This is a genomic window from Sphingomonas ginsenosidimutans, from assembly GCF_002374835.1.
Classification (GTDB): domain Bacteria; phylum Pseudomonadota; class Alphaproteobacteria; order Sphingomonadales; family Sphingomonadaceae; genus Sphingomonas; species Sphingomonas ginsenosidimutans.
Genome location: NZ_NWVD01000011.1, coordinates 1 through 57,671 on the forward strand (window position 1 = coordinate 1; position 57,671 = coordinate 57,671).

Sequence of the window (57,671 nt, forward strand, 5' to 3'; positions counted from 1 at the left end):
TCGACCGCATTACCCACCACTGCGACATCGTCGAGACCGGCAACGACAGCTGGCGATTCAAGCACCGCAGCTGACGCGCGGGACCACCGGCAGAAGATGCTTCGCGCTGGTTGCGCCTCCGGTCGGGCTACGCCCGCCCTACGCCGCAACCAGCGCGAACGGCACGCCCGCCATACCCGTCACACCGCTCGACAAACGGGGTCCCTTTTGGACGCCGATAGGGGGTCCTTTTTGGACGCCGATTGACACGTGTGGCGACCCGGCGCCAATCCTTTAGGCAGCCGAACATGATCTCGATGCGGCTGCGACGCCGGTAGCGGCGCTTATCGCCTTACCTGGCCTGCGGTCATGAAGAAGCTTAATGGACGGCCGTTCGCGTCGGCGACGGCATGGAGCTTGGTGTTCATGCCGCCTTTGGCGCGGCCGATCAGGCGCCCGAGATCCCCTTTTTTACCCGCAGGCTCGATGCCGTGCGGTGCGCCTTGAGGTAAGTCGCGTCGATCATCACGGTCCTGGGTTCGGCATCCACCGCAGCCAGCCCTTCCATCATCCGCGTGAACACGCCCGCTTCGCCCCAGCGCTTCCGCCGGTTGTACAGCGTCTTGTGCGGACCATAGTCCTTGGGCGCATCCCGCCAACGCAGCCCGTTGCGGTTGACGAACACGATGGCGCTCAGCACTCGGCGGTCATCGACCCGAAGCTTGCCATGGCTCTTGGGAAAGAACGGACGCAGGCGGACCATCTGCTCGTCCGTCAGCCAAAACGGCTCGCTCATGCTAATCCCTTTGCCGAGCCTGAATCAGATCGCAACGCTCATATCGATGGATCCCGACCCCAGGATGTCGCGCTCGATCCGTGCCCGGTCCAGCTCACGCCGCAGCCGCGCAATTTCAGACGCCTGATCCGCCGGCTAGGCCATCGTCGATACTTGCGGCTTTGCCGCCGGGCTTGCCGGCAGAGTGCCGATCTCCTGCCATTTGAGCTGCCAGCGACGCGGCATTGTCGGCATGATTCCCAACTCGGCTGCCACCTCGGTCTGCAGCCGGCCGCTGGTTTCTCACAGGGCCACCGCGTCGTGCTTGAACTCGTCCGTGAAACGACGCTTCGTCGTCCTCGCCGTCATACACCTCCTGGCTCCGCAGAGCCTATCATGGGTGTCCGCTGAACCGAGGGAAGATCATCGCACGACCGTAGAAATCCTGCATAGACTGCGATCGGGCGGGGACCGCTCGAACGGGCGGCATCCTTACCTTTGGCTGAAATAGGAGGCATATGTTCGTTCGATGGCCGCCTGGTCTGCTTCGCTCGTCAGTGCCGTCTTCGCGCGTTCCGCCGCATCCTGCGCCGCGCGTCGGATGAGGGTACGCGCGCCTTCGGCATGTATAGCCAGTGAGCCTAGGGCCTTTTGCAGCCTTATGCCCACCTCGACGAGGGCGGCACCGTCGCGCCCGATCGGGCGGCACCAATCGTCGAGCAGATCGGCCAGATGGACGGGCGGCACGTGCACCCGGTGAGGCAGCGCCGCCACGTCAGCCTGATGATCGACGATCCGCCGCAGCACGCGGGCGCCGGCCTCGATTACCGCGATCGCGGTCCCTGGATCGTTGACCGCCGGCGACAGCGCGCGCGACGCGATTTCGGAAAGCACGATCAGGCCGAACCGCGGATCATGATCGAAGACCCGGTGATGGGATAGCGTGAACGCCTCCCTAATGCTGGCGATACGGTCATCCTCGCATGCACGGGATACAAGCGCCAGCGGGCGTTCCGGCTCGACCAGCTTTCCGGGTAGTGCGAGAATGTGGATATCGGCATCTACCGCCTCGGCGATCTGCCCCAGCACCGCGATATCGACATGGGTAACCCGGGCGACCGTTTCGGGAAAAATCGCGACCATCCCGCGAAGGGCCGAACGGTCAGCTTGCACCTCCAGAGCCACCGGCATGGCGAGCGTGTCGACCGCAGCCATCGCCGCCCGCTCGACCCGGTCGATCGTATCCGAGACGCGGCCGAAGCGCGCGATATGCTCGATCCAGCGCAGCAGGGTGAAGACGATGAACAGGATGACGACGATCGTGCCGAGGAACAGGATCACGCGCCCCGTTTCGCCGTACAACCCGGTCGACAGCGCGATGATGCCGACGATCGCGAACAGGAAGCTGCCGAGGAACGTCGCCAGTGTATTCTGTGCGGTGCTGTCGTCGATCAGCAGTTGCACGGCACGCGGCGTGATCGTGCTGGTCGCACCCGAATAGGCGGACACCATCGCGGTCAGCGAGAAGGTCGTGACCGCCAGCATGCTCGACGCCAGGATGGTCAGGATATTGTCGACCGACTGCGAACCGATCTTCGCGGCGAAGTCGTACGATATCGTATGCCCCAGCAAGGCGCCCGCCAGCGCGAGCGCGCCACCGAAGGCGCACACCAACGCCGCCCTGAACCACATCCTGCGCGTGAGCAGGCGGATCAGCCATTGCCATCGCGTCATGGCATTCCCCTTCCGCTGCGTTCAAGCCGCGGCGCCCCTGGGCGGTTCCCCGCCGCGCTGCTCAATGCTCGGCGTCGGGCGATCCGGTCAGGCGCCAGCGGCGCAGCAGCCACGGCATCGTCAGTCCCTGCGCGAAGATCGAGAAGGCAACCACGCCGAAGGTGACGACGATGATCTGCCCGCGTTCTGCGACGCCGGCGGGAACCGCCAGCGCCAGCGCCAGCCCGACCGCCCCGCGCAAGCCACCCCAGACGAGCACGTGCTGATAGGTGGCGGGCAATCGCCGCCGGGACCGCGCAAAGGGCAACGCCAGCGGATACACCGCCGCCGCGCGACCGATCAGCGTCAGCACGATGGCGATGCCCAGCGGTACCGACACCAGTGCGATCGGCTGGTGCGCTTCATGGCTGCCGATCAGCAGGAACAGGCACGAATTGGCGAGAAAGGCGGCATAGGCCCAGAAATCCTGGACATGCTGCCGGCCGGCGACCGAGATCGATCCGCGCGGGCCGAGGTTGCCGACGATCAGCCCCGCCGCCAGCGCCGCGAACACACCCGAGGCATGGACATGCTCGGCAAGCAGGAACGATCCCCAGGCGACGACGGTGGTCAGCGTCACCTCGACCAGATGGTCCGTCGTCCGGCCGGCGACGGTCAGCACGACGAAGCCGATCGCGGCGCCGATGGCGAGGCCGCCCGCCACGGTCCACAGCAAGGCGAGCGCCGCGCCCGATGCGGTCAGTGCCTCGCCATTGGCAACGCCGACGAGGATCGCGAAACCCACCGCAGCGACCCCGTCGTTGAGCAGGCTTTCGGATTCGACGACCATGCTCAGTCGCGGTTCGGCCCTCATCTCCTTGAACGCCGCGATGACCGACACTGGATCGGTCGCGGCGATCAGCACGCCGAAGAAGGCAGCACCCAGCACGCTCCAGCCGAGCAGCAGGTGCATGCCGCCAGCGACAACGGCGGCGCTGATCGCCACGCCCAGGAAGGCGAGCACGATCGTGATCGGCATCTCCGTCCGAAAGCGCGACCAGCGCAGCTGCATTGCCGCTTCGAAGATCAGCGGCGGCAGGAAGAAGTTGAAGATGAGCTCGCGCGACAGCGGCAGGTCGGCACCGACCGGAAAATAGGCAAGGCCGATACCCGCCAGCACCAGGCCCGCGGTATAGGGCAGGCCGATCCGCCGCGACACCATCGCCACCAGCGAGGCGACGATCAGCATCGTCCCCAGTTGGGTCGGTCCGATCTCTGCCATCAATACTCCCTGGATCGTCGGGCGATCATGGTGCGGCCGTCGCGGCGGCCGTCAGCGCGAAGCGCCTGCCCGCGGCCGGCGCAGGCGTTGCAGCGATGCCCTGCTGGCGCAGCGCGGCCGCGATCGCCAGTGCACGACGGGCGCCGAGATCGGGGTTGGCGGGCGACTGGCCCTCGGGCAAGCCCGGCACCGCCAGCGCCGACAGGTTCCAGCGCTTTGCCGCCCAAACGGAGGTCGCGATGGCGTCGCCGGCGCCGGCATCGAGCGCGTCGGAACCGTCGGCAAACACGATGTCAGGCAACGGCCCCTGCGGCGGGACGATCGCCACATCCCAATCCTCGCTCTGCTGCGCCGCGCGCCGCTCCAGCGCGCGATAGGTCGCAACGGTCGCGCCGGGCAGCGCGGCGGCGGCGGCGATGGCGCGATGGTGGTCGCGGTCGATCGTCACCGCCTCGGGCGCGACGCCGGTGATCAGCGCGATGGCATTGGCCAGGTCGGTGACGTGTTGCGCGGCGGTGTTGGTGGCTTCTCCGGCCTGGCGCAGCTCTTCGCGCTGGGCGGCGAGCGCGTCGGCCCCCGCGCCGAGCAGGATCTGATCGAGGTTCAGCCGCACCGGCCGGGCCAGCTGTCGTGACAGTGCGGCCTGGATCGCGCTCGTCTTCTGCATCGAACGGCGCGGCGTGATGACGACCGCACGCACGACGATCGGCCGCGCGGTGAAATCGATGTCGAGCTGCGTCACGCGCGCTTCGGCACCGAACCGGTCCGACAGCAGCGACCGCGTCTGCGCGGTGGCCAGCGCTTCCCGTCCGATCCGGTTGAGCGAAATGCCGAGCGGAACGGCCATGACGACGAACACCAGGGTCAGCACGCCTGTCTGCGCCCAGCTCTGCCGTCGCGACAGATGATGACCGAAGCCGTAGAAGCGCGCCATCACCGTGGCCGACAGGGCGATGGTGATGAAGTTGGTGGCGAACAGCGCAAAGGCGCCCATGCCGACCGGGGCGTTGCGGGTGGCGATGCCGTATCCCACCACGGCAAGCGGCGGCATCAGCGCGGTCGCGATGGCTACGCCGACGATTGTGTCGCCGCGCCCGCGGATGATCGCGAAGGTCCCCGCCAGCGCCGCGAATAGCGCAACCGCCAGGTCGAACAGATTGGGCCGCGTCCGCGCGACGATCTCCGCAGTCGGCGCCTGCAACGGCGAGACGAGCACCAGCAGCGCGGTGAAGGCGATCGCCGCGACCGCCCCGATCAGCAGCGCCTTCAGCGATCGCCGCAGTTCGCGAAAGTCAAAGAGCGCCAGGCTGAACCCGAAGCCGAGTATCGGGTTCATCAGCGGCGAAATTAGCATCGCGCCGATCACCACCGCCGGCGACGACAGCAGCAGCCCGAGCACCGCAATCCCCGCCGACATCATCGTCATGAACGCGAAGCGCGGGCTCCATCCGCTTTCCTCGATGACGCGCGCCAGCACCGCCTCGTGATCGACACGGCCGACGACCGACAGCCGCCACCATCGATACAGCGCGATACGGCTGAGGCGTCCGGCGGGTTCGGGGCGATCCCCCGTGGCGACATTCATGGCAAACGCTCCGTGGGGACGATCTCGACGATCCGGTCGCCGGTCTCCAGCCGCCGTGCCCCGGCTTCCCAGAAGCCGATCGCGGCGCCGCGGCGATGCAGCCGGACGCCGAGGCCGGTGTTGAGAGCGGACAGCGGCTGGCCCACCTCCGCCGGCGTGACATCGCGTTCGTGCAGCGCGACGCGGCCGACGTGCGCGGCAAGATCGGCGATGTAATCGGCCAGATGCTCACCATGGGTGGAGCCGGCGAGCAGCAGTCCGGCGAAGCTTGCCGGGTTGATGACCGTCGTCGCCCCCGCCTGTCGGGCGAGCGGTTCGTTGTCCTCCGATCGGATCACGACGCTCAGCGGCACGCCGGGCGCCAGGCCGCGCGCCGTCAGCACGATAAGGATCGAGGTGTCGTCGCGCCCCGCCGACACGATCACCGCCTTGGCGCGGGCGACCTGCACCGCATCCAGCGTCGCATTGCGGCTGGCGTCGCCCTGCAGGACGTTGACGCCCAGCCGCTCGGCCAGTTCGACCGCAGCGGCGCGTTCGTCGATGACGACGATGGTCGCGGGGTCGGCACCGCGCCGGATCAGTTCGGCGACCGCCTCGCTGCCCGACGTGCCGAAGCCGGTGACGATCGTATGGCCGCGGAGGCGTTGCTGGATCATGCGCATCCGCCATCCGTCCCATACCCGTCGCAGAAGAAAGTCATAGGCGGTTCCCAGAAAGATCAGCCACACGAACAGCCGGATCGGCGTGACGACGAACGTATCGAACAGCCGGGCCTGCTCCGTCACCGGCACGATATCGCCGTAACCCACCGTCGTGATCGTGATCATCGTGAAATAGAGGACGTCGGCGAAGCTGATGTGGCCGTCGATATTGTCACGCAGCCCGCCACGGTCGAACCAGTGACCCGCAAGTGCGATGCCGATCAGGGCAAGGACCAGGCCGACCCGCCACAGGAGCGAGAGCCAGACCGGCGTACCTCGGCGCCGCCGCAAGGCGCCGGTGACAGAGGTTTTGCCACGCGCCGCGCGGCGGTCGCGCCGGATCATGCCGTACCCGTGCGCAGGGTCGCGCGGTGGTGCCGGTCCGTGGCGGTGGACAGGGCAGCCGCGGGACGGCGCGCGTAATCGGTCATGGCTGCCCTCCGTCCCGGTCATCGGCACTGGCGGCCCGACCAGCGCAACTTGCCTGCGCTCCCCACGGCGGGAAGGAAGCGCACCCGGTGACGGCTATTGCAGCCACCGCCCGACAGGACAAGGGAGGCGCCGCATTCGCCAGCGCCGCCGATATCGGCTATCGCGCGGCCATGCCCACACATGACATCAATCCCCGCGTCTTCTGGGGGGCCTCGGCGATCATCGCCGCATTACTGCTGACCACCATCGCGATGCCGGGCAGCGCCGATCACGCTTTCAAGACGGCGCAGGCGTGGACGATCGACACGTTCGGCTGGTTCTACATCGCGGCGGTCGCGGTGTTCCTGGTCGTCGTGCTGGTGCTCGGCTTCGGGCCGGCGGGCAAGCTCAAGCTGGGGCCGGACGATGCCGAGCCGGACTTTCCCTATCTGTCGTGGCTGGCGATGCTGTTCGCGGCGGGCATGGGGATCGGCCTGATGTATTTCGCGGTCGCCGAACCGATCCAGCATTACATCTCGCCGCCCGAGGCAAAGAGCGGCACGATCGATGCCGCGCGCGAGGCGATGGCGATCACCTTCCACCATTATGGCGTCCATGCCTGGGCCATTTATGCGCTGGTCGGCCTCAGCCTTGCCTATTTCACCTATCGCAAGGATCTGCCGTTGACGCTGCGGTCGGGGCTGTCGCCGTTGCTCGGCAAGCGGATCGACGGGCCGATCGGCGATGCGATCGACATCTTCGCTGTCTGCGGCACGGTGTTCGGCGTCGCCACGTCGCTGGGGTTCGGCGTGTCGCAAATGACGGCGGGCCTTGCCTATAACTACGGTGCGCCCGACGGTACGACGACCAAGATCGTCGTGATCGTGCTGGTGATGGGGGCGGCGACGCTGTCCGTGCTGAGCGGCGCCGATCGCGGCATCCGCCGCCTGTCGGAACTGAACCTGACGGTCGCCGTGCTGCTGATGCTGTTCGTGCTGGCGTTGGGGCCGACGCTGTTCCTGCTGCGCGCGCTGGTGCAGAATTTCGGCCTGTACCTCGACCATTTCGTCATGCGGACCTTCACGCTGTATGCCTACGAGCCGCGCGCTTGGATGGCCGACTGGACTCTGTTCTACTGGGCGTGGTGGATCGCCTGGTCGCCGTTCGTCGGCATGTTCATCGCGCGCATTTCGCGCGGGCGGACGATTCGCGAATTCGTGACCGGCGTGCTGTTCGTGCCGACCGCCTTCACCTTCCTTTGGATGACGGTGTTCGGCAACACAGCGATTTCGCTCGACCTTGGGCCGGCGGCCGGCGGCATCGCGGATGCGGTGCAGGCGAACCTGTCGACCGCGCTGTTCAAGTTCCTGGAATATCTGCCCGCAGCCGGCGTCACCTCAACCCTGGCGATCATGCTGGTCGCCGTGTTCTTCGTCACATCCGCGGATTCCGGCGCGCTGGTTATCGATACGCTTGCATCGGGCGGGGCGGAGGATACGCCGCGCTGGCAGCGGATTTACTGGTGCGTGCTGCTCGGCGTGACGGCGACGCTCCTGCTGCTCACCGGCGGCCTGGGGGCGTTGCAGGCAGCGACGTTGATCGCGGCGCTGCCGTTCTGTTTCATCATGCTGATGCTGGCATTGGGTCTGGTGCGACAGACCAACGCCGATCTGGCCGGGGTGACGCTGTCCAACGAAGCGCCGGCGATCGGCGAGCGACTGAAGCGCCTTATCGTGCCAGCGCGCAGGGTGGACATCGTGCGGCAGATCGAACGGACCGGCGCACCGGCGCTGCGCTCCGTGTACGAAGGCCTGCAACAACAAGGCTGGGGGGAAAGCCGCCTCGAGATCACCGAGGACAGCGCGGCTTTACTTCTCGACGCGGAGGAAGGACGCACCTTTATCTATCGCCTCGAGCCGCGCGCGCGGCCGCTCGCTGCCTATACCGCGCTGGAAGCGTCGGAGGCACGGCGCAGCAAGGCATGGTTCCTCGCCGCGCAGACGCATCATGATATCCGGTCCCGCGACCTGACTGGTTTCACCGTCGAGCAGATCGCTGGTGACGTGCTGACCCAGCTCGAACGATGGCGGCTGGCGTGAGCCGACATCCGTGATGAGAGCCGGTCACAGGCCCCTGCCCCTGTCGGCCGCACCTGCGCGCCTCTCATGACCGTGCGTTGGCCGTGTCATCGGGACGGCCGGCCGAAAGCCGCGATGCGACGTGCGGGAGCGATCGATCCACGACGCAGGAATACGTGCTTTCCCGGTTGGAACCCCGCCACCAGCAGGGACCACCAGCGGACCTGCCGCCCGGCCCGTCAAAACGCCCCGTGCAGGCGCACCGCGAATATATCGGCCGGGCCGCGGTCGCGGTTGTAGCCGGGGTTGGCAATATGCTGACAATCTAGCGAAATCTCGACCCCGCGGGTCGCGACCAGCTTGTAATATGCCTCGCCGATATATTCCGGGCTGGGATGCGGCAGCCTCCCGTCTCCGACCAAAACGCCGAGGCCGCCGGCGTCGAGATAGCGTTGATGCACGCGGCTGATACCGTTGACGACGATCACTGCGCCCGCCGTGTCGCTCAACCGGCCCCACCCTGCCCCGTTCAGCGCGAGGCCGAGCTGGGCAGTGCGATCAATGTCGGTAAAGTCATAGGGTTCGACCTGACCGTCGGCGATCCCGGCCCGCCCGAACACACCCAGGGTGTCGGTCAGCGCCTGCTCGGCGTTGATACTGATCCCGGCCCGCGCGCGGCGACGGCGGACCAGTGCCATATCGACGCCAGCTCCGGTCCGGGCGGCAGCCGCCAGCGCATCGTCGAAGCGGCCGAAGCGCCCGCGGTTCCGGAACAGCGTCACCCGGACCGCGCCGGGCCGTCCCGCAAGCATCTGACGGTGCTCGATTTCCGCGTCCAGCTGATATTGGCGGAACGCCGTCTCCAGCGTTTCGCCGTTCGGCACCTTCGAAAGGTTGAACGCGCCGAGCCGTAGCGTCCATGCGCCGCGATACGCTTCGGCGGCAATCCCGGTGGTATAGCCCCAGGCATCGGCGGCATAATCGAACGTGCCCGCATCGACCGCCGACCAATTGAGGAAATCGCCCCGCGGATCATGCGCATAGCTGTTGGTGTCGAACACATCGCCGACGCCGATCTTGCCCGCGGTCAGCACGAGGCGGTCGCTCGCGCGCGATCCGGCAGCCGCGCCGCCCAGCGCGATGGTCTGGCGGAGATACAGCCGCTGGAGCCGCAGATACGGACGCCGACGGCCGACCTTGTACGCCTCCGCGCTCGGGAAGCCGGCGACGCCCAGCGTGTTCGACAGGCCGAAGCCCTGGTCGATCTCCGGACTTACCCACAATTCGCTCCCGGCCCATGGCCGCACCCCGGCAAAGAGCGTGACGTCGACCGTCTCCCTCGCCTGTCGCGGCGTCAGGCTGTTCGCGCCGGCATAGGGGGACGCGAAGCCCGGCGTGCCTTGCAGGACGAACGTCGCCTGCCCGCGGATCGCGATCCGCTCGCCCTCCGGTATCCCGTCGGCCGGGGTCGCAGGCGCCACCACGGCGGGCGGGCTACCCTGAACGGACTGGGCGCGGGCGGGGGCGTGGAGTGTCAGGCCGGCGAGCGCACAAGCGCCTGCCGTCGCGAGAAGCCGGGTCATGGACTATCCCCTTGAACGGTGACGGTTACAGCCGCTGCGTCAGTGCCAGATGGATGATGCGGACGAGGACGAGGCCGCCCGCCACGACGAGGTAGAGCCGAAGGATGCCAAGCCACAGCCGCTCACCGCGTCCCAGCATCGCCGGCGCAAGCGCGTGGAGCGGCGGCATCCGCCACTCGGCCTTGCGGGTGCGATCGATGGCCTCCCCACCAGTGCCGACGAAAAGGCGCAGCGCGAACCAGCCGATCAGCGCCGCCGACGATCCGCCCCCCAGGATCGACAGCATCGTGACGGCGCTCAGATCGGGGAACAGCACGGAGGCCGTCAGCACCACCGACAGCAGGACCAGCACCGTGATCACCGCGCCGGTGAAAAGGTTGAGCCAGCGCCCGTTGCGCCATGGCCCCAGCACCGCTTCGTCGTTGCAGAGCAGCAGCAAGAACACGGTCGCGCTGGGTAGCAGGACCCCGGCGAGCGACTGTACCGCATTGGTCAGCAGGCCCAGCGGCGTGCCCGGGATCAGCACCAGCGCCGCAGCGATCGCAATCAGGCCAGCGAACACGAGGTAAAAGGCGATCGACTCCCGGGGCGAACGATGCAGCGAGTGCCGGATGCCAAAGGTATCGCCGATCGCATAAGCGGTGCTGAGCGAGACGGCCGCCGCACCGATGATGGACGCGTCGATCAGCGCGATGGCGAAGAGGATACCCATCAGGCGCCCCGAATGCGCCGCGATGCCGCGCGCGACGGCCCCGGCATCGGTAAACTGGCCGATGCCCCCGGTGCCGGCAAACGCGGCGGCGGTGAACGCCATCATCGCCACCGCGCCGACGATGACGACCGCGATGCCGATCCACAGGTCGACCCGGCTATAGGCCATGAAGTGCGGACCGATGCGCTTGTCGATCAGGTAGCTTTGCTGGAAAAACAGCTGCCAGGGCGCCACGGTGGTGCCGACGATCGCGATGATGAGCAGCATCACGTCCGCCAGATGGCCGCGCGCCGGCAGTCCGGGGACGACGAAATCGTGGACGAGCCTGCTTGCCGGCGGGTGGACGGTGACGGCGATCGGGATCAGCAGCAGCGAGCCGAACACCAGCACCATCATGAAACGCTCGAACCGCCGGAAGCTGCCGGTGCTGGCCGCCGCGACGATCAGCGGCGCGGCGACGAGCACCCCCGCGACGCGGGGAACGCCGAGATAGTCGAGGCCGAGCGTGATGCCGATGAACTCGGTAACGATCGTCAGCGCATTGAGCAGGAACAGGTCGATGACGCTGAAGGCACCCCAGAACGTGCCGAAGCGCTGGAAGATCAGCCGGGCATGGCCGACGCCCGTCACCGCGCCGAGCCGCAGCACCATCTCCTGATTCACATACAGGACCGGTACCAGCAGCAACAACGTCCAGAGCAGCGACGTGCCGTAATTCTGCCCGGCCTGCGTATAGGTGCCGAACGCACCCGCATCATTGTCGCCGACCATGACGATCAGGCCGGGTCCCACGATCGCGGCCAGCGTCACGAGCCGCCGCCGCCACCCGCGCCGTGCGCCGGTGTCGGCTTCGGCAATGGTGCCGAAGGCGCCGATGATATCGCCCTTGTGGGCGTCGTCCAGATGGGCGGTCGCGCGCATATCGCGCGCACCGCCCGGGCCGGTGATGGCCGGGTTGTGCATGTTCATGGCACGAACTCCGCGTGCGTCGGTCGGATCGGGTGCGGGGCAGATCAGGCGGCTGGCGAAGCCGCCCCGGTTCGCCGCTTCCTGTCGTCGCCGGCAAGCACGGGGCGCCATGCGGCAAGGCGGACGCGCCGGCTCAACGGCTCGGCGCGACGATGGTCGGCGTGTCGCTCGACACGCGGTATATCCAGGGTCATGTCACGACATCCTCGGTTCCGGTTTGTTCCGGTCCGGGAAATCGTCGCCACCGTATCAGACGGTGGCCGCGCCCTCCGCGACCGGTTCATATCCGGCGATGCCGATCAGCGGAGCAACGCTCCTACTGTCGCCCTCGCCGGACATGGGGGTAGATCGGGTGTTCATCGTCGTCCTTGTCAGTGGGCACGCAGCCGCGCGCACCGTCATCGAGTCGCGAACCTCCGCGCCCGATGGACGCCACATACCTATCCCGGGTATAGGATCAAGCCGTAATACGGAGCAGGCATGAGCCACGTCGAAAAAGAGAAGAAGAAGCTGCTGAATCGCCTCAGGCGCATGCGCGGACAGATCGAGGCGATCGAGCGGGCAGTCGAAGAGGACAGCGAGTGTGCGCGCGTGCTGCAACAGGCGACGGCGTGCCGCGGGGCGCTCGATGGGTTCATCGCCGAGGTGATCGAAGACCACATCCGCGAGCATCTGGTCGATCCCGCATCGCCAGCGGACAGCCCCCAGCGCGCCGCTGCCGAAGAACTGGTCGAGATCGTGCATGCGTATCTGACCTGAGGCGCGCGCCACGGACCGGAACCCCGCCGGAAAGCGGTCGTTCGGCGCCGACAGTCCGATCGTCACCCGCCCCCCTTGCCGCCGCCGCCTTCGCGATGGCATGCGCCTCTACCGCGCCCGCCCAGGTGGCGACGGCGACGGCGCAGGAGGACGACGCCGAGGCCAGCCCCGACGTCGTCATCACCGGAGCGCGGATCGACAGGGCCGGGTTCGACGCGCCCACCCCGACGACGATCATCGGCGGCGACACGCTGCTGGTCGGCAATTGCCCGAGCATGACATTGCGCACCGCTGCTGATCGCGAGAAGCAGCGCGTGTCGCACAGGCTGACGAAGTCTTCGAGCTGCTTCAGGTCCATCGGCCGCGCGTGATAGCGTGGATGCCTCCAGTCTGGTCCGGCGGCGCCCAGCTTGTCAAAGTGTGCGGCGGCGGACCGTCCGGACGTTCGCTTTGCGGCGGTGTCGACGTCTTCGACCGATATTGACCCATCGGTGTCCGACGCGATGCCCAAGGGAGAATGCGGCAATGCCTGAGCGTGTGGACGTCATCATCATCGGCGGCGGGATCGCCGGCATCTCTGCGGCGGCACGGATCGCGCGGCACGCCAGCGCGGTCGTGCTGGAGGGGGAATCGGCGCTGGGCTATCATTCGTCGGGACGCAGCGCGACCTTCTATCATTTCGGCATCGGCAACGACGCGGTCCGGGGGATGACCGCGGCCAGCAGTGACTTCTTCGCCGCCCCGCCTGCCGATTATGCCGATGGGCCGCTGTGGACGGAAAAGCCCGCGCTGTTCATCGCCGACCGCGCGTCTTTGCCCGATCTTGAAGCCCTGCACGCCGAAATGGATCGCTTCGTCGACACGATCGAGCGGGTCGATGCGGCGGCCGCCACCGCGATCGTGCCGGTGCTGAAGACCAGCGGCGACGGCGTCGTGGCCGCTCTCCTCGACAGCGGCGGACGCAAGCTCGACGCCGATGCGATGCTACAGGCCAATGCGCGCGCGTTTCGCCGTGCCGGCGGCACGATCCGGTTCGATTCGCCGGTGGCCGGCCTCGCCTTCGATGGCGGTCGCTGGACGGTGGACACGCCCGGCGCCACCTATTCGGCGCGCATCGTCGTGAATGCGGCGGGCGCCTGGGCGGATGCGGTGGCGGGCATGGCCGGCGTCCGCCCGCTAGGTCTCACGCCGCTGCGACGCACGATCATCGGCTTCGACCCGCCGGACGGGCTGGCTATCGCCGACTGGCCGTTCCTGAAGACGGTCAGCGACGACGGCTTCTACATGCTGCCCGACGCGGGTCGTCTGCTCGCGTCGCCGATGGACGTGACGCCGTGCGATCCGTGCGACGTCCAGCCCGACGATTACGATATCGCGCTGGCCGCATGGCGGGTCGAGCAAGCCACGACGCTTACCGTCGGGCGGGTGGCGACCCGCTGGGCCGGGCTGCGCAGCTTCGTGCGCGACAAGGTACCCACCGCAGGCTTCGCCCCCGCTACGCCCGGATTCTTCTGGCTGGCCGGACAGGGTGGCTATGGCTTGCAGACATCGCCGGCGATGGCGCGGGCGGTGGAATCGCTGATGTTCGACCTGCCCTGGCCCGCAGAACTGGAGCAGCGCCGCGTGCGCCCCGAACAGATACGCCCCGAACGGCTGTTCTGAAAGTATCTGCTTCGCCCCCTCCGCGGCGGGGAACAGGTAAAGCCGCCGCCGGCCCGGTCAGCTTCGCATGATGGATGAGTGGATCGGCAGCAAGGCCGCGCCCAGCGCCGAGCCCGCGCCGCCCAGCTGCGAAATCTCGATCGCGCAGCGACCGGTCTCGCTTTCGGCGGTGTGATCGCCCCAGATGATCGCACGCCGGTTGAGCCGTTCCGCCAGCCCGTTCATGATCGCCGCCGGCAGCGGCGACATCAGGCGGATCGCGCCGGGTTCCAGCCAGGCCAGCGCGGAATTGATGGTCATCAGCAACTGGTCGGCGGCGCGATCAAGCCAGCGTTCGATCACCGCTTCGTAGCCGGGGATCGCCGTGGCGAAGTCGGCGAGCGACCGGACATCGCATCCCGCCGCCTGCAGCGTCGCGATCAGGTCAAGCGTTGTGGGACGCGGGCGATCGCCGGGATAGAACATGCCGATCTCCCCCGCACTCCCCGATTCGCCGCGCATCAGCCGTCCTTCGTGGATGATCCCCGCGCCCACGCCATGCCCCAGCAGGATGACGACGGCGGTGGTGCAGCGCCGGATCAGCCCGCCAAGATAATATTCGGCCAGCGCGGCGGCCGTGGCGTCATTCTCGATCCATACCGGCTGGTGGAGCGCATCCTGGAAAATGTCGCGCAACGGCGCGTCCTTCCACCCCGGCAGGTTGCGCACGATGTGCCAGCGGTTTCCGTCACGCGACAGCGCCGGCCCCGGCGCCGCGAAGCCAACCCCGTAGAGGTGCCCACCAAGCAGCCGATGTTCCAGCGCCAGTTGATGGATCCGGCGGTCGATGTGCCGCGCGAAGCCCGGCGGATCGGTCAATTCGATCGTCTCGGAGGTCAGCGCGATGACGCCGCCAGCATAATCGACCACCGCGATCTCCAGGATGCCGGCATACAGCGCCAGCCCGATCGCATATCCGCCCGCCGGTGAGATGCGCAGCGGTATGGTGGGCCGCCCCCGCCCCGCCAGAGCCTCCGACGGCAGTTCCTCGATCAGCCCCTGCGCCAGCAACGCCTGGGTCAGCCGCGATACCGCCGCGTTGCTCAGCCGCAACGTGTGGGCGAGCGCGGAGCGTGACTGCGCCCCGCCGGTCCGCAGCTGCCACAACAGCCGCTTCTCCTCGTCCAGCAGTATCTGTTCGGCGCGTCTCATGGCAAGGCGCCGATACCAGCCGTCCCCGCCTTTCGCGATTAATTTTCGCCGGAATAAATAATTCCGTCACGCGCGCCCACCATCCGCGCCGGCGACACACAGGGTCTCCAGGGGGAATATTCCGATGAAGAAGTACCAACTCGCCGCCGGCTGCGCCGTCGCGGCGCTGGCCATGCTGGCCCTCCCGGCCGCTGCGCAAACCGCCGGCACGCCGGCGAGCGGCGGCACTGCGACAGCGACCGCGACGACAGAGGAGGCCGCCAGCGCTGATGCGCTGGCAGAGGGCGACATCATCGTCACCGGTTCGGCACGCGCGCAACGCCGCTTCGACGTGTCCTATGCGGTCAACTCGCTGACCCAGACCGACGTGCAGAAGATCGCCCCCAAAAGCTACGCCGACCTGCTGGGCACCGTTCCCGGCATCCAGGTGGAGGCGACCGGCGGCGAGGTGCAGAACATCACCCGCGTGCGCGGCATACCCACCGATCGCGGCTACCTGATTTTCCAGCAGGACGGCCTGCCGCTGTATCATGAGATCGACGGCGTCTTCTTCAATTCCGGCGAAGGGATGAACCGCTACGACCTGATGACCGAGCGGGTCGAGATCGTCCGCGGCGGTCCGGCCCCGATCTACGCCAGCAGCGCGGCGGCGATCGCCAATAACATCACCGTGACCGGCGGCCCGCAGGCGCGCGGCAAGGCGCAGGTGACGCTGGGCGACACCGGCCTCTACCGGCTCGACGCGATGCAGTCGGGTCCGGTCGGCGACAACACCTATTTCGCGATCGGCGGGTTCCTGCGCCAGCATGATGGCTATCGCTACGCCGGGTTCCCCAGCGACAAGGGCGGGCAGATCCGTGCCAACCTGAAGCGCGACCTGAGCAACGGCTCGGTCAAGGTGTCGGTCGAGTATGTCAACGACCACAACCTGTTCTACTTGCCGATCCCGACCAACGATCCGCGCAATCCGGCGGTGTCGCTCGACCCGTACATCGACTATTTCACCGGCACGCTGAACTCGCCGTCGCTGCGCAACGTCAACATCAAGTATCGCGATGGCGCCGGCGCGTTGCAGACCATGCAGCGCGACCTGTCGAACGGGCGCCACATGCGCTTCTACAACGCCGCGATCGACTATGACGCCGATTTCGACGGGTGGGAGGTCGCCGCCAAGCTGGGCGGGACGAAAGGCAAGTCGAGCTTCGACGCCTTCTACTCGACCACCAATCCCGCCGACGCCAACACCTTCGCCGCCAATTACCTGACCGCCGCGCGCACCGCCTTCGGCGCCAATGTCGCGCGGCTGGGCTATGCCTTCGCGGGCACCAACGGCGCGTCGGTCTACGATCCCTCGACCGCCTCGGGGCTGGTCATGTCCGGCCAGTATCGCGCATCGGAATCGGACTTCTATTCGGTGCAGGGCGATCTGAGCGTCACGCGCAAGTTCGAGACCGGGATCGGCAACCATGACGTGCGCGTGGGCATGTACGGCGCCTTCTACGGCAACACGTTGCGTCAGGCGTATCAGGACATGCTGATCGAGGTGCGCAGCCAGCCGCGCACGCTTGACCTGGTCGCCTATTCGGCGACCGGCCAGGTTCTGGGATCGGTGACGCAGAACGGCGTGCTGCGCTATACGACCACCCTCAACCAAGGTGAGGGCGATGCGCAGATGATCGCCTTCTACGCCAACGACACCTGGGACGTGACCGACGGCCTGCGCGTCGACGCGGGCATCCGCACCGAACGGTACAGCTACAAGGGCATCGCGCTGCCGACCACGCAGGTCAATCTGGGCGACGCGACGACGCTGGCGGACGATACCACCCGCGCCTTCACCGGCCAGGTGCTGGACCAGCGTCTGAAGCCGAACGCGACCAACTGGACGGTCGGCGTCAACTACGACCTGAGCAACAATTTCGGGGCGTACGGACGCATCTCGAACCTGGAGGTGCCGCCGCAGCTGGGCGTCGTGACCGGCATCAACGCGACGATCGTCAAGACCAAGGCGCGCCAGTATGAGATCGGCCTGAAGGCCAGCTTCGGACCGCACTACCTCTACGCCACCGGCTTCTACACCAAGTTCAACCCGTTCAACGCCTCGTTCGCGGCGTTCAACCCATTGACCGGCCGCAACGACCAGGTGCTGCCGTTCATCGGCGAGGCGTCGGTCAAGGGTGTCGAGGTGGACGGTCGCGTCGCGCCGGCGCGCTGGTTCTCGATCACCGGGTCGGTGACGTGGCAGGATCCGGAATATGCCAACCTCCAGAACACCTCGGGTGCCGATCCGGCCGCGGTGAACGGCAAGCAGATCATCCGCGAGGCGAAGTTCTTCGGCAACCTGCGCCCCAGCTTCGATTTCAACCTGGGCGAACAGCGGGTGTCGGTGTTCGGCCGCTACGAATGGGTCGGCCGGCGCTACGTCGACCTGTTCAATCGCACCGCGATGCCGGGGTACCAGACCACCGGCGCCGGCGTGTCGGTCGATCGCGGGCCGTGGCATCTGCAGGTGGTGGGCGACAATCTGTTCAACGCCCATGGCCTGACGGAGGGCAATACCCGCACCGATCAGTTCGCGGGTCAGGGGACGTCGGAGGCGATCTACGGCCGCCCGCTGTTCGGCCGCAACTTCCGTCTCATCGTCAGCCGCAGCTGGTGATGCGGGCATTGCTCTGCGCGGCCATGGCCGCTTTGGCCGTGCTGGCCGGCCCCGCTTCGGCGGGGCCGGTGGGTGACGGCCAGCTGGCGGCGCTGTCCACGCGGCTGTTCCCGCTGCTGGATGCGGCCGGACGCGACCCGGTGGCGCTGGAGCGGCTGGCGACGGCGCCGGGGATGCAGGCCATCCTGCGCACCCGGCGCGCGCGCCGGGCGGCGTGCGGCGCCGACCTTACCTGCCGCGCGCAGGCGCTGATCTGGACCGACCAGGAAGCAGCAGCGGTGCGGCGCGCCGCCGCCGCGGCCACGCCGCTGGTCGCCGCCGACGACGGCCTCGCCGCACAGGCCGATCGAGAGATCGCCGGTATCAACGTGATCGTGCGCACCTACGCGCTGGGCGCCCCGCCCGCCACCGCGATCGACGGCCCCGGCACGCTGTCACCGCAGGATCGTCAGGCCCGCCTTCAGGCTGCCGACTGGCTGGCCGACACGCCCCGCGCCGGGTCGACGCAGGCGTTCGATCCCAGCATCGACTATGCGCTCGCGCTGCTCGACGTCAGCGATCGTACCGATGCGATCGGGCATGAGCCGTTGTCGGGCGGCGCCAATGCGGCGGCGATGACGCGCGCGAAGACGCTCGACTGGCGGCGCTATCGTTACGGCGCGATGATCGTGACCGGCGTCGGACCGGAGATCGAGGGCGAACCGCTCAGCCCGTTCGGCAAATACCACCTGCGCCTCGCCGCGCAGCGGTTTGCGCAAGGGGACGTCGCGTTCATCATCGTCAGCGGCGGGCGCGCCCACCCGCGCGGGACACCGTTCACCGAGGCGGACGAGATGCGCAAGGCGCTGATCGAACGCTATCGCATCCCCCCCGACGCGATCGTCGGCGAACCCTATGCCCGGCACACGACCACCAACCTGCGCAACGCCAGTCGCCTGCTCACGCAGATGGGCGCGCCGGCGGACGGCGAGACGATCATCATCTGCAACCCGCTGCAAAGCAGCTATATCGAGAGCGCGCGCTTCACCGAACGCAACGCAGCGGAACTGGGCTATCAGCCCGGCCGTATCGTCCGGCGCGTGTCGCCCACCGAACTGGTGTTCCGCCCGGCACGTGCCGCCGATCGCGTAGACCCGCGCGACCCTCTCGATCCCTGAAAGGACCCGCCATGCGCCGCATCGCGCTTGCCGTTGCCCTGGCCGTTACGGTCATCCCCGCCACCGCCCACGCCTGGGGAGTCCGGGGACATGCCGTGATCGACCGCGCGGCGATCGACAGCATCCCGGACGACGGCCCGGTCTTCCTGCGGCGCCATGTCGACTATATCGCGGACTCGGCCTCGCTGCCGGATACGTGGCGCGACGATGCGGAGGGTTTCTCGAAGATCGCGGAGGATCCCAACCACGGCTGGTTCCACGAACAATTCGCCTTCGTGAAACCGATCCCGCGATCGCGCCACGAATTCGTCCTCGCACTCTACAAGCGGTATCTGGCGATCAAGGACAAGGATCCCGCCACCGCCGCGCGCACCAACGTCCGCTGGACCGGTACGCTGCCTTATGCCGCGATCGAGGCCTATCAGCGGATGATCGTGTGCATGCGCGCCGTCCGCGCGGCACAGGCGAGCGGCGGCGACGCCTCCGTGCCGGAGCAGCAATGCGCGTTCGAGGCGATCCTTCTCGGCCATTACATCGGCGACGGATCACAGCCGCTGCATGTTTCGATCCATTCGGATGGCTGGCGCGGCCCCAATCCCCATGGCTACACCCGCGACCGCAGCATCCACGGCCGGTTCGAAAGCCGCTTCGTGGATGCGATCGGACTGACCACCGCGGACATCGCGCCGCGGATCGGTGCGCCGGCGCATCGGCAGGGCGACATGTTCGATGCGGTGCTGGCCTTCCTCGACACGTCCGGCGACCGGCTGGAGCGGGTCTACCAACTGGAAAAGCGCGACGGCTTCGCCAACGCGAACGACAAGGACGTGCGCGCACTGGTCTATGAGCGGGCGGCGGCGGGCGCGGCGATGCTGCGCGACATGCTGTGCCGCGCCTGGGCGGAAAGCGCGGTGCCGCCGGCCAAGGTATCCCCCTCCCCGCTCGACCCGTCCAACCCGCGCTTCAACCCGGAAACCGGATCGGCCCCCGCCTGACGCCGCGCCAGCGCGCTCAGCAGGCGCGCGTGACGGGCGTGACCCAGCGTGAAGTGGCGCAGCAGCCAGATCGCCAGCATCGCGCCGGCCATCGGCACCCCCAGGCCAAGGGCGACCATTGCCGCCCGCACGACCGGCGGCTGGACCGTGTCAGGTACGTAGCCGATGCGGTACAGCACCCAGCCGATCATCGCGGTGGAGGCGGCACCGCTCGCCTTCACCAGTACCAGATAGAAGGCGAACAGCCCGGTTTCGAACCGGCGGTCGTGGCGCCATTCGACCACATCGACCGCGTCGGCCAGCAACCCCCAAGGCAGCATGAACACGCTGGCAAAGCCGACGCCGGCGAGCGCCGCGCTCGCCAATTGGCCCGGCGGCCACGCCAGGCTGAGCGCGAAGCAGAGCAGCCCGCCGGCGCTGACCGCATGGCCCACGACGAGCAGCCGGGCCTTGTCGAAGCGATGCGACAGCGCGGTGAAGGCGATCACGCCGACGAACTGCCCCGCGGTCATCGCGCCCAGCAGCGCGGGGACCGACGCCGGTCGGCCCACGACATAGCCGCCCAGATAGATCAGCATCCGCCCGAAACACGGCATCGCAAAACCCGTCAGCAGCGCCAGCGCCCCCATCCCCAGCACCATCGGATCGCGCAGCGGAACCGCGATCCGGTCACCGCGCAATGCATCGGCGCCGCCGCCGCCGTCGCGCCTGCCCGACGCCCAGACGCACAGCAGCATGGTCACGGCAAAGGCGGCGCCGACCGCGATCCCGGTGACGGCCAGCGCATCGAACTGCCCGGCACGTCCGGCCTGCTGCACGGTCGGTGTCAGGACGGCGGCGATCAGCAGCGCGCTGGCGGTACTGAAGAACAGCCGGTATCCCGACACGCGGCCCCGTGCCCGGCTGTCGCGGCTGACCCGCGCCATCAGCGCATTGTGCGGCACATCGACGACGGCATAGGCGCCGCGGAATATCAGGATCGCCGCCGCCAGCATCCACGGCCAATGGAGGCCCAGCGCAGGCATCGCGTAGATCAGCGCGAACGCCGCCCCGCATGGAACCGCCGCCAGCGCCACCATCCAGCGATAGCCGCGCCCCGCCGCACGTCCGCGAAGGACCATGCGCGCCGCCGCCAGATCGAAGACCAGGTCGCCCATCACCGCGAACAGCATCAGCCCCGCCGCCCGCGCCCCGCTCAGGCCCAGCACGTCGGTCAGCAGGAACAGGATCGTCAGGTCAGCGCCGCTGAACACCAACGCCTTGCCGAAATTGCCGGACGAATAGGCCAGCATCCGCCCCTCTGCGGCGAGATGGGTCATCGAAGGCATGTTTCGCACGAACCTCCGCCGGCCGGTTTCGGCAGCCGGGTACGTCCGATCATGGCCTTTGCGCAACGGTTGTTCTATCGACGCGCGCCATGACGCGATGCAGCGGGCGCGATGCGATGATGATGCGGGTGGCACGATGGGGCGCGATGCTGGCGGCGGCGGCGCTGCTGGCACCGGGAACGGGCCTGGCGCAGCCATCCCCGGTCGATACCGCCACCGCGCAACTGGCACAGGCCGAAAGCGACCTGCGTTCGGTCGACCGCGCGCTGGACGGCCGGATCACCCCGGACCAGCGCGCCGACCTGCGCGATACCGCAACCACGGCGCGCGGCGCGGCGCTGGCTGCGGCCGGCCAATTGTCGCAACAGCTCGCGCTCATCGACGCACGGCTGGCGCAGCTCGGCACCTCCCCCGCTGCGGGCGAGGCGGCGGATATCCGCGCTGAGCGCGCGCGGCTGAAGGAACAGCGCAACCTGCTCGATTCGGCGGTCAAGCGCGGACGGCTGCTGGGTGTGGAAGCCGACCAGCTGGCCGACGAAATCACGCAAAGCCAGGCCGAGCAATTCGGGCAGATGATTTCGACGCGCGTTGCCTCCCCCGTCACCCCCGCCTTCTGGTCGGCGGTGCTCAGCGCCGCACCGCGCGACACGCGGCGCATCGCGATGCTGGTGGCGCATGGCGCCGACAGCGTCGCACAGGGGCGCCGCGGCGCGCCGCCATGGGCGGCGCTGCTCGGGCTGGCGGCGGCGGTCGCGATCATGCTGCCGGGCCGGCTGGCCGCGCAGCGACTGGCGCTGCGGCTGCTGATCGACGGCGCACCGGGGCACCGCGTCCGGCGATCCGCGAATGCGATCTGGCGCATCCTGGTCGGCACGCTGGCGCCGTTGCTGGCGACCGGGGCATTGGTGGCCGGGCTGCGCTGGTCCGGGCTTCAGCCCCAGGGCTGGGACACGCTGTTCGATGCGCTGGTCGGGGCGGCATCATTCGCCGGCTTCGCCGCGTCCACCACCGGCGCGCTGCTGATGCGGCACCAGCCGACGTGGCGGGTCGCGCCGATCGCCGACGATGTCGCGCATCACCTGCGCCCGTTCAGCTGGCCGCTGGCCGCGCTCGTCGCCTTCTCGATCCTGACGCAGGCGGTGATCACCGCCACCGGGATCAGCGGCGCCGCGGTCAGCGCGACGCAGGTGGCGGAGGTGTTGCTGCACCTGGCGATGATCGTCGGCGCCCTGGTCGCGGTGGCGCGCCTGCGTGCGGCTCGTGCGGACGGCGATGCGGAAACCCCCGCCCGCGCCGGGCTGGGCGCGGCTTCCGTCGTCGCATGGGGCATGGTGGCGACGGCGCTGATCGCACTGTTGATCGGCTATCTCGGCTTCGCACTGTTCGTCGTCCAGCTGGCGGCATGGGCGGTCATCCTGGGAAGCGCGGTCTATCTGCTGATGGCCGCGGTGGACGATATCGCGGTAACGGTCTTCACCCGCGACAGCCCGGCAGGGCGCATCCTGTCGCGGGCGCTGGGCGTGCGCGGCACGTTGATCGACCAGTTCGGCGTGCTGCTGTCGGGCATCGTGCGCGTGATGCTGGCGATCGCGGCGCTGGGCCTGCTGTTCTTCCCGTTCGGCGCGGGCGACGGGGTCGGATCGATGTTCGGCCGCCTCGCGACGTTCGCATCGGGGGTGACGGTCGGCGGGATCTTCATCTCGCCCGGCGCGATCCTGCGCGGGTTGGCGGTGCTGTTCATCGGCCTGACGCTGCTGCGCGCGTTCATGCGCTGGCTGGAGGGCAAGTTCCTGCCGGCGACCGACCTGGACGGATCGGGGCGCAATTCAATCAGCCTGGTCGCGCGCTACGTCGGCGTCGCCCTCGCGGTGATCTGGGCGCTCGCGTCGCTGGGGATCGGGGTGGAGCGGATCGCGCTGCTGTTGTCGGCGCTGTCTGTGGGCATCGGCTTCGGCCTGCAGGCGATCACCTCGAACTTCGTGTCGGGGCTGATCCTGCTGGCGGAGCGGCCGATCAAGATCGGCGATCTGGTACGCATCGGCGCCGACGAGGGCGACGTGAAACGGATCAGCGTTCGCTCGACCGAGATCGAGCTGCCGGATCATTCGACGCTGATCGTCCCCAATTCCGAGCTGATCACCAAAACCGTCCACAACAAGACGCTGGCCAGCCCGCTGGGGCGAATCCAGATCCAGTTCTCGATCCCGATCGAGGCCGACGCCGATGCCGCACGGGACATCATTGCCGGCGCCTTCGCTGCGGAGGAGGCGGTACTGGACGATCCCGCCCCGGCGGTGTTCATCGATTCGATCGTCGACGGGCGCGTCTTCTTCAACTGCTTCGCACATGTCGCCAGCCCGCGTGCCGCCTATCGCACGCGCAGCCAGCTGTTCACGGTGATCCTGCGGCGTTTCCGCGAGGACGGGATCGAACTGGGCACCGTGCCGCAACGGATGGAACTGATCCGCACACCGGGCGAGCCGCTGCCACCGACGCCGCAAGCCCCCGGCTAGCGCGCCCCGCCCGTCCGCGTCCCGGGATGATCCAGCGCAACCCGCGGGTGAATTTTCTTACCGGGTGCGACGAACCGCGCGATGGCGAGTTGTGCGCCTGCGAAGCATAAAAAGGGGTTCGGATCGTTGGACACACTGCCGGACCGGCTGCAGCCGGGCTCGCCCTATCCGCTTGGCGCGACCTTCGATGGTGAGGGGGTCAATTTCGCGGTCTTTTCCGCCAATGCGGATGGGATCGACTTGTGCATCTTCGATCCCGGCGGGCGTCGCGAACTGGGCCGATTGCCGCTACCGGAATGCACCGACGAGGTGTGGCACGGCTATCTGCCCGATGTCGGCCCCGGCCTCACCTACGGCTTTCGCGCGCATGGCCGGTACGAGCCGGAGGCCGGGCATCGTTTCAATCCGAACAAGCTGTTGCTCGATCCCTATGCGCGCAAGCTGCAGGGGCAGATCAAGTGGACCGACGCGCTTCACGGCTATCGCATCGGGTCGCGAAAGGAGGATCTGTCGTTCGACAAGCGCGACAGCGCGCCGGCGATGCCCAAGGCGGTGGTGGTCGACGATCATTGGGACTGGTCGCGCGATACCCGTCCGAACACGCCCTGGTCGGAAACCGTCATCTACGAAGCGCACGTCAAGGGGCTGACGAAACTGATGGACGAGGTGCCGGCGCGCGAACGCGGCACCTATGCGGCGCTCGGCCATCCCGCGGTGATCCGCCACCTGAAGCGGATCGGCGTCACCGCGATCGAACTGCTGCCGATCCACGCCTTCACGCAGGACCGCTTCCTCCAGGAAAAGGGGCTGCGCAACTATTGGGGCTATAACACCCTCGGCTTCTTCGCCCCCGAACAGGGGTATATGTCGTCGGCGCATCAGGACGAACTGCGCCGCGCGGTCCACCGCCTGCACAAGGCCGGGATCGAGGTCATCCTCGACGTCGTCTACAACCACACGTGCGAGGGGTCGGAACGCGGCCCGACGCTGTCGTGGCGCGGGCTGGACAATGCCAGTTACTATCGGCTGGTCGCGGACAACCCGCGCTACACGATCAACGACACCGGCACTGGCAACACGCTGAACATGACGAAGGCGCGCGTGATCCAGATGGTGGCGGATTCGCTGCGGTACTGGGCGAACAGTTTCGGCATCGATGGCTTCCGCTTCGACCTTGGCCTGACGCTGGGGCGCGAGGACAGCGGGTTCGATCCGGGCGCGGCGTTCTTCGACGTGCTGCGGCAGGACCCCGTGCTGGGCCGGCTGAAGCTGATCGCGGAGCCGTGGGACGTCGGACCGGGCGGCTACCAGCTGGGCAATTTCCCGCCGGGCTTTGCCGAATGGAACGACAAGTATCGCGACACCGTGCGCGAATATTGGCGCGGCGAGCCGGGCAAGCGCGGCGATCTGGCGGCGCGGCTGGCCGGGTCGGGCGACCTGTTCGATCGCCGCGCGCGGCGCCCCTGGGCCAGCGTCAACCTGCTGGCGGCTCACGACGGCTTCACTCTGGCCGATACGGTGATGTACGAGGAGCGCCACAACGAGGCAAACGGCGAGGACAATCGCGACGGCCATTCTCACAACGCCTCCCGCAACTGGGGCGCGGAGGGGCCGACCGACGACCCCGCGATCAACGATGCGCGCGGGCGGGTCATGCGCTCGATGCTGACGACGCTGATGACGTCGCTGGGCACGCCGATGATGGTTGCGGGCGACGAATTCGCGCGCACGCAACAGGGCAACAACAACGCCTATTGCCAGGACAATGAGATCAGCTGGCTTGACTGGAACGCCGCCGCCACGCCGGAGGGTCAGGCGCAGGTCGACTATGTCGCACGGCTGGCGGAGTTGCGCCGGCGCTATCCGGTGCTTCATGCCGCGACGTTCCTGTACGGGCAGGATTCGCCCGGGCACGGCATCAACGATGTCGAATGGTGGGACGAGCGTGGGCAGCAATTGTCGGCGGAGGACTGGGACAATCCCGACGGGCGTGCACTGATGATGCGCCGCGCGATCCGCACCGACGATGGCCAGGTGGAGGCGGTGTCGCTGCTGCTCAACGCCAGCGGCGATCCGGTCACCTTCATGCTGCCGCCACCGCACGCCAGCCGCACCGTATTGATCGACAGCGCGCATCCCGATCAGGGTGAGATCGCGATCGACGACAGCTACGAGGTCGCGCCGCAGGGCGCGGTGCTGGTGACGTGGCGGAGCGCGTTCGAATGACGGCTTGGGGACCGCGACCGGGCCCGGACGGGACCACCCGCTTCGTCCTGTGGGCGCCGGATGCCGATGTCGTCATGCTGGAGGTGGAGGGCACCGCCCCGGTCGCGATGACTGCCACCGGCGATGGCTGGATGGCCGCCGAGGCCCATGCCCCGCCCGGTACGCGCTACCGGTTCCGCATCGGCGATACGGAGGTGCCCGATCCTGCATCGCGCCGGCAATCCGGCGGCGTCCATGGGTGGAGCGTCGTCACCGACACCGCGTTCGACTGGCGGAACGGCGACTGGCGCGGGCGACCGTGGCACGAAACCGTGCTGATAGAGCTGCACCCCGGAACGATGGGCGGGTTCGCCGGGATCGCGACACAATTGGCGTCGCTGGCGCAGCTTGGCATCACCGCGATCGAACTGATGCCGGTCGGCGCGTTCGGCGGCACACGCGGCTGGGGCTATGACGGCGTGCTGCCCTATGCGGTCCAGGAGGATTACGGCTCGCCTGACGATTTGCGCGCACTGGTCGACACCGCGCACGGGCATGGCATCTCGGTCTTTCTTGACGTCGTTTACAACCATTTCGGACCGGACGGGAATTACCTGAACCTCTACGCCGCGCGCTTCTTCGACGCCGCCGTCGATACGCCGTGGGGCGGCGCGGTGGCGGTGGCGGAGGAAGCGGTCGCGCGCTTCTTTATCGACAATGCGCTGATGTGGCTGCGCGAGTATGGCATCGACGGGCTGCGGTTCGATGCGGTTCACGCGATCCGCAACCCCGCTTTCCTGGACCGGATGGCGCGCGAAATCCGCCACGCGCTGCCGGAGCGACACGTCCATCTGGTGCTCGAAAACGAAGAGAATGATGCCGCGCGGCTGGCGCGCGGCGGCTACGATGCGCAGTGGAACGACGATTTTCACAACGTCCTCCACGTCCTGCTCACCGGCGAGCGTGATTCCTATTATGCCGATTTCGCGGATCGTCCGGCGGAACGGCTGGCGCGCTGCCTCTCGCAAGGGTTCATCTATCAGGGCGAGCCGTCACCCAACCACGACGGCGCGCCGCGCGGCACGCCCAGCGCGCACCTGCCCCCGACCGCGTTCGTCGCCTTCCTCCAGAATCACGACCAGGTCGGCAACCGCGCGCTTGGCGAACGGCTGATCGCGCTGACCGATCCGGCACGGCTGCGGGCGGCGACCGCGCTGCTGCTGCTGTCGCCGCAAATCCCGATGCTGTTCATGGGTGAGGAACAGGGCAGCGAGACGCCGTTCCTGTTCTTCACCGATTTCCATGACGAACTTGCCGATGCGGTGCGCGAAGGGCGGCGGCGGGAGTTCGCGAAGTTCGCAGCCTTCGCGGACCCCGACGCGCGCGCCGCCATCCCCGATCCGAATGCGGTCGCCACGTTCGATGCCTCGCGCACTGTACCGGGGCTTGCGGCGGACGACTGGAGGACCTTTTATCGACACCTGCTTGCGCTGCGGCATACCCTGATCGTTCCGCACCTGGCCGGCGCGACCGCGCTGAATGCGGTCGCCACCGGTGATGCGGCGGTGACCGCGCGCTGGCGGTTGGCGGACGGCAGCACGCTGGGCTTTGCGATCGACCTGGGCGACGCGCCCGCCCCGCTGCCCACGCCGCCGGGGGTTATCGTCACCGACAGCACGCGCTTCGTCGCGTGGATCGCGCGATGACCGGCGCGGTGGGGCTGCAACGCGACTGGGTGGATGCCGACGGCCGGGCGCAGCGTGTCGAGGAGGAAGTGCTGCGCGCGATCGGCGACCGGCTGGACCCCACCCCCGCCGCCGAACCGTTCCTGTCGGGCGATGCCGGAACGCGCGTGGTCCTGCCGCCCGGATGCGCCGGCACCGCGCAGGTGACGTTCGACGACGGCAGCGGCGCGGCCTTCCCGCTGGACGAGGCGCGGCGACTGCCGCCGCTCGACAAGGTGGGCTATCATCACGTCGAGGTGGCGGGCCGGCGCTTCCAGCTGGCGCTCGCCCCGCGCCGCTGCCCGGAACCGCCGCCGCGCGGCTGGGGCCTGGCGGTGCAGATCCCGGCGCTGCGCGGCCGGGCCGAGCGGCCGTTCGGCGATGCCGGCACGCTGGCAGAAAGCGTGGCGGCGATGGCGCGTGCGCATGCATCGGCGGTCGCGATCAGCCCGACGCATGCGCTGTTCCCGTCCGCCCCCGCGCGATTCAGCCCCTATGCGCCGTCGAGCCGGCTGTTCCACAACGTCATACTCGCCGATCCTGGGCTGATCGACCTGCCGCTTCCCCCCGCCCCGGCCGCAGCGATGATCGACTGGCAAGGGGCGATCCCGGCACGGATGGCGGCGCTGCGCGGTGCCTATAATGCCGCGGGAGAGGCCGCACGAGCGGCAGCACAGGCATACCGCCGGCAGAAGGGCGCGGCGCTGGAGCACCACGCGCGGTTCGATGCGCTCCACGGCCGGCTCGGCGGCAACGGCTGGCGCGACTGGTCAGCGGACGTGCACGACGCGCATGGCGAGACGGTGCTGCGCTTCGCCGCGGAGGCCGAGGGCGACATCGCCTTCTTCGCGTTCCTGCAATGGCTGACCGACCTGACGCTGGCGCAGGCGCAGCGCGTGGCCGGCGGCACCATGCCGGTGGGGCTGGTCGCGGACCTGGCGGTCGGCATGGCGCCCGACGGCAGCCATGCGTGGAGCGCGCCTGGCGAGGTGCTGACCGGCCTCAGCGTCGGCGCGCCGCCCGATCCGCTGGGACCGGCCGGGCAGAATTGGGGGATCACCACGCTCGACCCTTTCGCGCTGGAACGTACCGGATTCGCCCCGTTCATCGCGACGCTGCGCGCGGCGTTCGCCCATGCGGGCGGGCTGCGCGTCGATCACGCGCTGGGATTGGAGCGGCTTTGGGTGATCCCGGAGGGCGCAAGCGCCGATCAGGGCGCGTACCTGACGATGCCCGGCGATCACCTGCGCCGCATCCTGTCGATCGAGGCGCAGCGCGCCGGCGCGATCGTTATCGCCGAGGATCTGGGGACCGTGCCGCCCGGCTTTCGCGACACGCTGGCGGCGCGGTGCATGCTGGGGATGCGCGTGCTGCCGTTCGAGCGCGACCACGACGGCGGCTTCACCCCGCCCGCGCAATGGGACGAGGCGGCGGTGGCGATGACGGGCACGCACGATACCCCCACGATCGCCGGCTGGTGGAAGGGCCGCGATCTCGACTGGCGCGAGAAGCTGGGCGCGACGGTCGATCGCGCGCATCGCGACGAGGAACGTACCGCGCTGTGGCGTGCGATCGACGGCACCGGCGCCCCCCCGGCCGAGGCGCCCGTCGATGCGATCCTCGCGCATGTCGCCGCGGCACCGGGGGCACTGGCGATCTTCCCGATGGAGGATCTGCTGGCGATGGAGGAGCAACCCAACCTGCCCGGCACGATCGACGAACATCCCAACTGGCGGCGACGCCTGCCCGCGGCGACCGACGTGTTGCTGGCGCGACGACCGGTCGCGCGACGTACCGCTCTCCTCACCGCACGGCGCCCAGGAAAGGCCTCCGCATGATCCCGCGCGCGACCTATCGACTGCAATTCCACGAGGGCTTCACCTTCGCCGATGCGGAGGCGATCGTTCCGTATCTCGACCGGCTCGGCATCAGCCACATTTACGCCTCCCCGATCACCGTCGCCGCGCCCGGCTCGACCCACTTCTACGACGTGGCCGACCCGACGCGCATCTCCCCCGCACTGGGCGGGGAAGAGCGCTTCCGTTCGCTGGTGGCCGCGCTGCGTGCGCGCGATATGGGCGTAATCCTGGATATCGTTCCCAATCACATGGGCGTGGCGGGCGGCGCCAATCCGTGGTGGAACGACGTGCTGCGCGCGGGCCGCGACAGCGCCTATGCCGCAACCTTCGACATCGACTGGGACGGGCCGATCGTGCTGCCCGTGCTGGGTGCGCCCCTGTCGGAGGCGCTGGCGAACGGCGACCTGGCGGTGGAGCGCGATGGCGATCGATGGTCGGTCGTGGCCTATGGCGAGCATCGCTTTCCGATCCGCGACGAGGATCAGGCGACGGCGCCCGACCTGCCCCTGCCCGACCTGCTCGCCCGGCAGCATTACCGCCTTGCATGGTGGCGGGTCGCCAATGACGAGCTGAACTGGCGGCGCTTCTTTACGATCAACGACCTGGCCGGCGTGCGGATCGAGGACCCGGCGGTGTTCGACGCAACGCACGCGCTCTACATCCGGCTGATCGGGGAACGCCTGATCGACGGCGTGCGCGTCGACCATGTCGACGGGCTGGCTGATCCGATCGGCTATTGCCGGACGCTGCGCGAACGGCTGGGCGACGCGGCGTGGATATTGGTCGAGAAGATCCTGGCCCCCGCCGATCCGCAACCGGGCGCGGACTGGGGGCTGGACGGGACCAGCGGCTACGACTTCATGGAGCAGGTATCGCTGCTGATCCATGACCGCGCGGGTGTGGACGCACTGGAGCGAACATGGTCGCGGCTGACCGGCGAAAGCGCGGACTTCGCGCCTGAGGAATTCGTCGCGCGGCAGGACCTGCTGGCGTGGCAGTTCGCGGGGCAGCTGGATCGCTGCGTCGCCGCCTTTTCCGCGATCGCCCCCGACGGCATCACCACGGCGATGCTGCGCCGCGCGATCGAGCGGTTGCTGTGGGTGTTTCCCGTCTATCGCACCTATGGCACAGGCCAGGCCGCTCCGGCATCGGATGAGACCATCCGCCGCGTCGCGCGGGAGCAGGTGGCGCCGCTGATCCCGCCGGGCGAGACCGCGGTGGTCGACATGGTTCTGGACTGGCTGGCCGGCACCGGCCCGCATGCCGTCGAAGCAGGTGACGCAGTGCGACGGTTCCAGCAACTCTCGGCGCCGATCGCGGCCAAGGCGGTCGAGGATACCGCCTTCTACCGCTATGGCCGGTTGCTGTCGCGCAACGACGTTGGCGCGGATGCGGAACTGCTGGGCGTGCATCCCGACACCTTCCACGATCTGACGCGGCAGCGCGCGACGGCCGTGCCGCACGCGATGCTGACCACCGCCACCCATGACCACAAGCGCGGCGAGGATGCGCGCGCGCGGCTGGCGGTGCTCAGCGCGATGCCCGATGCATGGGCTGAGCAGGCGGACCGCTGGATGCGGCGCAGCGCCGATGCCCCCGTCCACCCCGCCGACCGCTATATGCTGTTTCAATCGCTGCTGGGCGCCTGGCCGGAACAGGGGCCGGACGACGAGTTCGCGGAACGGATCAAGGCATGGCAGCGAAAGGCGCTGCGCGAGGCGAAGCTGCGATCGTCATGGGAGGGGCCTGACGAGGGCTATGAGGCGGACGCCGCCGCCTTGGTCGATACGCTGCTGGACGATCCCGCATTCGTCACCGAGATGGGCGCGATGGTGGCGCGGATCGCCCCGGCCGCGCTCGACAACGCGCTGGTTCAGCTGCTGTTGCGGATGACGCTTCCGGGGGTCCCCGATTGCTATCAGGGCACCGAACTGATCGATCTCAGCCTCGTCGATCCCGATAATCGCCGCCCGGTCGATTTCACGCACCGGGCCGGGTTGCTCGACGGCGACGAGCTGCCGCCGAAGATGCGCCTTATCACCGATCTGCTGGCGCTGCGGCGCGCCCATCCCGCGCTGTTCGAACAGGGAGATTATGCCCCCGCCGTGGCGACCGGCCTCGGTTTCGACCACCTGCTGGCTTTCGAACGGCGACACGGCAACGAGACGTTGCGCTGCGCGGTGAGACTGCACGGCTATATCGCCAAGCCGGACGACCGGTTCACCTTCACCAATGGGGCCGAGGTGTCGGCGGCAACGATCCTTGAAGATCGCGCGATCTGGTATGATTGCATTAACTGCAACTAGGCTTGAGCGCATTGCACTTGCGTACAGCAGTGCTGCACCGCAAAAAGAACGGGCCTTTCAGGCATCCTCTCCTAAAAACTTTCCACGCCGGGGTTCGCCCCGGCTTTTTTTTGGCTTGTCTCGTTTTCCGCGCGTCTCAGGCGATGCGCCGCGCCGCAGGGGTCAGCGTCTTGCCCACGGCGTCATGCCACCCGGCAACCAGCGCGTCACGATGGTCCGCGGCCATCGCCGGCTCGAAACAATCGGCCCGCGCCCAGGTCGCGGCCAGCGCGTCCAGATCCTTCCACACCCCGGTCGCCAGCCCGGCGTGAAAGGCAGCGCCCAGCGCGGTCGTCTCCAGATGGGCGGGACGTTCGACCGGTACGTCGAGCAGATCGGCGAGGAACTGGCACAGCCAGTCGTTGGCGGCCATGCCGCCATCGACGCGGATCGTTTCCGGCGCGCGGCCGCAATCGGCGATCATCGCATCGGTCAGATCCATCGTCTGATATCCGACCGCCTCCAGCGCGGCGCGCGCCAGATGTGCCTGAGTCGCGCCCAGCGTCAGGCCGAAGATCGCGCCGCGCGCATCCGGGTCCCAGTGCGGCGCCCCCAGCCCGACGAACGCCGGCACCATGTAAACGCCATGACTGTCGGGGACGGTCGTCGCCAGATCGTTGGTTTCGCTGGCATGGGTGATGACGCCGATGCCGTCGCGCAGCCATTTGATCGCGGCGCCCGCGACGAAGATCGACCCTTCCAGCGCATAGGTCATCCGCCCGCCGAGCCGATAGGCGGGCGTGGTGAGCAAGCGATGCTCGGACCGCACCGCTTCCTCTCCCGTGTTCAGCAGCATGAAGCAGCCGGTTCCGTAGGTCGACTTGGCCATCCCGCGCGCGAAGCACGCCTGACCGAACAGCGCGGCCTGCTGGTCACCCGCCATGCCCGCGATCGGGATCGCGGCGTCGAACAGGCCGTCGGCGGTGTGGCCGAACAGATGGGAATTGTCGTGCACCTCCGGCAGCAGCGCCATCGGCACGCGAAAGAGAGCACACAACTCCTCGTCCCAGCGCTGCCTGCGGATATCGTAGAGCAACGTGCGGCCAGCGTTGGTGACGTCGGTAGCATGCGCCGCGCCGCCGGTCAGCCGCCACAGCAGGAAACAATCGATCGTCCCGAACGCCAGTTCGCCGCGCTCCGCCCGCTCGCGCGCGCCGTCGACGTGATCCAGGATCCAGCTGAGCTTGGTCGCGGAGAAATAGGGGTCGATCAGCAGCCCGGTCTTGGCGCGCACCATCGGTTCGTGCCCGGCCGCCTTCAGTTCGGCGCACCAGCCGGCGGTGCGGCGATCCTGCCAGACGATCGCGCGGTGGATCGGCACGCCGGTCGCGCGGTCCCAGACCACTACCGTCTCGCGCTGGTTGGTGATGCCGATTCCGGCGATGCCGGCCGCGCCGACGCCGCTGTCGGCGATCGCCGCGCGCGTCACGGACAGCGTGTCGCGCCAGATGTCTTCCGGATCGTGCTCCACCCAGCCGCCCTGCGGATAATGTTGCGCGAATTCGGTCTGTGCGGTGGCGACCGGGCGCGCGTTCGCATCGAACACGATCGCGCGGGTCGATGTCGTCCCCTGATCTATCGCCAGCACGTGCGTGCCCGTCGTTTCAGCCACCGCGCCTCTCCTTCATCCCTCGTCATCCCGCTTGTCCGCGCGCATCAGGCGAACGTCAACACTTTCGTTTGAAAGTTCGTTTGTTCGGTTCCATATTGACGGTGATCAGTGGGCGGCAGGAACGAACGGAATGGAACAGCACGCGCAGGACGTTGACCTGTTGATCGTCGGCGGCGGGATCAACGGCACGGGGATCGCCCGCGATGCGGCTGGCCGGGGCCTGTCGGTGGCGCTGGTCGAGCAGGATGATCTGGCCAGCCACACCTCGTCCGCGTCGACCAAGCTGATCCATGGCGGCTTGCGCTACCTGGAATATGGCGAGGTGCGGCTGGTGCGCGAGGCGCTGATCGAGCGCGAGCGGTTGTGGGCGATGGCGCCGCATATCATCTGGCCGCTGCGCTTCGTCCTGCCGCAGACGAATTCGCCGCGCCCGGCGTGGATGGTGCGGGCCGGGCTGTTCCTCTACGACCACCTCGGCGGGCGCGAGAAGCTGCCCGCGACCGAGACGATCCGGCTGGGCGGCGATGCTCGCGGTGCCGGGCTGAAGGACGACGGCCGCGCCTTCGTCTATTCCGATTGCTGGGTGGAGGACAGCCGGCTGGTCGTCCTCAACGCCCGCGATGCCGCGGATCGCGGCGCGGCGATCATGACGCACACCCGGCTGGTCGATGCCGAGCGCACCGGCGGCGGCTGGCGTGCGACGATCGAGGACGCCGGCGGCCGCCGCACGATGACCGCCCGCGCGCTCGTCAATGCTGCGGGGCCTTGGGTGGCGGATGTGCTGGGCCGCGTCCCGCACGCGCGCGACGATCGCGGCGTGCGGCTGGTCAAGGGCAGCCATATCGTCGTGCCGCGGCTGTACGACGGCGACCATGCCTTCATGCTGCAGAACCCGGACCGGCGCATCGTCTTCGCCATTCCCTATGAAGGCAAGTTCACGCTGATCGGCACCACCGACGAGGCGTGGCACGGCGCGCCGGTCCGCGCGGAGATTTCGCCGGAGGAGGTCGATTACCTGCTGGGGACGGTGGCACGCTATTTCGACCACGCGCCGGGGCGGGAGGATATCGCCTGGACCTATTCCGGAATCCGGCCGCTGTATGACGACAAGGCCGCGAACGCCTCGGCGGTGACGCGCGACTATGTCCTCGATCTCGACACCGGACCGGCAGGCGCCAACGAAAATGCCCCGATGCTCAGCGTCTTCGGGGGGAAGATCACCACCTATCGCAAGCTGGCCGAACATGCGCTGGGCGAACTGGCGCGCTTCTTCCCGCAGGCGTCGGGTGCGTGGACCGCAGGTGCGGTGTTGCCCGGCGGGGACGTGCCGGACGCCGATTTCGACCGCTGGTTCGACGCCCTCGCCAAGCAGCTGCCGGATATGCCGCGCATGCTGCTCCACCGGCTCGCACGCGCTTACGGCACCCGCATCGACCGCCTGTTGGGCGACGCGCGCATGCCCGCCGACCTTGGCGAGGATCTGGGCGGCGGGCTTCATGAGCGCGAGATCGCCTATCTGGTCGATCAGGAATGGGCGACCAGCGTCGAGGACATCCTGTACCGCCGCAGTAAGCTGGGGCTGCATGTGCCGCCCGGCACCGCCGATCGGCTGGCCGCGTGGCTGGCGGCGCGCGCATGAGCGACGAGCGCCACCGCGAGATCCTGTCGCTGGCGCGGCACGCCGGCCGCGTCACCGTAGAGGATCTGGCCGCGCGGCTGGCGGTGACGCCGCAGACGATCCGCCGCGATCTGAACGACATGGCACGCCGGTCGCTGCTGTCGCGGGTGCATGGCGGCGCGATCGTCACGTCGGGCGTCGACAACATCGACTATGCCGCCCGCCGCGACGTCGCCGCCACGGCGAAGGCGGCGATCGGCGCGGCGGCGGCGCGACTGATCCCCGATGGCGCGTCGCTGTTCATCAACATTGGCACCACCACGGAGGCGGTGGCGGCGAACCTCCCCGGGCACCGCGACCTGATGGTGATTTCGAACAATCTCAACGTCGTCGACATGCTGGACGGGCGCGATTCGATCGATGTCGTGGTCGTTGGCGGAAAGGTACGGCGCGGCGATCGCGCGGTGGTCGGTCCGCTGGCGATGTCGTTCATCGATGCGTTCAAGGTCGACGTGGCGTTGATCGGCGCCTCGGCGATCGATCCCGATGGCAGCCTGCTCGATTTCGCCGCGGACGAGGTGCAGGTGACCCAGACGATCGTGCGCAATGCGCGACAAGTGATCCTGGTCGCCGACAGCGGCAAGATCGGCCGCCCTGCCCCGCTGCGCATCGGCCGGCTGGACATGATCGACTGGCTGGTCACCGACCGCCTGACCGACGACCGGCTGCGCCGCGCTTGCGCGGACCATGACGTGCGCGTGGTGGAGGCGTTTGCCTAGCGGTCAAGCGGATGCGTTCCCCCGGTCCTCGCTGGCACGGCTATTGTGGCGCCGGCACCGTGCGAAGGCCCGCGCTCCCCAGTTCGGGCAGCGTCTGCAACTGTGGGACCACGGTCTTCAGGTCGCCGATCAGGATCAGCGTCATGCGATCTGCGCGCAGCCCCTTTGCCCAATCCTGCACCTGTCCTGCGGTGACCGCCTGGGTGGTGGGGATGTAGCCGCTGATCCAGCTGTCGGGCAGGCCCAGATTCTCCGCGCTCGCGAGCGTGCCGACCACCGATTGCGGCGTCGCGTTACGGAATACGAAAATGCCGGAGACATAGGTCTTCTGCCCCTCGGTCTCCTCGGCGTCGGGCGCCGTCGTCTGCAAGCGGCGCAGTTCGTCGAACACCTCGCGCATCGCCGCGCCGGTCTGCGCGGTGGTGATGTCGGCGTTCCACACGTACCGCGCGTCGCCCGGGTTGTAGCCGACCCGCGAATAGGGTGAGTAGGTATAGCCCTTGTCCTCGCGCAGGTTGCGGGTCAGCCGCGAGCTGAACGAACCCGAATAGAGCGAATCCCCGACCCGCTGCGCCGGCTCCCCGGCACTGCCCGCCAGCGATTGCGGATAGGCAATACGGATTGTGGTTTGCGGCGCGCCGGGGCGATCGACCAGCAGCACCTGCATTTTCGGTTTCGGCGCGGCCGGACGGCTCAAACGCTCCGGCCCGGTGGCCCAGCCGCCAAACGCGCGCGCGACCGCCGTCTTTACGGCAGCGGCATTGAAGCGACCGGCGACATACAGATGCGCCCGCCGTGCGCCGTAGTTTGCGGCATAGAAGCTTTTGACCGTATCCAGCCCATAACCGTCCAGCTGCGCCGCGGTCGGCATCGGCGTACCGTACGGATGCGCGTCGCCATAATAAGCGCGCGCCAGGACGATATTGGCCTGCACCGGCGCCTGCGCCAGCGACACCGCCAGCGCACGCGCGTCATTGGCCTTGACCCGCGCCCATTCCGCCGCCGGGAAGGCCGGGCGCGTCGCGATGGTGCCGATCAGTGCGACCGCATCGGCGGCCTTTTCGGACAGGACGTCGGTGCTGACCGAGGTCATCTGCGCGCCGGCGCCGACGCTGATCCGCCCGCCCATGTCCGCTGCGCGGTCGGCGATCTGATCCGACGTCAGACCGCCGGCGCCCTCCTTCAGCATCTCCGCCGTCATCTGCGCCGCCCATGGCGCCCCCGTCTCGTTCAGCGTGCCGGCGAATACGCGCAGGTCGACCGTTACCTTGGGCGTGGTGCCATAGGGGAGCAGCGTCACCTTCATGCCGTTGGGCAGCGCATAGGTTTCGCTGCGCGGCAGCTGGAACGGCTTGAGCGGGTCGATCGGTGGCGGCGGGGGCGTATCCTGTGCGTACAGCGGCACCGATGTGGCGACGAGGACGGCGGCGGGCAGCAGCACCGCGGCAAGGGTCGGGCGCATCACTTCGCGGCTCCTTCATGCTTCAGCCCGGCCTCGATCAGATAGGTCGATCGCGCCTCCGGCCGCAGATAGTCGCGCGCCACCTTCTGGATCAGCGCGGGGGTGACCGCATCGAAGCCGGCCTGCAGCGTGTTCACTTTAGCGGGATCATCGTCGAACAGGGCATAGACCGCCAGCAGATCGACCAGCCCCATGCGGGTGGGATCGTTGAAACTGTCGTACAGGCTGGAACGCAGCTTCGTCCGCGCGCGCGCCAGTTCGGCCTCGCTGACCGGACGGTTGCGCACATCCTCGATCACCGCGTCGATCGCACTATCGATCTCGGCACGGCCGCGCGCGGCGTCATGCGTGAAATAGACGTCCCACAGCATCGGCCCGCGATAGTTGAACATGTTGCCCAAGCCGTCATTGATCCCGCCGGCCAGGTCGCCGGTGATCTGCCGTTCCTTTACCAGCTTGCGGTACAGGCGGCTGTCCTCGCCCTGCACCAGGATCTGGTCCAGCAGGCCCATCGCATACCATTCGGGCGTGCCGCGGTCGGGCACGTGATAGCCGATCGCATAACCCGGCTTGGGCGCCAGCGGATCGACCCGTGTCTTGACGCGCGGCGCGGTCTGGCGCGGCTCCGACAGGTCGGGCAATGTCACGGCCGGGCCGCGGGGAATCGGCCCGAAGTAGCGCGCGACCATCGCCCTGGCAGCGGCCTCGTCGAAATCGCCCGCGATCACGAGCACCGCATTATTAGGGCTGTAGAAGGTCCGACGGAACGTCTCGGCATCGGCGACGGTTGCCGCCTCGATCTCCTTCAGATCGCCATAGAAATTGTGCGCATTATACCAGTTGGTATTGGCCAGCATCGGCAGGTCGATCCAGGGCCAGCCGCCATAGGGCTGATTGAGGACGTTGCCCTTCACCTCGTTGCCGACGACGCCCTGCTGATTCTTCAACACCGCGTCATTGATGACCGGGCGCGCCATGCGATCGGCGTCGAGCCACAGCATCCGTCCCAGCGCACCCGCCGGAACGGTTTCATAGTAATTGGTGAAATCGAACCGGGTCGATCCGTTGTTGATCCCGCCCGAATTGGTGACCGTCTTGTCGAACACGCCCTTGGGCGCATTCGCCGAGCCTTGGAACATCAGATGTTCGAACAGATGCGCGAAGCCGGTCTTGTCGCGCGGTTCGACGCGAAAGCCGATGCCGTAATAGACGGACACCGTGACCAGCGGCACCGTAGCGTCGCGGGTCATCACCACCTTCAGCCCGTTGGGCAGCGCGTAATAGGTGATCGGCACCTGAAACGCGGGCGCCGCCGCCGTTGCCGCCCCCGGAACAGACGTCGCCGCGCGCGTCCGTGCGACGGCATCACCCGACAGGCCCGGCGCGAGCGCGAGCGCGCCCACCGCCGCGGCCACATGCCACCTCAACCTCATCGATCGCCCCTGTTCTTGTCCGATCGACAAACCGTAACCGACGCCCCCTCGTGAGGATAGTGCCCTTTGCCGCACCAGGTCTATGGGCGAGTCTATGGACGACGGCGCGGGGAATTTGATCGGCGATTGCCACACCGCCGCGATCGGCGACAACGCAGAAGGGGCAGGAAGCTTCCACCGCCCACCCCTCCGAAAGTTTCATTTTAGCAACAGCTGTTGCCGATCCGCATCTCATCGTGACGCTATTGTCGCTCCCAGTCGGGCAAGTCCGCGCCGTGCGATTTCATGCGACGACAGCACCGCGCCATCCGCAAGGTCCATCGGCACCGCCTCGCGCGCCATCACCTCGCCGTACAGCGCGCGAGCCTGATCGATGCGACCGGTGCGCGCGTAGACGGCAGCCAGGTTGAGCATCAGCTCGGGACGACTGGGAAAAATGATGCGTTCCCGCGTCAGCGTCGCCTCGGCCTGCGACAGGCTGCCCGCCGAAATCGCTTTATAACCGACCCGGTCCTTCGCCATCGCCGGGGTAGCGACCATTGCCACTGCCACCGCCGCGATCGTCACGATCCTGCCCATCACCGTCTCCTGTCACTGACCTCCGCCCAATGCTTCGGTTACTGTTTTATGACAGACAAAGTGTCATCGTTATGTCATATTGGCAAGTGCTTTGAATGCCCCTTCGCGAGAGTGAGGCTGGGTGCCGTTTGAATGAGCGACAGACCTCAACGGGTTGGACGCGGAGTCATCGAATTTTCCGTCCAGGTCGCTGCGGCAGTGCGCAGACGCCGGAGCCGCTCCTGGACACGACCGGCGCTGAAACACCGCGCGCTTTGCCCCGCGAGCCCACGTGCATTACCGGACCTCGCGCCGTGCAGCAGGATAGCTCCCGGCCGCATCCCCACCTTGATCGCGACCGTAGCGCAACAACTGGCTGCCCCGGGGGCCGCCCCGTCCCGCTTGGATGGAAGGCCGCCCTAAGCCTGCCCGCCAAGGCCTGGAGCCGGCACGAACGAAAACGGGCGGCCCATAGGGGCCGCCCGTACATCGTCCGATGGTTCGACAGTGAGCCGAATCGCCGCGATCAGAAATCGCGGTAATATTGCTCGTTGCCGACGAAGCCGAGCTTCGTGATGTTCGACCGCTTGATCTCCGCCAGCGTCTGATCGACGACGTCGTAGCGTGTCGCCGGATCGGGCTGGAACTGCAGTTCCGGCTCGGGGTTCATCGCCGCCGACTGATCCAGATACTGGCGCAGCAGCGTCGAGTTCACCGGCGCGCCGTTCCAGGTGACGTTACCGGTCACGTCGATCGCGATCTTGTTCTTGATCGGATCGACCGGCGGCTTGACCGCCTTCGGATCGTTGACCGGCAGGTCGACCTTCACCGCGTGGGTCGGCACCGGGAGGGTGATGATGAACATGATGAGGAGCACGAGCATGACGTCGATCAACGGCGTCGTGTTCATTTCCATCATCGGTTCGCCGTCATCGCGGCCACCACTCATTGCCATGTCAGCTACTCCTTAACCGGCGACGGCCGGCTGCGAGATGAACCCGACCTTCGCAAAGCCGGCCATCTGCATGTTGTAGATCGTCCCGGCGACGCAGCGCCACGGCGTGGCGACGTCGGCGCGGATATGCGCTTCGGGCAGTTCGAGATCGGGGTTGCCTGCGCCGCCCTGACGATCGATTTCGGTCTTCAGCTTGGCGACCGCACGATCCAGCAGTTCCTGATGGGTGACCGGGGTGATGCCCCAATATACCTGGCAGGTGCCGTTGTTACCGGTGACCGACAGCGAGACGTTCTCGGGCTTGGTCGTGGTGGGATCGAAGGTGACATTGGGCAGCTTGATGCCCTTCACCGTCTGGATGGCGACCGGCACCGCGATCAGGAAGATGATGAGGAGCACCAGCATGACGTCCACGAGAGGCGTCGTGTTGATGTCCGACATCGGTTTTTCTTCAGCGGAATTTCCGCCAACGCTCATCGCCATGGATCAGGCTTTCCTATTCCTTCGTTCCGCCGCCTCGCTTCCGATCCTTGCGGACCACAAGGAAGCAGCGGCAGGTGATGAACGGGGCCACCGCAAGGGCGGCCCCGCGTACCCCTTTTATCTTACGGGCGGGTCGGCACGCCACCGGTCTGGCCGGCGGTCGTGGTCGCCGCCGGCTTCACCGGAGCCTTGGGCGCCGCGCCCGCAGCCGCCGGCTTCACCGCGCCGTTCGAGGCCAGGAAGCCCAGCACGTCGTTCGAGAAGGCCGACAGGTCTTCCGCGATCGACTTGTTGCGGCGCTGCAGCCAGTTGTAGGCGAGCACCGCCGGCACCGCGACGACCAGGCCGAGCGCGGTCATGATGAGCGCCTCACCGACCGGACCGGCGACCTTGTCGATCGAGGGATCGCCCGACGCGCCGATCTTGATCAGCGCGCGGTAGATGCCGACGACGGTACCGAACAGACCGATGAACGGCGCGGTCGCGCCCACGGTCGCCAGAAAGGCGAGACCGCCGCCCAGCTTAGAGTTGATCGCCGCTTCCGAGCGGGCCAGCGAACCGTGCAGCCAGTCGTGCGCCTCAACCGGATCGGTCAGCTTCGAGTGCTGCTCCTGCGCGGCCAGGCCGTCGTCGACCAGCTGCTTGTAGGCCGAGTTCTTCTCCAGCTTCGCCGAGCCTTCGCGCAGCGAGGTGCTGTTCCAGAAGCTGGCGCGGACGCGCTTCGCCTGGTTCAGGATCTTCTGCTGTTCGAACAGCTTGGAGAACAGGATGTAGAACGACACCACCGACATGATCACCAGGATGGTGAACACCGACTGCGAGATAATGCCGCCTTCCTTCAGCGCCTGCTGCAGGCCGAACTGGTTTTCGGCTGCCGCGGTCCCACCCGCGGCGAGGATGTTGATGATCATTTTAGCTCTAGTCCTCTGACTGAATAGGTTTGTTTCGTTCGGTCGATCTACGCAAAGATCAGTTCTGCGGCAGGCGCCACGTCACGCGCCGGCTCCGGGTCGTCGCCATCGGGTTACCCGCGGCGTCGAGCGCCGGGGAGTAACGCCCGCGACGTTCCAGGATGCGGCACGTCGCCTGGTCGAGAGCGGACGAGCCGCTGGACGACGTCACGCGACAGTTTTCCGCGCGCCCCTGCGCATTCACGGTCCATGCGATGCCGACGGTCCCCTGCTCCTCGGCACGCAGCGCCGACGGGGGGTAATCGTCCGCCGAGAACCAGCTCAGCTCGTCACCCTTGGACGCAGCGGCCTTGCTCACCGTGGGGGGAGCGGGCGGCGGCGGCGCGGGCGGCGCAGGCGGTGCGACGACCGGCGACGGCACATAGACCGGCGGCGGCGTCGGAACCGTCTGGATCGCGACGGGCGGCGGGTTCGGGTTCTGGACGATCGGCGGCGGCGACACGACCGGCGGCGGCGTCATCGGCACGTCGGGCGGAGGGGGCGGCGGCTCATCCGGCGGCGGGGGCGGTGGCTCCTCGACGTCGAACGTGTTCAGCTTCTCGACCTGCTTCTTGACGAAATTCGTCGCGAGGCCGGTTATGAAGGCATAGCCGAGAGCGACGTGAATCAGCGCGACGATAACCAGCGCGCCAATCTTGCCCCCGCTCATCTTCTGGTCAGAATAGGCCATTCAGCAACGAAACTCCCTCATCCTGCGGCCCTTGGGGTGATCGGACACCGTTGTCCGACCGGGTGTTAACCGTTCCGCAGCCCTTCATGCGATAGGCCACAGACCGCCAAGTCCTATCGCGCCGCTTTTGGCGACGCAAACGCTTTGTCATGCGCAACAAACGTACAATCGAACCGCGACAGAATTATTTCTGTATCGTTCATCAAGGTTGACGTAGGCGGATCGCATGACCTCACCCGCGCTTCGCCGAGTCCCGCACATTTTTCTCGCGCTGCCGCTGATGGCCTTAGCCGCCGGCCCCGCGAGTTCGCAAACCCCGGCCGCACAGGCGGTTGAATCCGCACCGGTTTACGAAGAGGTCGCCGGTCTGGTGATCGACAGCCCGGTCATCGTCGACGCCACCATCCGGTCCGCCGCGCGGATCAAGGGCGCGGAGGCCGCCGGCGTCGCCGCGGGTCACACGCGCTTTTATGTCGAGGCGGATGTTGCGGCACTGATCCGCGGCACCGGCGCGATCCCGGCCCGAATCGGCTGGCTGGTCGATGTCGCGCCTGATTGGCGCGGGCGTACCCCCAGTCTGAAGAAGCGCCGCGTCATCGCCTTCGCCCGCCCCGTCGCGGGGCGGCCCGACCAGCTTCAGCTCGTCACGCCCGGCGCGCAACGCGACTGGTCGCCCGCGCTCGACGCGCTAACGCGGCGGATCGCGCAGGATGCGGCCGCGCCGGACGCGCCGCCGGTCGTCACCGACGTGCGCAACGCCTTCCACGTACCCGGTGCGCTGCCGGGCGAGGGCGAAACGCAGATCTTCCTGAAAACGCGGGACGATCGCCCCGCCGCACTGTCGATCCTGCGCCGTCCGGGCGAACAACCGCGCTGGTCGGTCGCCACCAGCGAGATCATCGACGATTCGGCGGCCGCCCCGGCCCGCGACACGCTGTTGTGGTATCGCCTGGCCTGTTTCTTGCCGCGTGCGCTGCCGGAACGCAGCACCGCGGCATTGTCCGCGGACGATGCCGAGCAGGCGCGTGCCGACTATCGCGTCGTCATCGAGCAGCTGGGCACGTGCCGGAATGGGACAGACGCTAGCGGCGGTGCCGTATCAGGGTGATTCCGATCGATTCGCCGGCCTCGGCGATCGCCAGCTTGACGATCTTCACCTTCACGCGGCGGACGCGGCGGTCCTGGAGGAACAGCGTCTCGGCGATATGATCGGCAACCGCCTCGATCAGCGTGAAATGTCCCGCCGGCGCCAGCGCATCGGTCGCGGCATGGCGCAGGTCGAGGTAGTTCTTCGACGCGCTGAGCGGGGTGTCCGGGGCGTAGCGATCGGGGGCGTCGAGCAGAACGGTCAGCGAGATCCGCAAGGGCTGCGGCAGATGCGTTTCCTCGGAGTAGATGCCGGTCAGCACCTGCACTTCCAGGTCGTGCACCTCCAGTTCCAGCGTATCGTCCATCGCGCTCATGCCTCCGCACTCGGGCGAGCGGTGACGATGCCGTACCAGCGCGCGATATGCTCCGCCCCCTCGGGCAGCGTCAGCCTGGCACGCCGTGCGAAGTCGATCGTGACCAGCGCGGTGATGTCGGCAAAGCTGTAACGATCGCCCGCAACCCATTCATTCTGCGACAGTTGCCGGTCGAGCGCCGCGGCGAAACCGGCCCACATCACCCGCGCGCGATCGACCAGCGCGGGGATCTGCGCCACCTCCGGCCAGTGACCGGGCAAGCCGCGCCCCGCGAAGGCAGGGACGCCGTTGCGCAGCGCATAGGCGGCCGCCGCATAGCCCTCCGCCTCGATCCGCCGGGTCCAGCCTTCGATGCGCGCGACCTCCACCGGACGCACCCCGAACAGCGGCGGCTCGGGGTGCAGCGCCTCGAAGAAGCGACAGATGGCCGATGATTCGACGATCACCTCCCCGTCGTCCAGCTCCAGCGCCGGCACCACACCGCGCGGCACCAGCGCGCGATAGGCCTCCCCCAGATGCTCGCCCGTCGCCAGGTCGATCGGGACGCGCTCCACCTGGATCGCCTTTTCGGCGAGATAGACCCGCACGCGGCGGGGGCTGGGCGCCCAGGCGGCATCGTAAAGCTTCATCAGACGGTCATTCCGGTTGCGTTCGGTCCCAGTCTCGCTAAAGCGCCCGCGCCCGGGCGTCCATGCCCGGTATTGGGCAGGATGCGGCGGTGGTCCAGATGGTGCCGATCACGACGGTGGATGCGGATGCGGTGGAGCGGTTGCTTGACCGTGCGTTCGGCACCGACCGGCACGGTCGCACCGCCTATCGCCTGCGTGCCGGGACCTCCGCTATCCCGGAGCTGAGCATTGCCGCGGTCGACGGGGACGAATTGGTCGGATCGATCCAGTGCTGGCCGGTGCGCTTCGCCGGGGACGACGGGTGTGACGTGCCGCTGGTGCTGGTCGGTCCGGTGGCGGTCGACCCGGAGCGCCAGCAGGGCGGCATCGGGCGCGCACTGGTCGCCGCGTCGCTGGCCGCGGCGGACGCGCGCGGCGACGCCCTGATGCTGATCGGTGATCCCGAATATTACGGTCGCTTCTTCGGCTTTTCGGCGGAGGCGACCGCGGGGTGGCGACTGCCCGGCCCGGTCGAGGCACGCCGCCTGCTGGCGCGCGGACCGGGGGTGCCCGCCGGTACGGGGGCGATCGGCCCGCGCGTTACGGCGGTCGCCTGACGGTTATCGGCCCCTCGCCCTTTACCCGCGCGGTACGGCTCCCTAACTGGCGGACATGCCGATGGCGCCGCCCCCCGAATTCGATACACTGACGCTCGCCGACATCGCGCGGCTGGCCGATGCCGACCGCCTGCCGCCGGTCGACCGCTGGCACCCCGATCATTGCGGCGACAGCGAGATGCGGATCGCGCGCGACGGCACCTGGTTTCATCAGGGTTCGCCGATCGGCCGGCTTGCGATGGTGCGCGCGTTCAGCCGCATCCTGCGCCGCGAACCCGACGGCGGCTATGTCCTGGTCACCCCGGTCGAGAAGCTCGACATCGCGGTGGAGGACGCCCCGTTCGTCGCGGTCGAAATGAAGGCCGAGGGCGACGGGCGCGACGCGATGCTGGCGTTCCGCCTGAACACCGGCGAGGTCGTCACCGCCGGCCCCGACCATCCGTTGCGCTTCGAGGAGCGCGACGACGGCCCCCACCCCTATGTGCGCGTGCGCGGCGGTCTGGACGCGCTGGTTTCGCGCGCGATCTACTACGATCTGGCGGAGCGCGCGCTGGCGGGCGACGAGACGCCGCCCGGCCTGTGGAGCGCTGGCGCCTTCTTCCCGCTCCAGCCCGAATGACGGCGCTGGCCGAGCGGCTCGCCGCCGCGCTGGTTTCCCCGGCGGAGACCGCGCTGATCGAAAGCGATCAGGACGATCTGCCGGAACACGATGCGATGGCCGCCGCGGCGGTGCTGGTGCCGATCACCGACCGGCCGCGCCCCGGCCTGATCCTGACCCAGCGTACCGAGACGCTGCGCAAGCACGCCGGACAGGTCGCCTTCCCCGGCGGCCGGATCGATCCGGGCGAGGATGCGGTGACTGCGGCGTTGCGCGAGGCGGACGAGGAGATCGCACTGCCGCCCGATGCGGTGCGGGTGATCGGCGCAGCCGACCGCTATCGCACCGGCACGGGGTTCAGCATCACGCCGATCCTCGCGATCGTCCCGCCCGATCTGGCGCTGGTCCCCAGCGAGGCGGAAGTGGCGAGCGTGTTCGAAGTGCCGCTCGATTTCTTGCTGGACAGTGCGAACCACCGCGCCGTGTCGACGATGTGGCAGGGACGCGAGCGCCATTATTACGAGATGATGTGGCAGGATCGCCGGATCTGGGGCGCGACCGCCGGCATGATCGTGAACCTGTCGCGCCGGCTGCGATGGGGGATATGAGCGGCATCCAGGGACAGCGGCTGCCCGAAGCGCCGTGGCGCCATCGTCCCGGGCTCGACCGGCTGGCGGCGGCGCTGGACGCCGCGGGCGGCCATGCGCGCTACGTCGGCGGCGCGGTGCGCGATACGTTGCTGGGACTGGACGTCGCCGACATCGACATCGCCACCGATCTGCGCCCGGACGACGTGGTGCGGCGGCTCGAGGCGGCGGGGATCAAGGCGATCCCCACCGGCATCGCCCATGGCACCGTCACCGCGGTGAGCGAGGGGACGGTGGTGGAGGTCACCACGCTGCGCCACGACGTCGCCACCGACGGGCGACACGCGGTGGTCGCCTTTGCCGACGATTGGCGCGAGGATGCGGCGCGGCGCGATTTCACGATCAACGCGCTTTATGCCGATCCGGCGGACGGCACCTTGTTCGACTGGTTCGGCGGGCTGGACGACCTGGCGGCGCGGCGCGTGCGGTTCATCGGGGATCCCTATCGCCGGATCGCGGAGGATCACCTGCGCATCCTGCGATTCTTCCGCTTTCACGCGCGCTTCGGCACGACGATCGACCAAGATGCGCTGGAGGCGTGCACGGCGCGCGCCAACGACCTGATGGCCCTCAGCCGGGAACGCATCGCATCCGAGCTGCTGAAGCTGCTGGTCGCGCCGGGTGCGGTGGCGGCGGTGGCGGTGATGGAGGAGCGCGGCATCCTGCGCCCCGTATTGCCGGAGATCACCGCGGAGGGCGTCGCGCGGCTCGATACGCTGGCGCGCCGCGAGGCGGCGGATGGCATCGCGGCCGATCCCGTCCGCCGGCTCGCCGCGCTGGTGCCTGCCAGCGCAGCCGAAAGCGTCGGCGCGCGGCTGAAGCTGTCGAATGCGGATCGCAAGCGGTTGATCCAGGCGGGCGGCGATGTCGGGGATGAAGGCGCGCGTGCCCTCGCCTACCGCACCGGAACGCAGACCGCGATCGACCGGCTGCTGCTGTCCGGCGGAGAGGTATCGGCGCTGCACGGCTGGCAGCCTCCGGTGCTACCGATCGGCGGCGGCGCATTGGTGGAGCGCGGGCTGGCACGGGGACCAGACGTCGCACGCACGCTCAAAACGATCGAGGGGCGCTGGATCGCCGAGAATTTCCCCGATGCCGCGCGCGTCGCGCAGATCGCGGACGAGGAAGTCGATCAGCTGTTGCGATCGAGCAGATATTGATAGGCCGCGTCCGCCGCCAGCGGACGCGAATAGGCATAGCCTTGGCCGAAGTTGCAGCCGAGCGCGGCAAGCGTCTGCCCGACTTCGATCGTCTCGATCCCCTCGGCCACCGTCGCCATGCCCAGCGCCTGCGCCAGGCTGAGGATCGCGCGGACAATCGCCACCTTGTCGCGGTCCTGCAACAGGCCGGTGACGAAGCTGCGGTCGATCTTCAGCAGGTCGATCGGCAGCCGCTGAAGCGAGGCGAGGTTCGAAAAGCCGGTGCCGAAATCGTCCATCGCGATCATCGCGCCAAGATCCTTCAGCGCCATCAGCACGTGCGACATGCGATCGGGATCGGCGATGATCGCGCTTTCAGTCAGTTCCAGCTTCAGCCGCTCGCCCGCCAGCCCGGCGGCGGCCAGCGCATGTTCCACCGCCTGCGGGATGCTGTCGCGCTGCAGCTGGATCGGGGACAGGTTGACCGCAAGGCTGATCCCGCAATTGCCGCCGTGGCGCGCATCCCATGATGCCAGCGTGCGCGTGGCGGTGCCCAGCGCCCAGCGGCCCAGCGGCACGATCAGCCCCGATTCTTCCGCCACCTGGATGAAGCGCGCCGGATCGTGGGATACGCCGTCTTCGTCGGTCCAGCGCGACAGCGCCTCGAACCCGCTGACCCGACCGGTCGCCAGATCGCAGATCGGCTGAAAGACCAGCGACAGCTGATCGTTCTCGATCGCGCGCCGCAGCGCGGTTTCCATCGCGAATTCCTCACGCGCGGAATCCAGCGCGTGGGTGTGATATGCCTCGGCGACCTTCGACGCCTTTGATTTCTTCATCGCCACCTGCGCGTGGCGGATGACGTCCTCCGCATCGGAAACGGTCGGATCGCCGAACGCGATGCCGATCGCGCACGACACGCGGATTTCGTAGTCGCTCAGGCGGAACGGCGTCGAAAGGACGTCGCGGATGCGGCGCGCGACATGATCGACTTCCTGCGCGCTCTGGTCGATCGCCAGCAACACGCCGAATTCGTCCCCGCCGGTACGCGCCAGCACGTCGCGCGCGCGAAGCGCGCCCTTGATGCGACGCGCGACGGTGATGAGCAGTTCGTCCCCGGCCAGCGAGCCCAGACAGGCGTTGAAGCGGCTGAATCGCTCCAGGTCGATCATCAGCACCGCCCAGCGCCGCGCGCCCGCGCCCATCATTGCTTCCAGCGCATCGGTAAACCCGCCGCGGTTGGGCAGGCCGGTCAGGCTGTCGGTCGCCATTTCGCGGCGCAGCGTGTCTTCGGTGCGCACCTCGGCGGTCTGATCGACCAGCGACACCATGCACACCGGGTCGCGGCGATGAGTCATCCGCGACAGCGTGATGCGATAGTGGCGCCGCTCGACGGCGGCGCCCGCCTGCCAATCCACTTCCGTGCGCAGTTCATCCGATTGCAGGAAATCGGTGACCAGCGCGACCAGTCCTTCCTCGCTCGCCAGCCCCGCGCGGGCGAAAGCGCGGTTATGGATTTCCCAGACCGTACAATCACCCTGTAGGCGGGCCATCACCAACGGGATCGGAATGAGTTCGAGCGCGCCCTCGCTTGCGGAGAGGCCCGGCCCCACCACATGCGGGGTAAAGGCTCCCCCCCTTTTCGCTGTCGCCCCGACTGCCATCAGGATGGCTAATAAGGTTAAGTCGTTAAAGGTGACTTACGGCGCGACGCCGGTGTGCCGCCGCGTTCAGAAGCGATTGTCGCGCGGAAATCCGGTGGGTGCCATGCGACCTGCGGCCCCGCGCGCGGTGCGCCACGGGGTCAGATCCGCCTCGGTGCGCACGCGCCCGCTCGCACCGCCCATGGCCCAGCTCAGCCCGTCCGCGAACACCAGCGTGCGCGCGTCGGCCAGCCCGCCATCGCGATAGCGTTGCAGCTGCACCCCTTGCCCGCGGGTCATTTCCGGCAATTCGCCGATCGGAAACACCGCCAGCTTGCGATTGTCGCCGATCACCGCGACGTAATCGTCGGCGGCGCCGACCGGGCGGACCAGCATCAGCCGCGCGCCGATGCGCGGCGTCATCACCGTCTTGCCCTTGCGCGTTTCGGCGACGACTTCCGCCGCCGGGACGACGAAGCCCCGCCCGTCGCTCGCCGCCACCAGCAGCCGCTGCGCGGCGGCGGCCCGCAGGAACGCGACGATCGGCACGGTGCCGTCCAGATCGATCGAAGCGCGCACCGGCTCGCCGAACCCGCGCCCGCCCGGCAGCTTGTCCGCCGCCAGGGTGTAGAAGCGCCCGTTGCCGGCGGCGAGCAGCAGCTTGTCGGTGGTGTGCGCATGAAACGCGAAGGCCGGGCCGTCGCCTTCCTTGAACTTCATCGTCTCCGGCGCGGACAGGTCAACGTGGCCCTTCATCGCGCGCACCCAGCCGCGTTCGGACAGGATGACGGTAATCGGCTCGCGCTCGATCATCGCCTCCAGCGGGATGTCGCGCGCCGCGGCCTGTTCCTCGATCGCCGTGCGTCGCCGCCCCAGCGGAGTTTCTGCACCATAGCGGTCGCGGATCTTCGCGAGATCGCGCTTCAACCGCGTGCGCTGGCGCGCCTCCGACCCCAGCAGGGTCGTCAGCTCGCCCTGCTCCTTCTCCAGCGCGTCGCGCTCGCGCCGCAACTCCATCTCCTCCAGCTTGCGCAGGCTGCGCAGCCGCATGTTAAGGATCGCCTCCGCCTGCCGGTCGGTCAGCGCAAATTCGGCGATCATCACCGGCTTCGGCTCGTCCTCGGTACGGATGATCTCGATCACCCGGTCGAGGTTGAGGAAGGCGATGATATAGCCGCCCAGCAACTCGAGCCGGTCGGCGATCTTGCCGAGCCGATGCTCGGTCCGCCGGCGCAATACGACGAACTGATGGTCGACCCATGCGGCCAGCGCCTCGCGCAGGCTCATCACCCGTGGGGTGCGATCCTTGTCGAGGACGTTGAGGTTCAGCGGTACGCGCGTTTCGAGGTCCGAGAGCCGGAACAACCCGTCCATCAACACCTGCGCATCGACGGTGCGGCTGCGCGGCTCCAGCACGATCCGCACCTGCTCGTCCGATTCGTCGCGCACGTCCGCCAGGATCGGCAGCTTCTTGTCCTCGATCAGCGCGGCAAGCTGCTCGATCAGTTTCCCCTTGGCGACGCCATAGGGAATTTCGGTGACGACCAGATGCCAGCCGCCGCCCTTCTCCACCACCTTGTCGATCCGCGCGCGAACGCGGAACGCGCCGCGGCCGGTGGCATAGGCCTCCGCGATGATCGCGGGCGCATCGACGACCAGCCCGCCGGTGGGAAAGTCCGGCCCCTTCACGAACGCCAGCGGATCGGCGGTCCGGTCGTCGACTAGCGCGATCGCGGCATCCAGCAGCTCGGCGGCATTGTGCGGCGGGATGCTGGTCGCCATGCCGACCGCGATCCCGCTGGCGCCGTTGGCCAGCAGATTGGGGAAGGCGCCGGGGAACAGCTCCGGCTCCTGCTCCTCGCCGTTATAGGTCGGGCGGAACTCGGTCGCGTCCTCGTCCAGGCCGTCCATCAGGTCGATCGCGACCTGCGTCAGCCGCGCCTCGGTATAGCGATAGGCGGCGGCATTATCGCCGTCGATATTGCCGAAATTGCCCTGACCGTCGACCAGCGGGTAACGGAGCGCGAAATCCTGCGCCAGCCGGACCATCGCGTCATAGACGGACTGGTCGCCGTGCGGGTGATATTTGCCGATCACGTCGCCGACGACGCGCGCGCATTTCTTGTAGCCCGACGCCGGATCGAGCCGCAGCAGCCGCATCGCCCACAACAGCCGGCGGTGCACCGGCTTGAGCCCGTCGCGCACATCCGGCAGCGACCGCGCGGTGATCGTCGACAGCGCGTAAACGAGGTACCGCTCCGACAGCGCGCTGTCGAACGGCGCATCGAACGTGCCCACGGCGGGGTTGTCGGGAAAGTCGGTCAGATCGGTCTTGGCCATCGGTGGACCGCGACTAGCAGGCGCACGCGCATCCGTTAAGAGGGGTGTCGATGCCGACAGCTACGCTGCCCCGCCTGTTGATGCTTGCCACCGCCGCGCTGGCGGGATCATGCTCGCCAACCGCCATGACCGCCGACCGCACCGCCGCTTTCGCCCCGCTGACCTGGGATGACCTGACCCGGCGCCCGCGCCCCGCAGCCGACGCCACGGTCGCCTATGGCGCAGATGCCCTGCAGAAGGTGGACGTGTGGGTGCCACGCGGGGCCGGACCGCATCCGGTGGTGGTGATGGTGCACGGCGGCTGCTGGCAGACGTCGATCGCCGACCGGCGGCTGATGGACTGGGTTGCGGGTGACCTGCGCGATGCCGGCGTCGCGGTGTGGAACATCGACTATCGCGGGGTGGACCGCGACGGCGGCGGCTATCCTGGCACCTTCCGCGACGTCGCGCAGGCCGCCGATGCGCTGCGCGACCATGCCGCGCGATATCACCTCGATATTCGCCGCGTCGTCGCGATCGGCCATTCGGCGGGCGGGCATCTTGCGCTGTGGCTGGCGGGACGCGCGCGGCTTCCCGCCGACAGCCTGCTGCGCACCGCCGACCCGCTGCCGATCGCGCATGTCGTCAGCCTGGGCGGGCTGCCCGATCTGGAAGCGACCGCCGCCAGCCCCGACAATGGCTGCGGCACCGCGGTGGTCGCACGGCTGGTCGGCACCGCCCGCACTGATCCCTATGCCGACACGTCGGTGCCGCGGCTGTTCCCGTTGGGCGTGCCGCAAGATCTGGTCAACGGACGCGAGGACCGCATCATCCCCTATCGCATGGCGACCGATTACGTCGCCCGCGCCACCGCCGCCAGCGACCGGGCGACGCTCCATCGCGTCGATCGCACCGGCCATGTCGAACTGGTGACTCCCGACACCGCCGCGTGGCGCGAAGCGAAGCGGCTGGTCCTGGCGGCGCTGCGATAGAACGGCCACCGCGTTCCGTTGATCGCGCTTGACGCACGGGCCGCCATAGTTTCATCTTCTACAATATAGATGGGGATAGTAGATGAAGAGATGGATCGTCGCAGCGTTGCTGCTGGCAACCGCGTGCAGCAAGGGGCCCGATCACGTCGATGAGGACCGCCGCGAAGAGGCAGGCCTCGGCGTCGACGTCACCGCCGCGCCGGGCGTCGCCTTCCGCTACGACTACAGCTTCCGCCTCCCGGCCGGGCATATCGCCGGCGCGCAGGAAGCGCATGCCCAGGCCTGCGAGCGGCTGGGGGTCACGCGCTGCCGCATTACCGGCATGACCTATAACGTCGGCGACGACCGCGATGTCGACGGGTCGTTGTCGTTCGCGCTTGAACCGTCGATCGCCCGCGCTTTCGGGCGGGAGGGGATCGCGGTCATCGAAAAATCGGATGGCATGCTGTCCAGCGCGGAGATCAGCGGGACCGATACCACCCCGGCTTCGGCCGCCGCAGCCGCCGCGCAACAAGCCGCGAAGGCGGATGGTTCGGCAGCGCAGGGCGACCTGGCAGCCGCCGGATCGGCCAGCGAGCGCGCCGAACTGCTGCGCCAGCGCGCAGAAGCCAAGGCCCGCGAACGCGCTGCCGCGGCCAGTATCGCCGAACAACGCACGCTGCTGGCAAGCACCCCGATGATGTTCCGCTACGTTTCCGGAACCGCGCTACGCAGCTTCGGCGAGGCCCCGCTGGCGCGCGCGGCGGACAATGCACTGGCGTCCACGCGATGGGTGCTCACCGCCATCCTCTGGGTCATCGCCACCCTCGGACCGCCACTCGTCGTCCTGACACTCCTGTGGCTGGCGTGGCGTCGAGTCGGGCAGTCATGGTGGCGGCGGCTGACGGACGCGTCCTCCCCACCGCCCCCATCCGCCTGATTTGCGCCCCCTGCCCCCTTCCCGTATAGCCCGTGGTCGATTCCCGCCCCGGCATCGCGATCCCGTCGCGGCCGGGGCGATCCGTTTCGAAGAAGGCATCAAGCGAATGGCGCGCAGGCGGCAGATCTACGAAGGCAAGGCCAAGATCCTCTACGAAGGGCCGGAACCGGGCACGCTGATCCAGTATTTCAAGGATGACGCCACCGCCTTCAACGCGCAGAAGAAGGGCACGATCAACGGCAAGGGCGTGCTCAACAACCGCATTTCCGAGCATGTCTTTACGCTGCTGAGCCATATCGGCGTGCCGACGCACTTCATCCGCCGGCTGAACATGCGCGAACAGCTGATCCGGCAGGTGGAGATCGTCCCGATCGAGGTCGTGGTGCGCAACGTCGCCGCCGGATCGCTCGCCAAGCGGCTGGGGATCGAGGAAGGCACCCAGTTGCCGCGCACGATCATCGAATATTATTACAAGGACGACGCGCTCGGCGATCCGATGATCTCCGACGAACATATCGCCGCCTTCGGCTGGGCCAGCCAGGACGAGATGCACGACATCGCGGACCTCGCCATCCGTGTGAACGATTTCCTGTGCGGGCTGTTCGCCGGGGTCGGCATCCGGCTGGTCGATTTCAAGCTCGAGTTCGGGCGCATCTGGGACAATGACTACGGCCGCATCATCCTGGCGGACGAGATCAGCCCGGATGGCTGCCGCCTGTGGGACATGCAGACCAACGAGAAGCTCGACAAGGACCGCTTCCGCCAGGATCTGGGCGGCGAGGTGGAGGCCTATCAGGAGGTCGCGCGGCGTCTTGGCCTGCTGCCCGAAGGCGGCGAGACCGCGGTGCTCGACATGGAAAGCCACCGCAAGCGCCGCGGCAAGTAACCGCCCCGCCGCGTGCGTTGGGCATTGCCCCGCGCGCGGCATCGCGGCATAGCGCGCGGCCATGAAACTGCGCATCCATGTGACGCTCAAGCCCGGCGTGCTCGACCCCCAGGGCAAGGCCATCGAACACGCTTTGGCTGGCCTCGGCTTTGCCGGGGTCAACGGCGCCCGCGTCGGCAAGCTGATCGAGCTGGACGTCGCCGAGGGCACCGCCGATGCGGATATCGATGCGATGTGCCGCCAGCTGCTCGCCAATACGGTGATCGAGAATTACCGGGTGGAGAAGGCGTGAAGACCGCCGTCATCGTCTTTCCCGGCTCCAATTGCGACCGCGACATGGCGGTCGCGCTGGAACAGGTGACGGGCCGCGCCCCGGCGATGGTGTGGCACCGCGACACCGCGCTGCCCGACGGCATCGGCATGGTCGCGGTTCCCGGTGGCTTTTCCTACGGTGACTATCTTCGCGCCGGCGCGATGGCCGCACGCTCGCCGATCATGGCCGCGGTAGCCGCGGCTGCGGGCAAGGGGATGCCCGTGCTGGGCGTGTGCAACGGCTTCCAGGTGCTGACCGAGGCGGGGCTGCTGCCGGGGGCGCTGATGCGCAACGGCGGGCTGAACTTCGTCTGCCGCGACGTCGCGCTGACGGTGGAGAACGCGCAGAGCGCCTTCACCGGCCGCTATGCCGCGGGCGAGCGCGTGTCCTTCCCGGTGGCGCATCACGACGGCAATTTCGTCGCCGATGCCGAAACGCTCGACCGGATCGAGGGCGAGGGCCGCGTCGCCTTCCGCTATGCCGAGCCGGTCAACGGCAGCGCGCGCGCGATCGCCGGCGTGCTGAACGATGCCGGCAACGTCCTGGGCATGATGCCGCACCCCGAACGCCGGATCGAGCCGGCCCATGGCGGCACCGACGGGCGGCGCCTGTTCGAAGGGCTGCTGGAGACGATCGGGGCATGAGCGCGTCCGCGCCGGTCACGGGCGGCTGCCTGTGCGGCGCGGTTCGCTACACGCTGACGGCCGTGCCGGTGCTGACCCGGCAGTGCTGGTGCCGGCTGTGCCAATATCTCTCGGCCGGCGGGCCGACCAACAACATGCTGGTCCCGCGTGACGCGCTGACGATCGACGGCGCGCTGGGTGACTACGTATCGGTCGCCGATTCGGGCAGCGTGATGCACCGCCATTTCTGTCCGACCTGCGGCACGCCGGTGGGCGGCTATGCCGAACCGCGCCCGCATCTCTATGTCCTGCGGATCGGAACGCTCGACGATCCCGACCTGTATCCTCCGCGGCAGACGATCTGGACGGACGCGGCCCCGGCCTGGGCGACGATCCCCGACGATCGCCCGAGCTTTCCCAGGCAACCGCCCGCCCCGCCTACACCTTCGCCCGGAACGGCGTAAAGTTCGTCGCGCGGTCGAACACGTCGACGCCCTCGGCCTTCTTCAGCGCACCGATCACCCAATAGGTCAGCGGCGTCAGCAGCACTTCCCAGCCGACCTTCAGCGCCCATTGCGTGTACAACACCTGGATGACCAGCGCATGCGTCCATCCCTCCGCCCCCCAGAAGGCGAGCGGGTAGAAGATCAGGCTGTCGACCGCCTGCCCCGCGATGGTCGAGCCGATCGTGCGCATCCACAGATGCCGTCCTTCGGTCAGCACCTTCATCCGCGCCAGGACGTAGGAATTGACGAACTCCCCCGCCCAGAAGGCGCACATGCTGGCAAAGACGATCCGGGGCACCTGGCCGAAGATCGTCTCGTAGGCCGCCTGATTGGTCCAGTCCGGCGCGGGCGGCAGCGCGACGACCACCCGCGCCATCAGCGCCATGAACACCGTCGCCGCGAACCCGACCCATATGACGCGCCGCGCATGGGCGTAGCCGTACACCTCGGTCAGGACGTCGCCGATGATATAGCTGACCGGAAAGAACAGGATGCCCGCCCCGAACGGCCACGGCCCGATCCCCGGCAGCACCACCTGCGCCACCTTCCCCGCGCCGAGCACGTTCGACAGCAACAGGATCGCGACGAACGCCGCCATGACCAGATCGAAATAACGGAACCGCCCGTTCGCGACCGCCGTCGCCTCGATCGTTTCCAGTCCGTGTGTGTCCCCCATGCCCGCCATCATGCCGCCCATTCCCCCGCACCGCAATCCGCGCTAGGCGCATCGCCGGGCGCCCGTAGCTCAGTTGGACAGAGCAAGGAGCTTCTACCTCCTTGGTCGGGGGTTCGAATCCCTCCGGGCGCGCCATTTCAGTACAGAACTGCGAACCGCAAAAGCCGCCGTTTCCCCGCTCGAAGCGGCGACGAGGGTTTGAAGCAGGTCTGATTTCCTTCCCATGATGCGAACCTCGTCGTCGGCGACCTCGACGCGCTGGGCGAGGGCGCGCAGGTGATCCCGCCGATAGCCGCCGCCTTCAATCCGCAAGCTCCTGCGTGCCGTCTCCGAAAGGGCGTCGATCATGTCCGGCGTCACGGCCCGATCGCCCGAGCCGTCGAGCGTCATCCGTATCCGCTCGGCGTCTGCCGTGGCCTGATCGCGGATGGCTTTCAGATTGGCGATCCGATCTTTCAGTCCCACATCGTCGAGTTCGGCGACGCCTGATTCGATCGCGTCGTAGAGCCGGTTGAGGCGCTGATCGGTTTCCGTGATTCGCCGGTTCAAGTCTGCCAGATGCTCGCGTCGGCGCTCGGCCCGTTCCTGCCGGCGGTCGAGAAGGCTCGACAGGATCGTCTCCAGCCGCTTCGGTTGGAGAAGGCGCTCTTCGAGATGGCCCGCGACCAGATGGTCGAGCTTGTCCATGCGGATCGAACGGCCTTCGCAGCCCGTCTTGCCCTGCCGCGCCTTGGTCGAGCAGGTGTAATAGGTATACTGCCCGCCATTGCCCTTGCCGGTGCGCAGGGTCATCGCGCCGCCGCACTTCGCGCAGAAGCAGATGCCGGTGAGCAGCGTCGGGCCACTCGATACCCGTGCCGGCACCACCATCGGATTGCGCGATTTGAGACGGGCCTGAACGGCGTCGAACGTCTCCCGCTCGATCAGCGGGGGCACCGCCATGACCGCCACTTCACTCTCCGGCTTCTTTTCGCGGTCTTTGTGCGAGCGCGTGTT

Annotated in this window: 47 protein-coding genes, 1 tRNA gene and 4 pseudogenes (1 of these 52 running past the window's edge); 28 read left to right on the top strand and 24 right to left on the bottom strand. The window is 68.1% G+C overall.

Annotation, left to right across the window (positions count from 1 at the left end):
• Positions 1-74 (top strand): ATP-binding protein (locus COA17_RS20185; protein ID WP_217991017.1); only part of this gene is annotated, 74 nt, incomplete at its 5' end.
• Positions 75-127: 53 nt separating this feature from the next.
• Here the strand turns inward: COA17_RS20185 and COA17_RS16335 are convergent.
• The 6 genes and pseudogenes from COA17_RS16335 to COA17_RS16355 form a co-directional block, all read right to left on the bottom strand.
• Positions 128-775: pseudogene (locus COA17_RS16335) on the bottom strand (IS5 family transposase).
• 209 nt (positions 776-984) lie between these two features.
• Positions 985-1,123, bottom strand: a pseudogene (locus COA17_RS20160) (transposase); the annotation flags it as partial.
• A 123-nt stretch (positions 1,124-1,246) separates the two neighbouring features.
• A complete protein-coding gene (locus COA17_RS16340) occupies positions 1,247-2,488 on the bottom strand; it encodes a DUF2254 domain-containing protein (protein ID WP_342746898.1) in 1,242 nt (413 codons plus the stop codon).
• Positions 2,489-2,549: 61 nt separating this feature from the next.
• Entirely contained in the window at positions 2,550-3,749 is a 1,200-nt protein-coding gene (locus tag COA17_RS16345; protein ID WP_096613827.1) for a cation:proton antiporter, read from the bottom strand.
• Positions 3,750-3,774: 25 nt separating this feature from the next.
• Positions 3,775-5,334: a DUF389 domain-containing protein gene (locus tag COA17_RS16350; RefSeq protein ID WP_096613829.1), complete on the bottom strand. Its 1,560-nt coding sequence runs from the start codon at positions 5,332-5,334 to the stop codon at positions 3,775-3,777.
• The gene (locus tag COA17_RS16355) at positions 5,331-6,380 is read right to left on the bottom strand and encodes a potassium channel family protein (protein WP_096613831.1); all 1,050 of its coding nucleotides are present in this window, start codon (positions 6,378-6,380) and stop codon (positions 5,331-5,333) included. The genes COA17_RS16350 and COA17_RS16355 overlap by 4 nt, the downstream gene beginning before the upstream one ends.
• A 173-nt stretch (positions 6,381-6,553) precedes the next feature.
• Between COA17_RS16355 and COA17_RS16360 the strand changes: the two genes are divergently transcribed.
• On the top strand, positions 6,554-8,545 hold the full coding sequence (locus COA17_RS16360) for a BCCT family transporter (RefSeq protein WP_331710180.1): 1,992 nt from the start codon (positions 6,554-6,556) through the stop codon (positions 8,543-8,545).
• A gap of 218 nt (positions 8,546-8,763) precedes the next feature.
• Here the strand turns inward: COA17_RS16360 and COA17_RS16365 are convergent, their stop codons facing one another.
• Together COA17_RS16365 and COA17_RS16370 are read right to left on the bottom strand one after the other, a co-directional pair.
• A complete protein-coding gene (locus COA17_RS16365; protein ID WP_096613833.1) occupies positions 8,764-10,107 on the bottom strand; it encodes a carbohydrate porin in 1,344 nt (447 codons plus the stop codon).
• A gap of 25 nt (positions 10,108-10,132) precedes the next feature.
• Positions 10,133-11,788 (bottom strand): NRAMP family divalent metal transporter, encoded by a 1,656-nt coding sequence (locus tag COA17_RS16370; protein ID WP_096613835.1) that lies wholly within the window; start codon positions 11,786-11,788, stop codon positions 10,133-10,135.
• Positions 11,789-12,268: 480 nt separating this feature from the next.
• Here COA17_RS16370 and COA17_RS16375 point away from each other — a divergent pair, with 480 nt between their 5' ends.
• The 3 genes from COA17_RS16375 (at position 12,269) to COA17_RS16385 (ending at position 14,209) form a co-directional block, all read left to right on the top strand.
• Positions 12,269-12,547: a metal/formaldehyde-sensitive transcriptional repressor gene (locus tag COA17_RS16375; protein WP_096613837.1), complete on the top strand. Its 279-nt coding sequence runs from the start codon at positions 12,269-12,271 to the stop codon at positions 12,545-12,547.
• Between the two features lie 125 nt (positions 12,548-12,672).
• Positions 12,673-12,918, top strand: coding sequence for a hypothetical protein (locus tag COA17_RS16380; protein WP_141397120.1), 246 nt, complete (start codon positions 12,673-12,675; stop codon positions 12,916-12,918).
• A gap of 154 nt (positions 12,919-13,072) precedes the next feature.
• Positions 13,073-14,209 carry an NAD(P)/FAD-dependent oxidoreductase gene (locus tag COA17_RS16385; protein WP_096613841.1) on the top strand — a complete coding sequence of 379 codons (1,137 nt, stop codon included), beginning with the start codon at positions 13,073-13,075 and terminating at the stop codon, positions 14,207-14,209.
• 57 nt (positions 14,210-14,266) lie between these two features.
• Here COA17_RS16385 and COA17_RS16390 read toward each other — a convergent pair whose 3' ends face one another.
• Positions 14,267-15,400 (bottom strand): ROK family transcriptional regulator, encoded by a 1,134-nt coding sequence (locus tag COA17_RS16390; protein ID WP_096613843.1) that lies wholly within the window; start codon positions 15,398-15,400, stop codon positions 14,267-14,269.
• 124 nt (positions 15,401-15,524) lie between these two features.
• Between COA17_RS16390 and COA17_RS16395 the strand changes: the two genes are divergently transcribed.
• Genes COA17_RS16395 through COA17_RS19935 form a run of 3 tightly spaced genes read left to right on the top strand, consistent with a single transcriptional unit; the run spans position 15,525 to position 20,211 of the window.
• A complete protein-coding gene (locus COA17_RS16395; protein WP_096613845.1) occupies positions 15,525-18,059 on the top strand; it encodes a TonB-dependent receptor in 2,535 nt (844 codons plus the stop codon).
• A gap of 23 nt (positions 18,060-18,082) precedes the next feature.
• A complete protein-coding gene (locus tag COA17_RS16400; protein ID WP_281253335.1) occupies positions 18,083-19,216 on the top strand; it encodes a YdcF family protein in 1,134 nt (377 codons plus the stop codon).
• A gap of 11 nt (positions 19,217-19,227) precedes the next feature.
• A complete protein-coding gene (locus tag COA17_RS19935) occupies positions 19,228-20,211 on the top strand; it encodes a phospholipase C/P1 nuclease family protein (protein ID WP_245857879.1) in 984 nt (327 codons plus the stop codon).
• Positions 20,212-20,267: 56 nt separating this feature from the next.
• On the opposite strand, the pseudogene COA17_RS16405 reads toward COA17_RS19935, so the two are convergent.
• Positions 20,268-21,737 (bottom strand): annotated as a pseudogene (locus tag COA17_RS16405) (MFS transporter); the annotation flags it as partial.
• Between COA17_RS16405 and COA17_RS16410 the strand changes: the two are divergent.
• The 5 genes from COA17_RS16410 to treY all read left to right on the top strand — a co-directional run bounded on the left by COA17_RS16410 (position 21,629) and on the right by treY (position 32,146).
• Positions 21,629-24,052 (top strand): DUF3772 domain-containing protein, encoded by a 2,424-nt coding sequence (locus COA17_RS16410; protein WP_245857881.1) that lies wholly within the window; start codon positions 21,629-21,631, stop codon positions 24,050-24,052. The pseudogene COA17_RS16405 and the gene COA17_RS16410 sit on opposite strands and share 109 nt — an antisense overlap.
• Positions 24,053-24,178: 126 nt before the next feature.
• Entirely contained in the window at positions 24,179-26,278 is a 2,100-nt protein-coding gene (glgX, locus tag COA17_RS16415; protein WP_245857883.1) for a glycogen debranching protein GlgX, read from the top strand.
• Positions 26,275-27,963 carry a malto-oligosyltrehalose trehalohydrolase gene (gene treZ / locus COA17_RS16420; RefSeq protein WP_096613852.1) on the top strand — a complete coding sequence of 563 codons (1,689 nt, stop codon included), beginning with the start codon at positions 26,275-26,277 and terminating at the stop codon, positions 27,961-27,963. Before glgX ends, treZ begins: the two co-directional genes overlap by 4 nt.
• Entirely contained in the window at positions 27,960-29,819 is a 1,860-nt protein-coding gene (gene malQ, locus COA17_RS16425; protein WP_096613917.1) for a 4-alpha-glucanotransferase, read from the top strand. The genes treZ and malQ overlap by 4 nt, the downstream gene beginning before the upstream one ends.
• Positions 29,816-32,146 (top strand): malto-oligosyltrehalose synthase, encoded by a 2,331-nt coding sequence (gene treY / locus COA17_RS16430; RefSeq protein WP_096613854.1) that lies wholly within the window; start codon positions 29,816-29,818, stop codon positions 32,144-32,146. The genes malQ and treY overlap by 4 nt, the downstream gene beginning before the upstream one ends.
• A 136-nt stretch (positions 32,147-32,282) precedes the next feature.
• Here treY and glpK read toward each other — a convergent pair whose 3' ends face one another.
• Positions 32,283-33,797: a glycerol kinase GlpK gene (gene glpK, locus COA17_RS16435; RefSeq protein WP_096613856.1), complete on the bottom strand. Its 1,515-nt coding sequence runs from the start codon at positions 33,795-33,797 to the stop codon at positions 32,283-32,285.
• Between the two features lie 130 nt (positions 33,798-33,927).
• On the opposite strand from glpK, the gene COA17_RS16440 reads away from it, so the two are divergent.
• Together COA17_RS16440 and COA17_RS16445 are read left to right on the top strand one after the other, a co-directional pair.
• On the top strand, positions 33,928-35,436 hold the full coding sequence (locus tag COA17_RS16440; protein ID WP_096613858.1) for a glycerol-3-phosphate dehydrogenase: 1,509 nt from the start codon (positions 33,928-33,930) through the stop codon (positions 35,434-35,436).
• Complete coding sequence (locus COA17_RS16445) at positions 35,433-36,194, top strand: DeoR/GlpR family DNA-binding transcription regulator (RefSeq protein ID WP_096613919.1); 762 nt, start codon at positions 35,433-35,435, stop codon at positions 36,192-36,194. The genes COA17_RS16440 and COA17_RS16445 overlap by 4 nt, the downstream gene beginning before the upstream one ends.
• Positions 36,195-36,234: 40 nt before the next feature.
• Here COA17_RS16445 and COA17_RS16450 read toward each other — a convergent pair whose 3' ends face one another.
• The 7 genes from COA17_RS16450 to COA17_RS16480 form a co-directional block, all read right to left on the bottom strand.
• Positions 36,235-37,656: a M16 family metallopeptidase gene (locus COA17_RS16450; RefSeq protein ID WP_096613860.1), complete on the bottom strand. Its 1,422-nt coding sequence runs from the start codon at positions 37,654-37,656 to the stop codon at positions 36,235-36,237.
• The gene (locus COA17_RS16455) at positions 37,656-39,089 is read right to left on the bottom strand and encodes a M16 family metallopeptidase (RefSeq protein ID WP_096613862.1); all 1,434 of its coding nucleotides are present in this window, start codon (positions 39,087-39,089) and stop codon (positions 37,656-37,658) included. The genes COA17_RS16450 and COA17_RS16455 overlap by 1 nt, the downstream gene beginning before the upstream one ends.
• A 231-nt stretch (positions 39,090-39,320) precedes the next feature.
• Positions 39,321-39,656, bottom strand: coding sequence for a tetratricopeptide repeat protein (locus tag COA17_RS16460; protein WP_245857885.1), 336 nt, complete (start codon positions 39,654-39,656; stop codon positions 39,321-39,323).
• A 517-nt stretch (positions 39,657-40,173) separates the two neighbouring features.
• A complete protein-coding gene (locus tag COA17_RS16465; RefSeq protein WP_066484168.1) occupies positions 40,174-40,602 on the bottom strand; it encodes an ExbD/TolR family protein in 429 nt (142 codons plus the stop codon).
• 12 nt (positions 40,603-40,614) lie between these two features.
• Positions 40,615-41,085 (bottom strand): ExbD/TolR family protein, encoded by a 471-nt coding sequence (locus tag COA17_RS16470; protein WP_096613866.1) that lies wholly within the window; start codon positions 41,083-41,085, stop codon positions 40,615-40,617.
• Between the two features lie 122 nt (positions 41,086-41,207).
• On the bottom strand, positions 41,208-41,996 hold the full coding sequence (locus COA17_RS16475; protein WP_066484164.1) for a MotA/TolQ/ExbB proton channel family protein: 789 nt from the start codon (positions 41,994-41,996) through the stop codon (positions 41,208-41,210).
• Between the two features lie 58 nt (positions 41,997-42,054).
• The gene (locus tag COA17_RS16480) at positions 42,055-42,726 is read right to left on the bottom strand and encodes an energy transducer TonB (RefSeq protein WP_096613868.1); all 672 of its coding nucleotides are present in this window, start codon (positions 42,724-42,726) and stop codon (positions 42,055-42,057) included.
• 370 nt (positions 42,727-43,096) lie between these two features.
• On the opposite strand from COA17_RS16480, the gene COA17_RS16485 reads away from it, so the two are divergent.
• Entirely contained in the window at positions 43,097-43,834 is a 738-nt protein-coding gene (locus tag COA17_RS16485) for a hypothetical protein (protein WP_245857886.1), read from the top strand.
• On the opposite strand, the gene COA17_RS16490 is transcribed toward COA17_RS16485, so the two are convergent.
• Together COA17_RS16490 and COA17_RS16495 are read right to left on the bottom strand one after the other, a co-directional pair.
• The gene (locus tag COA17_RS16490) at positions 43,809-44,180 is read right to left on the bottom strand and encodes a dihydroneopterin aldolase (protein ID WP_066484847.1); all 372 of its coding nucleotides are present in this window, start codon (positions 44,178-44,180) and stop codon (positions 43,809-43,811) included. The genes COA17_RS16485 and COA17_RS16490 overlap by 26 nt on opposite strands.
• A 5-nt stretch (positions 44,181-44,185) precedes the next feature.
• Positions 44,186-44,818 (bottom strand): glutathione S-transferase family protein, encoded by a 633-nt coding sequence (locus COA17_RS16495; protein ID WP_096613870.1) that lies wholly within the window; start codon positions 44,816-44,818, stop codon positions 44,186-44,188.
• Between the two features lie 89 nt (positions 44,819-44,907).
• Here COA17_RS16495 and COA17_RS16500 point away from each other — a divergent pair, with 89 nt between their 5' ends.
• From COA17_RS16500 to COA17_RS16515, 4 genes are read left to right on the top strand one after another with little or no spacing between them, the layout of a single operon-like run.
• Positions 44,908-45,414: a GNAT family N-acetyltransferase gene (locus COA17_RS16500; RefSeq protein WP_096613872.1), complete on the top strand. Its 507-nt coding sequence runs from the start codon at positions 44,908-44,910 to the stop codon at positions 45,412-45,414.
• Positions 45,415-45,469: 55 nt separating this feature from the next.
• Entirely contained in the window at positions 45,470-46,033 is a 564-nt protein-coding gene (locus COA17_RS16505; protein WP_096613874.1) for a DUF1285 domain-containing protein, read from the top strand.
• The gene (locus COA17_RS16510) at positions 46,030-46,620 is read left to right on the top strand and encodes a CoA pyrophosphatase (RefSeq protein ID WP_096613876.1); all 591 of its coding nucleotides are present in this window, start codon (positions 46,030-46,032) and stop codon (positions 46,618-46,620) included. The genes COA17_RS16505 and COA17_RS16510 overlap by 4 nt, the downstream gene beginning before the upstream one ends.
• Positions 46,617-47,819: a CCA tRNA nucleotidyltransferase gene (locus tag COA17_RS16515; RefSeq protein ID WP_096613878.1), complete on the top strand. Its 1,203-nt coding sequence runs from the start codon at positions 46,617-46,619 to the stop codon at positions 47,817-47,819. The genes COA17_RS16510 and COA17_RS16515 overlap by 4 nt, the downstream gene beginning before the upstream one ends.
• On the opposite strand, the gene COA17_RS16520 is transcribed toward COA17_RS16515, so the two are convergent.
• Together COA17_RS16520 and parC are read right to left on the bottom strand one after the other, a co-directional pair.
• Positions 47,792-49,351: a putative bifunctional diguanylate cyclase/phosphodiesterase gene (locus COA17_RS16520; protein WP_231738506.1), complete on the bottom strand. Its 1,560-nt coding sequence runs from the start codon at positions 49,349-49,351 to the stop codon at positions 47,792-47,794. The genes COA17_RS16515 and COA17_RS16520 overlap by 28 nt on opposite strands.
• 177 nt (positions 49,352-49,528) lie before the next feature.
• Complete coding sequence (gene parC, locus COA17_RS16525) at positions 49,529-51,781, bottom strand: DNA topoisomerase IV subunit A (protein ID WP_096613881.1); 2,253 nt, start codon at positions 51,779-51,781, stop codon at positions 49,529-49,531.
• 50 nt (positions 51,782-51,831) lie between these two features.
• On the opposite strand from parC, the gene COA17_RS16530 reads away from it, so the two are divergent.
• The 6 genes from COA17_RS16530 (at position 51,832) to COA17_RS16555 (ending at position 55,957) form a co-directional block, all read left to right on the top strand.
• Positions 51,832-52,752, top strand: a complete 921-nt coding sequence (locus COA17_RS16530) for an alpha/beta hydrolase (protein WP_245857888.1) — start codon at positions 51,832-51,834, stop codon at positions 52,750-52,752.
• Between the two features lie 82 nt (positions 52,753-52,834).
• Entirely contained in the window at positions 52,835-53,671 is an 837-nt protein-coding gene (locus COA17_RS16535) for a hypothetical protein (protein WP_096613885.1), read from the top strand.
• Between the two features lie 106 nt (positions 53,672-53,777).
• On the top strand, positions 53,778-54,557 hold the full coding sequence (gene purC / locus COA17_RS16540) for a phosphoribosylaminoimidazolesuccinocarboxamide synthase (RefSeq protein ID WP_066710613.1): 780 nt from the start codon (positions 53,778-53,780) through the stop codon (positions 54,555-54,557).
• Between the two features lie 61 nt (positions 54,558-54,618).
• The gene (gene purS / locus COA17_RS16545) at positions 54,619-54,849 is read left to right on the top strand and encodes a phosphoribosylformylglycinamidine synthase subunit PurS (RefSeq protein ID WP_066484682.1); all 231 of its coding nucleotides are present in this window, start codon (positions 54,619-54,621) and stop codon (positions 54,847-54,849) included.
• Positions 54,846-55,514: a phosphoribosylformylglycinamidine synthase subunit PurQ gene (purQ, locus tag COA17_RS16550; protein WP_066484677.1), complete on the top strand. Its 669-nt coding sequence runs from the start codon at positions 54,846-54,848 to the stop codon at positions 55,512-55,514. Before purS ends, purQ begins: the two co-directional genes overlap by 4 nt.
• Positions 55,511-55,957, top strand: coding sequence for a GFA family protein (locus COA17_RS16555; RefSeq protein ID WP_096613887.1), 447 nt, complete (start codon positions 55,511-55,513; stop codon positions 55,955-55,957). Before purQ ends, COA17_RS16555 begins: the two co-directional genes overlap by 4 nt.
• Here the strand turns inward: COA17_RS16555 and COA17_RS16560 are convergent.
• Positions 55,932-56,675, bottom strand: a complete 744-nt coding sequence (locus tag COA17_RS16560) for a queuosine precursor transporter (RefSeq protein ID WP_096613923.1) — start codon at positions 56,673-56,675, stop codon at positions 55,932-55,934. The two genes, COA17_RS16555 and COA17_RS16560, sit on opposite strands and share 26 nt — an antisense overlap.
• Before the next feature lie 58 nt (positions 56,676-56,733).
• On the opposite strand from COA17_RS16560, the gene COA17_RS16565 reads away from it, so the two are divergent.
• A tRNA-Arg gene (locus tag COA17_RS16565) sits at positions 56,734-56,810 on the top strand.
• Between the two features lie 141 nt (positions 56,811-56,951).
• Positions 56,952-57,164, top strand: coding sequence for a hypothetical protein (locus COA17_RS19940; RefSeq protein ID WP_245857889.1), 213 nt, complete (start codon positions 56,952-56,954; stop codon positions 57,162-57,164).
• Between the two features lie 222 nt (positions 57,165-57,386).
• Here the strand turns inward: COA17_RS19940 and COA17_RS19945 are convergent.
• Positions 57,387-57,671 (bottom strand): annotated as a pseudogene (locus COA17_RS19945) (recombinase family protein); its annotated part runs 765 nt beyond the window's last position; the annotation flags it as partial.

Excerpts from the sequence above, each read along its gene's own strand:
- COA17_RS16340 (WP_342746898.1), bottom strand. The coding sequence starts at position 2,488 with ATGACGCGATGGCAATGGCTGATCCGCCTGCTCACGCGCAGGATGTGG.
- COA17_RS16345 (WP_096613827.1), bottom strand. The coding sequence starts at position 3,749 with ATGGCAGAGATCGGACCGACCCAACTGGGGACGATGCTGATCGTCGCC.
- COA17_RS16350 (WP_096613829.1), bottom strand. The coding sequence starts at position 5,334 with ATGAATGTCGCCACGGGGGATCGCCCCGAACCCGCCGGACGCCTCAGC.
- COA17_RS16355 (WP_096613831.1), bottom strand. The coding sequence starts at position 6,380 with ATGATCCGGCGCGACCGCCGCGCGGCGCGTGGCAAAACCTCTGTCACC.
- COA17_RS16365 (WP_096613833.1), bottom strand. The coding sequence starts at position 10,107 with ATGACCCGGCTTCTCGCGACGGCAGGCGCTTGTGCGCTCGCCGGCCTG.
- COA17_RS16370 (WP_096613835.1), bottom strand. The coding sequence starts at position 11,788 with ATGAACATGCACAACCCGGCCATCACCGGCCCGGGCGGTGCGCGCGAT.
- COA17_RS16375 (WP_096613837.1), top strand. The coding sequence starts at position 12,269 with ATGAGCCACGTCGAAAAAGAGAAGAAGAAGCTGCTGAATCGCCTCAGG.
- COA17_RS16385 (WP_096613841.1), top strand. The coding sequence starts at position 13,073 with ATGCCTGAGCGTGTGGACGTCATCATCATCGGCGGCGGGATCGCCGGC.
- COA17_RS16390 (WP_096613843.1), bottom strand. The coding sequence starts at position 15,400 with ATGAGACGCGCCGAACAGATACTGCTGGACGAGGAGAAGCGGCTGTTG.
- COA17_RS16395 (WP_096613845.1), top strand. The coding sequence starts at position 15,525 with ATGAAGAAGTACCAACTCGCCGCCGGCTGCGCCGTCGCGGCGCTGGCC.
- COA17_RS16400 (WP_281253335.1), top strand. The coding sequence starts at position 18,083 with ATGGCCGCTTTGGCCGTGCTGGCCGGCCCCGCTTCGGCGGGGCCGGTG.
- COA17_RS19935 (WP_245857879.1), top strand. The coding sequence starts at position 19,228 with ATGCGCCGCATCGCGCTTGCCGTTGCCCTGGCCGTTACGGTCATCCCC.
- COA17_RS16410 (WP_245857881.1), top strand. The coding sequence starts at position 21,629 with ATGACGCGATGCAGCGGGCGCGATGCGATGATGATGCGGGTGGCACGA.
- treZ (WP_096613852.1), top strand. The coding sequence starts at position 26,275 with ATGACGGCTTGGGGACCGCGACCGGGCCCGGACGGGACCACCCGCTTC.
- malQ (WP_096613917.1), top strand. The coding sequence starts at position 27,960 with ATGACCGGCGCGGTGGGGCTGCAACGCGACTGGGTGGATGCCGACGGC.
- treY (WP_096613854.1), top strand. The coding sequence starts at position 29,816 with ATGATCCCGCGCGCGACCTATCGACTGCAATTCCACGAGGGCTTCACC.
- COA17_RS16440 (WP_096613858.1), top strand. The coding sequence starts at position 33,928 with ATGGAACAGCACGCGCAGGACGTTGACCTGTTGATCGTCGGCGGCGGG.
- COA17_RS16445 (WP_096613919.1), top strand. The coding sequence starts at position 35,433 with ATGAGCGACGAGCGCCACCGCGAGATCCTGTCGCTGGCGCGGCACGCC.
- COA17_RS16450 (WP_096613860.1), bottom strand. The coding sequence starts at position 37,656 with ATGCGCCCGACCCTTGCCGCGGTGCTGCTGCCCGCCGCCGTCCTCGTC.
- COA17_RS16455 (WP_096613862.1), bottom strand. The coding sequence starts at position 39,089 with ATGAGGTTGAGGTGGCATGTGGCCGCGGCGGTGGGCGCGCTCGCGCTC.
- COA17_RS16465 (WP_066484168.1), bottom strand. The coding sequence starts at position 40,602 with ATGGCAATGAGTGGTGGCCGCGATGACGGCGAACCGATGATGGAAATG.
- COA17_RS16470 (WP_096613866.1), bottom strand. The coding sequence starts at position 41,085 with ATGGCGATGAGCGTTGGCGGAAATTCCGCTGAAGAAAAACCGATGTCG.
- COA17_RS16475 (WP_066484164.1), bottom strand. The coding sequence starts at position 41,996 with ATGATCATCAACATCCTCGCCGCGGGTGGGACCGCGGCAGCCGAAAAC.
- COA17_RS16480 (WP_096613868.1), bottom strand. The coding sequence starts at position 42,726 with ATGGCCTATTCTGACCAGAAGATGAGCGGGGGCAAGATTGGCGCGCTG.
- COA17_RS16490 (WP_066484847.1), bottom strand. The coding sequence starts at position 44,180 with ATGGACGATACGCTGGAACTGGAGGTGCACGACCTGGAAGTGCAGGTG.
- COA17_RS16495 (WP_096613870.1), bottom strand. The coding sequence starts at position 44,818 with ATGAAGCTTTACGATGCCGCCTGGGCGCCCAGCCCCCGCCGCGTGCGG.
- COA17_RS16505 (WP_096613874.1), top strand. The coding sequence starts at position 45,470 with ATGCCGATGGCGCCGCCCCCCGAATTCGATACACTGACGCTCGCCGAC.
- COA17_RS16510 (WP_096613876.1), top strand. The coding sequence starts at position 46,030 with ATGACGGCGCTGGCCGAGCGGCTCGCCGCCGCGCTGGTTTCCCCGGCG.
- COA17_RS16515 (WP_096613878.1), top strand. The coding sequence starts at position 46,617 with ATGAGCGGCATCCAGGGACAGCGGCTGCCCGAAGCGCCGTGGCGCCAT.
- COA17_RS16520 (WP_231738506.1), bottom strand. The coding sequence starts at position 49,351 with ATGGCCCGCCTACAGGGTGATTGTACGGTCTGGGAAATCCATAACCGC.
- parC (WP_096613881.1), bottom strand. The coding sequence starts at position 51,781 with ATGGCCAAGACCGATCTGACCGACTTTCCCGACAACCCCGCCGTGGGC.
- COA17_RS16530 (WP_245857888.1), top strand. The coding sequence starts at position 51,832 with ATGCCGACAGCTACGCTGCCCCGCCTGTTGATGCTTGCCACCGCCGCG.
- COA17_RS16535 (WP_096613885.1), top strand. The coding sequence starts at position 52,835 with ATGAAGAGATGGATCGTCGCAGCGTTGCTGCTGGCAACCGCGTGCAGC.
- purC (WP_066710613.1), top strand. The coding sequence starts at position 53,778 with ATGGCGCGCAGGCGGCAGATCTACGAAGGCAAGGCCAAGATCCTCTAC.
- purS (WP_066484682.1), top strand. The coding sequence starts at position 54,619 with ATGAAACTGCGCATCCATGTGACGCTCAAGCCCGGCGTGCTCGACCCC.
- COA17_RS16555 (WP_096613887.1), top strand. The coding sequence starts at position 55,511 with ATGAGCGCGTCCGCGCCGGTCACGGGCGGCTGCCTGTGCGGCGCGGTT.
- COA17_RS16560 (WP_096613923.1), bottom strand. The coding sequence starts at position 56,675 with ATGGGGGACACACACGGACTGGAAACGATCGAGGCGACGGCGGTCGCG.